Below are 57,671 nucleotides of genomic sequence, written 5' to 3'. Positions count from 1 at the left end.
CCTGATAAGTTTTACCATCAACATAATACTCAGTAGGGTTTCCATAACGGCTTAGAGGCTCTTTAGTCGGCACAGGCTCTTTAAAGCTCATTTTACGACCTTTAATCGGAGCCCCATCCTGCGCTTGAGTATAGCGATTTCCTTTATTCCTGTATCGATTATAAATCGATTGGTTTCTATTCTGCTGGGTATTTTTTGCAGCGTGCTTGCTTCCTGACACCCCAGAGTTAAGAGACTGATTTGTCGTTTGGCAACCCGATAATAAGATTGCTACAGCAATAAGTATCTTTCTCATAAATTTCCAAAATTGAAATAAATGTTTGCAGTAATATACAGAAAGATTAGGGAATTTCGAAGGATTAACTGGAAAAAAAACCGATAATCATAAAAATCAAGCCCAAAGAGTCTTAATATAAACCGTATAGAGCCATATAAACTCCATGTGTATTAATAACACAAATATTGTACCAAACCACATTAACAGCCAATGTCAGAATACGCCCATTTTTATAAAAATAATTCAATATTTCTTAATCTGTTAATTGGTCGCCTGCACTAGGCTGTGGTAAGATATGACATTTTGTAACTCATATCAGGTAAAAACATGACACGTGCAACGTCTTTTTTATTGACTACATTGTTTCTTATCACTTTATTCGTTCAATCAACAAATTCTTTTGCTGATGATACGGACACATTGGAAAGGCCAACGCCTAATGCGGATCTGGAAAGACCATCTCCAACAGTAACCAATAAACCATTGGTTACTCCAGCAGCCCCAATACTGAACGCTAAAGCTTATATTCTCATCGATGTAAACAGTGGAAAAATTATTGCGGAGAAAAATAGCGAAGAACGCTTGCCACCTGCCAGTTTAACCAAAATGATGACTTTATATGTTGTATCAAATGCGCTCCAACATGAGCAAATTCATTTGACTGACTTGGTTCGTGTGAGCAAAGAAGCTTGGAAAATAGGCGGCTCACGAATGTTCATTAAAGAAGGTCAGCAAGTTCCCGTTGAAGACCTACTCAAAGGAATTATCGTTGACTCAGGTAATGATGCGTGCGTGGCGATGGCAGAACACGTTGGAGGAACTGAAAATTCATTCACTGACCTGATGAACCAACAAGCACAAAACCTAGGCATGAAAAATAGCCATTTTACAGACAGTACCGGCTTACCTGATGCAAACCTCTATACAACGGCAAAAGACTTAGCAATTCTTGGTAGAGCCTTAGTTGTTGATTTCCCACAATATTATGAGTGGTATAAACAAAAATGGTTTACATACAACGGAATTCGTCAACCCAACAGAAACCGTCTTTTATGGCGTGATAACCAAGTTGATGGTTTAAAAACAGGCCATACTAATGAAGCAGGATTTTGCCTGGTATCTTCAGCGAAACGCGATAATATGCGCTTATTAGCGGTTGTTTTAGGTGAGCCAAGTGACTCATCACGTGCAGACGATAGCGAAAAATTATTAAACTATGGCTTTAGATTTTTTGAAACGCACCAGCTTTATAAAAAAGACCAATCAGTTACCGAACTTCCTCTTTACAAAGGAACTACAGATAAAATATCTGTAGGCTTGAATGATGATCAATTCATTACGATTCCTACTGGTCAATATCAACGCCTTAGTGTATCAACCAAGATCCCTTCTTATTTAGAAGCACCGATTAAAAAAGGCGATAAAGTTGGTGATTTAGTTGTACAATTTGATAATAACGTTGTGACGACTCGTCCTGTTTATGCATTACAAGATGTCGAGTCTGGAGGCTTCTTTTCGCGTATGAAAGACTCTATTCGCTTAACATTTAGAAGCTGGTTTGGTTCTTAAGGTTAAAGGTTATCAGATGACTAAAACAACATTAATCGAGTTTCCCTGCCATTTTCCTATAAAAATAATGGGGAAAAATTCCCCAAATCTTCTTGAAGAAATTAGGGAGATAACGCTAAAACATTTTCCTATGATAGAGCAAGAGAAAATTACTCATAAGCCAAGTAAGGAAAATAACTTTTTAGCAATTACGGTAGTTGTTTATGCAGAAAATCAGGCGATGCTTGATGCCTTTTATCATGACGTGACAAAGCATCCCGATATTAAAATGGTTCTATAATGCAAATACGACAGCTTGGTATTCAAAACTACAGTGATGTTTGGTTACAGATGAAAGAGTTCACGTTAAATCGAGATGCCCAGACTCACGATGAGCTTTGGCTCTTAGAGCATCATGCTGTCTATACCCAAGGTCAAGCAGGAAAACCTGAGCATATTTTAAACCCTGCCTCCATCCCAGTCGTTCAATCCGACCGAGGCGGACAAGTAACCTATCATGGCCCAGGCCAGTTAGTTGCTTACGTATTAATGGATATAAACCGAAAAAATCTAGGTGTTCGAACTTTAGTTTCTCAATTGGAGCAAACTTTAATATCTGTCCTAACTCACTATGATATTGAAGCATGCATTCGTTGTGGTGCTCCTGGTGTTTATGTCAAAGAACAAAAAATTGCCTCAATTGGTTTACGAGTCAAAAATGGATGTACCTATCATGGAATTGCGCTGAATGTTGATATGGATTTAAAACCATTCTTAGGAATTAACCCTTGTGGATTTGCTAAAATGGAAATGACGCAAATCAGTCATTTTTATCCTCAAGTATCATTAGAAGAAGTTAATCAACAATTCGCGCAATATTTTCTACAACAATTTAGCCAATGAGCCCTTATGAGTTTGTTCGTAGATTATGTAGCACCACTTAAAGATTGGTTACAGCACTACCCACATTGGGCTCTGCTCATTACTTTTTTAATTTCATTAGCTGAATCTTTAGCGATCATCGGTAGCATAGTCCCTGGAAGCATCACAATGACAGCGATAGGAATGCTGGCAGGCTCAGGGGCTATGCGTATTGATTTGACGCTCATTGCGGCAACTCTTGGTGCGGTGGCCGGAGATAGCCTAAGCTATGCTCTAGGCTATGTTTACAGTGATCGATTAACCGATATTTGGCCTTTTAAAAAATACCCTTCCTGGATCAAATACGGCAAAGATTTTTTTGAAACACATGGTGGCAAAAGCGTGTTAATTGGTCGATTCGTTGGCCCATTACGCTCAATTATTCCAGTCATTGCTGGGATACTGCATATGCCACAATGGCGTTTTCTTATCGTTAATTTCTTATCTGCCATTGGTTGGTCGCTGCTTTATATCATGCCTGGTGTCGTTATCGGTGCAGCCAGTCATGAGCTTTCGGTAGACTCGGCAACCCATTTATTTGTCATAATTCTCATTCTCTTGGGATCTCTCTGGCTTTTGAGCTTAATGATAAAATGGCTTGTTGTGAAATTAAGCAACTTCTTTAAAAGTAATTTACATAGTTTTTGGCTTAACCGATTAAAACGGAAATCCCTGTTCTCACCTATATGTCGAGCTATTACACCCAAAAGTGAAAAAAATCACGACACCACCGCTTCACTTGTTCTGATAATACTATTCTGTTTTTCTTGCTTGATTATCCTTACTGGATTAACGCTCCAGGGACAATGGCTAGATGCAATAAATACCCCGACTCATTTATTTATTCAAAGCTTCCATTCCTTGGTATTAGCTGCATTTTTCATTTTTTGTACCCAACTTACCTCTACAATCACAATAGCTTGCCTATTTATTGTGTGCTGCGGCTGGTTTATTTATGGCAAGAATTATAAGGCGATAATTTATAATAGTGGCTTAATTCTTTTCAGTGTCTTATTAGTTTTTATACTGTCTCATTTTATATATACCCCAAGACCACCTGGGTTATTAGTTCTCATGCCAGGCTCCTCTTATCCAGCAGGCCATCTTCTCGTGGCTTCTGCTTTTTACGGGTTTATTTTGTTTTATATAGGTAATATCTACACCTTATTCACCAATACACTAAGAACTTTTGTGTTTAGTATTCTTGGATTAAGTGGTTTTGGAGCTCTTTATTTAGGTGATTATTGGTTAACTGATGTACTGGCCTCTTATTTTGCCGGGGCATGCATCAGTTTATTTTGTTGTTTACTTTATAGACGATGGTCTATAAAGCCAATGACAGTAAACAATGCCGTTTATATGATTTTGTCCCTGTTTGCTTGCACCCTCTTTGCAACCATAGTTTCTACTTACTGTAATTTTCATACTCTTTCGTATAACCACACACCATATCATAAAGAGTTTGTCCTCGATGAGGCGGCTTGGTGGAATCAAAAGAAACCCGCATTACCCATTTACAGGCTGAATCGAATTGGAAAAAGAATTAGCTTGTTTAATATTGAATATGCTGGAGATATCGCAGTCCTTGAGAGAAATCTTAGCAAAAAAGGATGGACACCTCATACTGAATCATTTTTATCTAATTTACTAACGTGGACAAACAGCCAACTCACTAATGTTAAATTACCATTGTTAACGCAGTTGTATGAAAATAAAGCACCTTACTTAAATATGATTTATACAGATAGCAAATCAAATTTAACTTTGGAATTAAGAATTTGGGAATCAAATTATCACTTATCCAAATCGAAAAAGCCCTTATGGATTGGCAGTCTACATCCGAGAAATCCTATCAATAGAGCGCATAATAACAGGGGTTCTACTCCTAATTTGATTAATCCACTAGACTATCTGGCCAGTATTCAGCACTCTTTTGATGTACGAAAAATTGTTCTTCCAGGTGAAATGATTAAGTCTACAACTTATCTAACACAGCCCTATGTTATTTTAATCAGACAAAAGCTTTAGCCTGATTAGTTGGACACTAATAACACCATAAATATTACTGGACTTAGGTAGCTTATTACGTGACCTATAGAAGACCGAATTACCGTGACTTGACCATGTTAATTCGAACATATTATTTAGCAAGGGAAACGTAAGTAAGTGCTATTAATTGCCCACAACCCAGCTACGTCTAATTTAATAAAACCAACCCCATATTCTTTTAATCCCACGTCTAGCCAATACTTTAAAATCCTGATATAACTATGTAAATCTAGGAAGAATAAGCTTTAATTTAAGAAATGAACTTAATGTACACGCTGGCTCAGGTTATTCAATATTTTTTTCCCTTAATTGCTTTGGTGCATCTAATTATTGGAATTAAGAGAAAAACGATTCAGTATGTTATTTCTTCTCTTTGGATTAGCCTTATTGCTGTGCTTATTCACTTCCAGTTTTCTGGAAATCAAATTTTTAGTACTTATTTTGATTACACGAATGCAGCAATTTATTCCTTTACCCTATTGGTTCTACTGGTTGCTCTGATTCGTGTCATCATGCACTTAAGTAGTGGCCACCCAGTATTTAATTACATTGCTACCTTTATTAATGCTTTAGTAGTTGTTGGTGCATTTTTGGTTGTAATCAATGTGTGGATTAATGCATTCTTCATTGAAAATAAAAAACCAGGGACACCGGTAATGCAGGTTGCTCTATTTAACAAACCAAGTTATTGTGGTTATAAATATGTATTTTATAAAGTTATGCCCGATGACACAGTAATGTATTTGTGTCCTAATTATTATGGATTAGTTGCCTCTGTAGGTCACTTGTCAACAACTCCAGGTTTTGTTACAAATCAGTTACACTTGTTGTCAACGAAAGCGACTAAACCAGAAAAAAAGTAAGTAAGGTTATTGATACCCAAGCATTTTTAGGGGCTGTTTACGTTCCCTGCCTGGGAGTTTTGAATTGTTCTACGGACTATTATTTGATACCATGCCTATAATTTATCATCTTAGTGTTTTTATGAAACGTTTTATTACTTTGGCGATTATGCTGTTGAGTTTAAATAGCTTTGCGATGTCTCATAAGCTTGATTGGGATCAAGCAATTGATCACGCAATAAAACGCTATGGCTTACGTGTCGAGCCACAATTGAAGTCTTACTTTGCCAAAGCCAAGGTAAGCTATCCCCCACGAGAAATTGCACTACTTGCATTTAAATCAGAACGCAGAGTGGAACTTTGGGCAAAAAATACCGATAAAGACTGGACTCATGTTCATAATTATCCATTAACTGGCTTTAGCGGTCGTCTTGGCCCAAAATTACGTGAAAATGACAAGCAAATTCCTGAAGGGGTTTATAAGTTAGTGAATTTTAACCCATTTAGCAGCATGCATTTATCCATGATGATTAACTATCCTAATAACTTTGATAGAAAAAAAGGTTATGAAGATGGTAGAAGACAACTAGGTAATAACATTTTTATTCATGGTAAAAACTTATCTGTAGGTTGTTTGGCAATTGGTGACTTGGCAATCGATCAGCTCTTTATCTTGGCTCGCCGTGTTGGCTTAAATAATATCCAAGTAATTATTGCCCCGAATGACTTACGTCACGGAAAACCATCTACAACAACCTTTGCGCAACCACGATGGTTACCTGAGTTGTACAAGCATATTGCCGAATCACTCAAGCCATTTGGCAAGAGCACCTATACCACTTAGCCTCAACAAAAGCATCCCGTATTAGATGAAGCCGTAATACGGGATATCGTAGCACAAATGTCTACCAAAACCCTATGCACGAATCAAGCTTCCATCCTGTATTACGCTACTCTAAGCTGTAAAAAGCCTAGCTGAGAGTGGGCTTTACAGCCCAGCCTGCGAGCTATATTTGAAAAATATTATTCTTTAGGCAACGAAGCTAAGAAATCAGTTACTTCTTTAGGTGTTAACTCATAAGTCTGCCCACGAGCCAAATAGCGTGGCATAGAAATCATACCATAACGAATACGTATTAAACGGCTCACTTCAACACCTTGAGACTCCCATAAACGACGTACTTCACGATTACGGCCTTCGTTTAGCGTCACATGGTACCATGAGTTTGTTCCCTCTCCACCTCGAGATTCCAGGCGAGTAAATTTGGCAACGCCATCTTCAAGCTCAACGCCTTTTAGTAAATTTTTTAAGGTTTCAGGGCTTACTTGACCATGTACACGCACAGCATATTCTCGCTCTAACCCATATCTAGGATGCATGAGCTGATTGGCTAATTCACCATTATTAGTAAAAATCAGTAATCCAGATGTATTCAAATCCAAGCGCCCTACTTGCACCCAACGACCTTGTCTTAAATGTGGGAGGTTATCAAACACCGTTTTTTCAAATTTAGGATCATGGCGGCTTGATATTTCACCAACAGGCTTATGATAAAGTAAAATTCGCGTATTTTGTTTCACTTTTAGTGGGTTGGCTATTAACTTACCTTTTACTGTAATTTTATCCTCACCAGTAGCTGAATCACCCAATTTTACGGGCTTACCATTAACTTGTACCCAACCATTTTCAATCCATCGTTCCATTTCACGACGTGAACCAAGTCCCGCTTGGCTTAATATTTTTTGTAACCGTTCGCTGCTCATTCAGTAGTACACTCTTCAATAGGATTATCTAGGGTTAATGTTTCCAATACTTCTGGTAAGGATGGAAGTTCATTTAAATTTTTAAGGTTAAAATAATTTAAAAATTCTCTCGTTGTTGTATAAACCGCAGGTTTACCCGCAACATCCTTATATCCTGCAATACGAATCCATTCCCGTTCTAATAAGGTTTTCATAATCTGACTATTTACAGACACACCACGTAACTCTTCAATATCAGCGCGAGTTACTGGCTGTTTATAGGCAATTATTGCCAAAGTTTCCAGAAATGCTCGTGAATATTTAGCTGGCTTTTCAATCTGCAAGCGCGCAACCCAAGGACCAAATTCTTTTTTAGTTTGAATTGTATAGCCTGTAGCAACCTGAACTAGCTCAAAGGCACGTGAAGCATAGTCTGCTTTTAACAGATCAATAACACCGTGCAATTGCTCCTTAGTAGGTTTTTGCCATTCCTCGAAAACCTCTAATAATTTATCCAAAAACAGCGGCTCAGAAGAACTTAATAATAAAGCTTCTACGATATTTTTTAATTCAGTTTCATCCATTTTAAGCTGCCTGTAGATGTATCGAAGAAAATGCTTCTTGCTGTGTAATAACAATTAGCGATTGCCTGGCCAATTCAAGTATAGCTAATAAAGAAACAACCAATCCCATGCGCCCTTCTTCTAAAGTAAATAACTGTCGAAACTCAAGTAAGTTATGCTCTTGTAACTGCAGCAATACCGCACTCATCCGATCGCGAACCGACATTGCTTCACGTGATATCTGGTGATGACTAATATGCTCTTCACGTTGCAATAAAGTATTCATTGCCGCAATCAATTCAACTAACTCTACCTCCGGATGCACTTTTATTAACTCCATTTCAGGAGCTTCTAATCGAATTGCAAAATTATCCCGATCTTGTCTGGGTAAACCATCCAATAATTCAACCGCAAGTTTGATCTGTTCATAGGCTTGTAATCGACGAACCAATGTCATGCGAGGATCTTCATCCTCCTCCTCATCACCGCTTGGCATAATCGGTAATAACATCCGCGATTTGATCTCCGCGAGCATTGCCGCCATCAACAAATAATCAGCAGCGAGTTCCATCCTTCGGTATTCCATTAATTGAATGTAATGCAAATATTGCTTTGTAATACTAACAATAGGAATATCTAAGATATCAATATTTTGCTTACGAATAAGGTATAACAGTAAATCCAACGGACCGCTGAAGGAATCCAGCAAAACCTCCAGCGCATCAGGTGGGATGAATAAATCATCTGGAATTTCAGTAAACTCTTTACCGTCAACAACGGCTTTAATTTCTGGTTTACTGGATAATTCAACTTCCATTAATAATCAATTCCCATCACTTCTCTAACCGTATTCATTGTCTTACAAGCTTCTTCACGTGCAGCCTCACTTCCTTCTGTCACAATACGTTTTACTGAACCCAGATCAGATTCATAATCGACAATAGAAGCTTGTATCGGTTGAAGCTCTTTATTGATTGCATCAATTACTGGTCTCTTACAATCAATACAACCTATTCCCGCAGTACGACAACCAGTTTGCACCCAATCCTTCACATCATCCGGAGAGTAGATTTTATGGAACTGCCATACTGGGCATTTCTCTGGCTCACCTGGATCAGTTCGCTTAATCCGCGCCGGATCTGTCGGCATCGTTAATACTTTCTTTTCTACTTGTGCAGGCTCTTCTCTTAGCATAATAGTGTTATGATAAGACTTGGACATTTTTTGCCCATCAGTTCCTGGCATTTTTGATGTTGCAGAAAGCAACGGTTGTGGTTCGGTAAGGATGATTTTACCACTACCTTCTAAATATCCTAAAAGACGCTCTTTATCACCAATCGATAAATTGGCTTGATCTTCAAGTAAAGCTTGCGCTGTCTTAATTGACTCATGGTTGCCATGTTCTTGGAATTGACGACGTAACTCACTGTAAATTTTACTATTTTTCTTACCCATCTTTTTAATGGCTTCGGCAGCTAACTCTTCAAAATTAGCTTCTTTACCATAAATATGATTAAAACGACGCGCAATTTCGCGAGTCAATTCTATATGAGCAACCTGATCTTCTCCCACCGGCACATGGTCAGCGTGGTACAATAATACATCCGCACTCTGCAATAAGGGATAACCTAAAAAGCCATAGGTCGAGAGATCTTTTTCTTTAAGCTTTTCCTGTTGATCTTTAAAGGTTGGTACGCGCTCTAACCAGCCTAATGGAGTAATCATGGATAAGAGTAAATGCAGTTCAGCATGCTCAGGAACCCAGGATTGGATAAATATGCGTGATAATCCGGGATTAACACCACAAGCAAGCCAATCAATGATCATATCCCACAGATACTTCTCCATAAAGCCAGGCTCATTATATTGAGTTGTTAAGCCATGCCAATCTGCAGCAAAAAAGAAGCAATCATATTGATGTTGTAATTTGATCCAATTTTTAAGTACGCCATGATAGTGTCCAAGATGTAATCGTCCACTTACACGCATACCAGAAACAACCCGTTTATTGGAAGTAAATAATGCTGACATCAATATCCTCTTTTTTGTTATTTAAATATAAACTTAGTGTAACTAAAGGAGATGAATCCGTTTCAGAATTATCTAAACGGCTCCGGGTCCCCTTTTCCTTCCCTTAAAATCACCGGATAATCACCCGTTAAATCAACAACTGTAGTCGGCTCTTGCCCACAATTACCGCCATCAATTACTAAATCAAGTTGGTTACCTAATATATCTCTGATTGCTTCAGGCTCACTCAATGGTGCCTTAGCTCCAGGAAGAATCAAGGTACTACTCATTAAAGGAGCGTCTAAAGCATCCAATAAGGCAAGTGCAATCACATTATCAGGAACTCTTAGGCCTAATGTTCTTTTCTTTGGATGCAACATTAAGCGTGGTACTTCATGAGTTGCATTCAAAATAAACGTGTAAGAACCGGGTGTTCTTGACTTTAATAAACGAAATATTGGGTTTGAAACACGAGCATAAGTACCTAGTTCCGATAAATCACGACAAACCAAGGTCATATTATGATTTTTATCTAACTGTCTTAACCGTCTAATCCGTTCAAGCGCCGCTTTATTTCCCAAGCTACAACCTAAGGCATAACCCGAATCAGTTGGATAAACAATTACGCCACCATCTTGAATTATAGATACAGCCTTTCTCAATAAACGAGCTTGAGGATTATCAGGATGTAATGCAAAAAACTGACTCATAAAGTCCCCTGTTTTACGTTCCATTCATGCCAAATAGGCACACAGTTTACCGGTAATTGCTTCTGACCACCAAGGTTTACACGAGATATACCATCAGCATGAAAATCAGAGCCAGAAGAGGCTAATAGATTAAATCTTAAGCAAATTCCTGCCATCTCATTGATTTCAGTTACAGTCATCTCTCCTGAAACCACTTCAATACCTACACCACCAGCTTCTTTAAAATCTTCAATTAACTCATGCAATTTAGATCGCGTCAATCCATATTTCAGTGGATGTGCAAGAACCGCTTGTCCACCTGAGGCAACAATGCCTTCTACGGCTTCTTGCACTGTTAGCCAAGGAGTAGGAATATAGGCTTTTCTTCCGCGAACCAAATATTGTTTAAACGCTTTTTGTAAATCCTTAGCTTTACCTTCATTAACCAATACGCGAGCAAAATGAGGACGAGCAACACGAGTGTGTCCGGCTAAATCACATGCTTTAGCATAGGCATCGGTGACTCCAACTTCACTGAGAGCTTCACCAATCAGCTTTGCTCGTTCAACACGACTTTCAACTTGGCGCTCTATCAATGCAAATAAACCATCTGTATGATTGATTTGGTAACCTAGGATATGAAAATCATGTTTTTTCCAGCGCGTGCTCAATTCAATACCGTTAATAATCTTAATGGAGGTAGATGCCGTTGCCTGTACTAATTCAGCATAGCCCTCCACCGTATCATGATCCGTAAGAGATAAGCACTGAATTCCTTGTTTTTGCGCTCGTTCTATAAGTTCTTTAGGACTTAAAGCCCCGTCTGAAAAATGACTATGACAATGAAGATCGATCATGTGTTTTTCATTTTGTTAAAAATTTAATTGTATCATGAATATTAAAGAAATGAATTAGATCAAGCCTTAATACGGGTATCGTGGTAGGAGCTCCTGTATCGCTAGGCTAATACGGGTTACATTTTTAGGTGGCAGTTACTTTGCCGCGCACTATATCCTTACGTAAAAAACGTGCTGGCGATAAAGCTTGTTGTAAATTTCTGGGAAGAAAAGTCATTTCATTATTAATAAGTGCAGCTAACCATTCAGCACACAAGGGAATGGTGGTTAATCCCCGAGAACCAAAGCCGGTGCAAGCATAAAGACCTGGATAATAAGGTCCTGCTTTGGCTATCCAGCGTTTTGCATTACTTTCGAGTCCTGCATAGAGCGTATTAAAGGCCGTCGCATCAGCTACTCGCCCTACTATGGGTAAATAATCAGTTGTCGTTGCACGCACTCCAGCCCAGTGGGATTTGACTTCATCAGACCATGATACATCCGGAGCGATGTTCTTTAGTTTATCTAAATTAAGCAAATCATCCTGTTCTTTAATGGTCGCATGATCTGTTTTTAGCTCATAAGAAGCGCCAAGATAATGTGTACCTCGATGCACCGGCAATACATGACCATCAGCACATAAAGGCATTCGCAAAGCAGAAGTTTCTGCTGTCGCTGAAATCACCGTCATCTGACCTCGGATGGGTTTGATTGGTAGTGACTTAGTCTCAGGGAAAGTAGTTACTTTATAGCCATTAGCCAAAATCACAACATCGGCTTCATAATTATTTACTCGCCATCTCTTATCAAACACTAATTGATCTACTGCGGTATCCTTAATTAAGGTAATCCCTTTTGTTCGGATCAGGATCTGGCATAAATCAGGAGAATTAATCCATCCTGATAAAGGTATAAATAATCCTGATTGCTGTAACGGAATCCCCGCAAGCTCTGAGGCTTGTTGCGCATTAACTAAAGTTCCCAAAGATGGGTATTGATTGAGCCAATCCTCAAGGCCTGTTTGTGCCTGTTGTTCTTTTTGATTGTAGGCTAATAAAAGAGAGCCATTGAGTACGCCTATGTTATGTTGGCTTAAAATAGCTTGATACTCGCGACTTGCATATAAAAAAGACGTCAGCATAAATTGAGTTAATGGCGAATTGTATGCAGATAGCTTCGGAAATAAAACGGCCTGTTGATTTGCAGAAGCCCCCTGTCCTACTTCATTGAGCTCATCAATTAAAGTAACTTTCCAGCCGCGTTTCGCTAAACAATGGGCAGAAAAACATCCAGCGAGTCCCGCACCAATAATTAAGGCAGAACGCTCTTTATAGTGCTCAGGCTGGCCTACATGCCATGGTGTATGCCTTTTTTTCAGACTAGCTAATTCACTTGGGTTAAAATAAGCGCTAATCATATGGCGTTTGGGGCCGAACCCTTTTTTCTTCTCGACTATAAAGCCATATTGGCGTAAATTTTCCTTAACTATGCCTGCTGCAGTATAGGTCGCTAATGTCGTGCCCTCTTGCGATAGCATCGCAATCACCTTCATTAACGAATCAGACCACATGCTTTGATTTTTAGCTGGGGCAAAACCATCAAGATACCAAGCATTAATATAGGTAGTACGCAATGAACGCTCCAAATTTGCCTCGCCGCAAATTAATAACTGCTCATAGCATTCCAGTGCGTCTCCAAGCATCAAGGTTAAACGGACGCGTCCATTGGCAAATATTAAATGGTGATAACCTGGAGTTAACACCGGATAATGCTCAATAAGCTGCATCGCTTGCTTTTCCAATTGTGGCCAGCAAGCCAATGACTTGATTAAATCATTACGCGTTAATGGATGTTTCTCGCAGGAAATGAAATGCAAACAACTCTGCTCTGAAGCATATTGCTCCCAAAGTTGCCAGGTTAATAGAAAATTTAAGCCCGTACCAAATCCTGTCTCAGCGATGGTAAATTGGCTTTGTTCTGGCACACTCTGCCATCGGGGAATTAAATTATTTCCATCAACAAATACATAACGACTTTGTTCAATCCCACTCGTTGAGGAATGATAAACATCATCATATTGAATAGAAAAAGGCAGATCCTGATGCCAATCAAGCTCTGCTGTTTTAATAGGTACAAAAAGATTACTCACATACAACCACTCGTTCAGAAACCGAAGCTTTAGCTTCTTGCAATCCAGACTCGCCGTTTTCTTTGATTAATGCACGTAATTTAGGAACGAGCACAAACAAAATCACTGCCGAAGCCACTGCAAATAAGCCCAACATTAAAAATACGTAACTGTAGCCGCTATTTGTCGCTAGTGGAGAATCACTGCTTTGTCCGGCTATCATCCAATTGGAGCTGTAGCTGGATAAAGTTCCTCCAATACCGGAAGTTAGCATCCACATGCCCATCATCATACCTTGTAATGATGTCGGTGCCAAATAGCCAATCATAGCATAACCAATCGGAGAAATTAAAAGCTCACCGATACTTTGTAGGACATAGCATAATACAATCCATGACGGGTTAACTAAACCCAGATCATTCGCATAAGCAATTCCAATCGGTAATACAATGAAGGCAAAACCGATACAAAATAAAGCAATTGCAAACTGAGTAGGAATATTAACCTGGATTCCTTTTTTACGCATTCTCAGCAGGATAACTCCAAGTAAAGGCCCACCGATAACGATGCACACCGTATTGATATTTTGAAACCATTGTGGGGGGATAATCCAGTCAGCAAATTGTCGTTGAACATTATGATCGATAAACGTAGTCAGCCCCATAGGTGCCACATGATAGAGCATCCAGAAAATAGTCCCAACAAACATCAATACAGCAAAAGCCAACATTTTATCTTGAGCAATTTTTTGTTGTTGTTGCTTTGCAAGATAAACAACAACGCCAACCATCAATATGCCTGTTAATAAAATCAATTTTTTTGCCCATTCGGCATTTTGTAATAATTGGCTTAGCACGACGGGAAGTGCCAGGATGAACAACATCCCCCAAATATTTGATTTTTTTTGTGCTGTTTTATCTTTTAGAGAATACTGTGTTTCACGATCTTTCAATTGACTCCAGAAATACAAACAGATAATTAAGGCAGCGAGATTTCCCAGGCTACTTAATAAAAACAGGCGCTCATAGTTTTGGCTTAGCTGAAATACCCCACTTAAGCTAAAACCAATAAAAAAACCAATATTCATACCCGCATAATTCATTAAAAATGCGGTTTCACGTCGGGTGTCTTCGGGAGTGAATCGTTGGGTCAGCATGCAATTGATGCAAGTAACATTTAAGCCTGATCCAGCTAGAAATACAGCCAAACCGTAATAAAGTAGGTTTACATCACAGAATGATAATAAAACACAGCCGATGACTTGAAGAACCATACCTACACAGAATAAGGCCCGGTTAGATAACAAGCACCCGCCCCAAAGGCCGCCAAGAAGATGCAAACCATAATTGAATGCGACAAAAACCCCCATGACGCTGTGTGCGGAACTGGCTTGAACCCCTAATTTACCTTCCATGTATAAAACTAAAGTTGAATACAAAACACTAAAGCTTAAGGTAGAAACTATCTGCATAGCAAAAAGGGCAAGAATCCCCTCTGGCATAGAACTAAATAAATCCTTTTTTCTATTCAAGATGCCGGTCCTATTAAGCATAAAACGTAAAATCACTATGACATGGGGAAAAATGGCTGTCTAGTATTTTAAAAATTAATTTTGGACGATGAAAATTGGCCTGGATATTGCATGAATAGGGTTTATAAAAAGTTGGGCATGGCTCATAGAGCCGAATTACCGTGGTCAAGCTTCGGTAATTCGAGCGCATTATTTAGCAAGAAAAATTTTAAGCAAGTGCCCTTAATCGCAAGCACCAGGTGACACTTATAAAATATAATAAGATAATGCTCAACCTAAGCGAAACTACGTAAAACCTGCTCTGCAGCTTCCTGGGTTTTAGCAATCTCAGGCTCACCATGAGCAATAGACACAAATCCTGCTTCATACATTGATGGTGCAAAATAAACGCCTTTTTCTAACATGGCATGGTAGAATTTCTTAAACAGAACCTCATCCGAAGCAGCAATATCCGCATAATCAGAGATATGCTTTTTCTCTGTAAAACAGAAACCAAACATACCGCCTAAAGATGCAGTAAACAATGGGATTTTTGCAGCTTCTGCAGCCGTAGCTAACGCTTGGCTTAAATTTTGCGTAGAACGACTTAACGCATCAAAAAAACCTGGCTTTTCAATTTCATTCAAAGTCGCTAAACCTGCAGCCATAGCCAAGGGATTACCTGAAAGAGTTCCTGCCTGATAGACTGGTCCTTCCGGAGCTAAATGAGACATAATATCCGCTCGTCCACCTAAGGCCCCCACAGGCATCCCCCCACCAATCACTTTACCTAAAGTCGTTATATCAGGAGTAATGCCAAAAACACCTTGTGCGCCGTGTAATCCAACTCTAAAGCCAGTCATTACTTCATCAAAAATAAGTAAGGCCTTATATTGATCACATAATTCGCGTAAACCCTTCAAAAAATCAGGGTCTGGTAAGACAAATCCCATATTTCCAGCAACAGGTTCTAAAATAATCGCGGCAATCTCATTTGGATATTTTGCAAATAAAGCCGCAGTCTGTTCTAAATTATTAAAATCAGCAGTTAACGTATGTTCTGTAACACTTTGAGGAATACCTGGCGTTGCGGGAATACCTAAAGTTAAAAGACCAGAACCTGCTTTAACTAATAAACTATCGCTATGGCCATGGTAACAACCATTGAACTTAATAAATTTGCTTTTACTCGTAACTCCACGAGCCAGTCTAATTGCGGTCATAGTGGCTTCAGTACCTGAATTCACCATGCGTACTTTTTCAATGGAAGGAATTAACGAAATAATTTTTTCTGCTAATTGCACCTCAAGCGCGGTAGGCGCGCCAAAGCTCATTCCACTATGCAGCACTTCAGTTACTGCATCAATTACTGCAGGATGACAATGTCCTAAAATTAGCGGCCCCCATGAGCCCACATAATCAATATATTCTTTATTATCTTCATCAATAAGGTAAGCACCTTTCCCTTGTTTGAAGAAAATAGGATCTCCACCTACACCTGTAAATGCACGTACCGGAGAGTTAACTCCTCCTGGGATAAGTGTTTGAGCCTGGTGGAATAGATCAGATGAGCGGGTCATAAAAGTCTCCATAATTTTTGCCGGTATACTACAATACAAATGTTGAATTTGGCAAAAAAGTCTTGACTAATACATGGATTACGAAAAACTCATTATGTACGTATTTATTTCTTTATTTTACTCATCAATCAAAACCACAACACAGAAGCATAATTTAAAAAATGATTTACCTGTCTATATTTTAGACTTTTAAGATTAAATGAAAACAAAAAACAACATATGCCTGTCCTTATTTAACACATACAATTTAATTAAAGAGCGGAACTCATGTGCTCAGAAACTAATGAGAGATAACCCTATGGGTGACGCCGTACGATGCTACCAAGCCTCGACGAGATGAATTGGCGCATTTCGAGGCGAGTCAGGATACCTGTAAATTTGACCAATTTGATTTTCAAAATGATACTTTAGCCCTTGTCACGCCTAGGTTTTTTGGCTTTTTATTTAAATCTAAAACATACTCCCCAAATCGCTTAAGATGCTCAGTCATGTAGGGACTCATGTAACTCACATCTTCTTTAGTTATTTTATAACCTTCTTCTTGCAATTCGTGGAAAATGTCAGTTATATCAATAACATTTTGCAGCATAATACAGTTTGCAATCAGCGTATTATATTTTATGGATTTTTCCATTTCATCAGGATCATTGCTGGCTACAAGTTGTTTGGAACCAAATCTTATCCAATCAGATAAGCCATTATAAGACTCTACTTTGTTTGTGGTCGTAGTGATGATTTGTCTGAGTTCTTTATCAGAGATATATTCCAATAAAAAAGTAGTCCTGATCACTTTTCCTAGTTCATGAAAAGCTTTATATAGCTTATTTTGATTATTGTATGAGTTAAGTTTACTTAATATAGACCTCTGGCCGGGATCTTTGTAAAAAAGGGTCATGTCCATATTTAGACCCTGCAAGTAACTAAACCCTGATGGAATTCGCTATTGATCTGGGCAATTCTTTCTGCAGAATAACCAATCTCTATTATAGAAACCCGGAAGGAAAAAATTGGACGTAAATAGAAAATAAAAAAACAAGGTACCCCTACCGTGTAGAAGGCATAATTTGATTTAAATTTGACCATAGCCCTTTTTTACAAGGATCCCGGCCAGAGGTCTAAACTCGGTATCTTTATGGCCTTACATACCTTTGGTAGAACCCTCAACTGGCATGTACATCTTCACATCTCTGTAACTCGGGGCGGATTAACAAACGACCTGCATAAGCGTGTCGCTACCGCGAGCACTAACAAATTACACATTGGGCTAGTTGATATACTGATCGCGTCGGCATAAGCTCTTTAAGTTTTAATTTTTTGTTCAAGATAAGTTCCTCAAACGCCAAACCGGGCCATCTTGAGCCACCCGGATGCGGAACGATGTTGATTTCGCCTACACCATCGACGGCAAAATCCGAACCAAGGCCAGCAAGAACATCATCGGACGCAATAATCGGAAAATCACTATCGCTATTTTCAAATCTATATGAACGAGAATGAGGCTCTTGTTCTTCTATTATATAACAAAGACCCTGCGCCATCACACATCTATCAATACCAGGCAAGCGTCTCATTTCAAAACCTATCAATTGTCGCCACACCAAAATAATCTTGTCATAAGCATTCGCATCTGCTTTACATAAATCTTCCCTCACACGCTCAAATATATCAAAAGCATGTCGAAGGCTAGCATAATTATAATGCATGCAGGGTTCAGTCAAAATTCGAGGCGCCCAGTCCTTTCGAAACTGGATGATGGCTTCAGAAAGATCGCTCTTGCGAGCCATATCTTTATTGAGTAATGCTTTAACATCCTCAGCAGAGGCCTGCATAATAAGGTCAATCAACGGCGTTAAATCATAAGGTTTCTCTTCAAGCAATCCTTCAATATGCGGTTTATACCGCTTATATTGACGCATCATTTGCTGTTGACCATCGTTTATTTTTGAAAAATAGCCCTGTACAATTCTTGCCAGCTCATAATCTCCTGCCCCCAATGCAAACTCATAAATGGTTACATCTCTTATTTCATCGCCACCAGGTGTTTTCACATCGGCTGATTGACGCATTAGTGTTGGATTCTCATCTAACATTTTAAGTAGCGCGCTCACATCTTCTTGTCGTGCGTAAGCTGCATACTGCAATGCCTGTGCAATATCGCTATTTGCCCACCCTCTGATTTCTTGAATTAACTCAATTGGTAATGTAGAAAAGAAGTTGTTTGCGCGCCTATGTAACATGAGCATGGCGTATGTTTGTTTACGGTTTAGCATGGATTTATACCTGGCTTTTGTTAAGAAATATTAACGTACTTAATAACGACATGCCATTATAAATCCATATTGGATTATATTCAACCTAATTGTGGGATGGTTCATTACATTGGAGCCATCTTAATTGATGTTATAATAATACAGGTAGTGTTCAATTAAATCTCGATTTGGGTTTTATTGCACCATAAAAGACAAAGAAGGAAATAAGAAAACTCTTTATCTCAAACGTGCAACGGACACACACATAAGACGTCATATAAAAGTGAAAGCAGAGGCAAATCCATTTGACCCCCGTTTCAAAGAGTACTTTAAGGAGCGGGAGAAGAAAATCAGAAAAGCAAATCTGCCAACACACGCTGCAACTGCTGGGCTGAACTCAATCAGCCTTATGAGGGCTTGAGCGATGTGCTGGGAAACTAGCCCGCATCGTTCTTAGAGGGCTGCTCCTCAGTAATGGGGAGTGGCTACTCGACATGTTCTATTTTTTAATCTTTATTATTTACAAGCATTCATCTCTAAAATATTACGTTTAATGTCTATTAATTTATAACTTATTCGAACCACGATAGAAAATATAAGCACATTGTGTTGAAATAAGTTTCACCATATAATCGCCACTCTTTAAATCTGTTTTACTTATTATGAGGTATTCATGCATTCATCTGTCATTACAAAACTGTTACTTTTAAGTGTTGTACCGCTCCAGCTTTTCGCTGCAGAAAGCCTCTCGGTGCAAAATCATGTACCTTCGAAAATGAAATCACTGATGCCTCTTTCAGCGCTACAGCTTGCTGATATTGCAGCAAAAAAACAAAAGCAAAAAGCCCCAATAAAAACGATGGGTTCCAATACATCTTCTCTTTCAGAAAAAAATAATTTCAGTCTTGGCGGTGGTTACGGCGGTAATGAGCAAACATCCATATTAATGTATGATGGTCTACCCAATCACCTCGCTGCATTTCTTGTACGACGTGACGCTACAAATCAAACCTGTTATATGGAAAATCAGAATGCAAGCGTATATCACTATAGTTTTTGGGGATTCCTGAACCTCGTATCTTACAGTTGTGCCTCATCCAACAAGTACCACAATGGTGTGTACTGGAATGAGAGTCTGGATATGCGAAATGGCGGATACGCAAGCGATAATGATGTATTGTATGCTACCACTATCATCAGTAAGATGTTTCAAGAATGGTTTGGCATTCCTGTAGCACAAAATTCAGATGGTTCTCCTTTGGCAATAAAGATCGTGACCCATGCTTTTGAGCAAGATAACGCATACGTATATGAAAATAACCTCGTTGCCATAGGTGATGGTAATCAAGATTATTACCCCTTCACATCTCCTGATATTCTTTCATTGCTGCTGTCTTATGTATTTACAGATCAACATTCGCATCTTGATATTGCCGATCCAAAGGCCGGCGCTATAAATGTAGCTTTTGCTAGCATGACGGCTCAGGCTTTACAATTTTATATTAAGGGACAAAGTGATTGGCAAATTGGTGCTGAAGTTTCCAAAACAGGCCAACCTATTTCCTATATGGATTGGCCTAGTAAAGATTGTGGCTCGCGTGCACCAGGAGATAATTGTTCCATAGATCATGCATCCCAATATGATGACCAAATGCCTGTTCATTACAGTAGTGGTATATACAGACGTGCCTTTTATTTGCTTGCAACAACCCCAGGCTGGGATGTTAAAAAAGCATTTTCTGTTATGGTACAAGCAAATCGCGTTTATTGGACTCCAAAAGAGGATTTTTCCCATGCTCTTTGTGGAGTTATCAAAGCAGCACGTGATTTGCAATACGACGAATCTGCCGTAGTTAATGCATTTGCCCAAGTCGGTGTGGACTCACAAAGCTGTCATATGTAATGATCTTAAGGGAAAGTACTCACTTTCCCTGTGACTCCTGCCGTTTTATGGGTTTGGAGGGCACCGTCAAGTTAACTATTGAAAGAGCAAAAAGTATTTTTTGTCGAATTTTAGGCGCAAAGAATCTCAGTTGCTGCGGAATTCCAAATTTCTTTGGCTTTATGAAATTGTATTTTTCGATGAGAAGCGGAATGGGTGTAGCTTCCAACAGCGATGGCGATGAGGCTCTGCGCCCCTGCTGGTGATTTAATTTTTCTTTTCTACGCGTGGGCTGATGAGCATTTTCAACCCGATTATTGAGCCTTTTATGCGAGCGATGCTCGACTCCTTTGCACATCTGGCGAATTGGTCTCAAATAGCTTCTTAGCGATAACCATTGGTTTGGGATAGGCGTTTAATAAGCGAGACAGGAAGCGGATGGCCGCCTTTTTATTACGTCGCTTTGGCAGAAATACATCCAGCTCATAACCCTCATCATCCACAGCACGCCATAGATAATAAGTCGCTCCTCTAATACGTAGTTGTTGTTCATCCAGGTGCCATTTATCTGATGGCTTGGACTCTCGTTTCTTCATCACGCTCTTAAAATAAGGACCAAATTTAAATCAAATTATGCCTTCTACACGTTAGGAGTACCTTGTTTTTTTATTTTCTATTAACGTCCAATTTTCTCCTTCCGGGTTTCTATAATAGAGATTGGTTATTCTGCAGAAAGAATTGCCCAGATCAACAGCGAACTCCATCAGGGTTTAGATACTTACAGGGTCTAAATATGGACATGACCCTTTTTTACAAAGATCCCGGCCAGAGGTCATTATTCATTGCTGTTCCTATAACGGTAAGAGCTGGAACTAGATTGATATATTTGACGGTATTTATATCCAGATAACAGCCAAATTTACTGATTATCTCCATCACAAAAGTTAAATCGGAATTTGCATATCAATGACAACTTTACTTTTGCGTCACAGCGCAAGTTCCGGAGCACAAGGCCTATTATCATTCCTTCTGTTCATATACGGGCCTTTGCATTGTTACCCTACCACCCTTCCGATAAGGATTTATATCTTTATATTTTATTATCAGTTCATTTGGAGTAATTCCCCATAGATAATCAAGAAACTCTTCGATCTTTGCAATGTCATCACTCCCTATTTCTATGGGACCCTCGACTCTTCTTGGATATCTTAATAAAAAATACTTATCTAGCATTTCTAGTGTACCCTTGAATTGCTCCGTCAATTCTATTTTAGTAAGTAATTCAGTTAACTCAATAAGATTATGTGTATTTGAAAATATATTGAAATAATGGAGATGCCATGCCTTAAAAACCTGCTCAATTCCTAGATGGATTAAAGTTCCTGCCGAATCAAATTGCCCAGGCTCACCTGATTTTAATAAATCCAAGCCAGTATCTATATGATCATATCCAAAATGGAGAAAATCCTCCTCCAAATAACCATCTTCCTTTTTAAAATTTTTTATCATTTCAATCTATAAAAAATTTCTATAATCAATTTTAAATTCTTCAGCTATGCGTTTTGCTAATTCCTTTCCAATAGCCCGCCTACCATTCTCCATCGCAGATAAATTAGTTTGAGAAATATTTAAAATTTTAGCTAATTCAATTTGGCTCAAATCTTCTCTATGGCGTAAACTTTTTAACAAAAGACCAGGCTCACCATGTTCTTTAATTAGATCACCAAAAACATCATCAATAGATAAATGAGTTTTGTTTTTTTCTTTAACCCTATATTTTTCAATAACACCTACTGGCAAAGCATAATGTGCACCATGCCAAGTAACCATAGCAATATTTTCAGTATGGGGCTTTTTCATGTGTTCCGACATAATACACCTCAATAAGTTTTACTTGTTTATCGATAACTTCCCAACAACAAATATAAGTCGGTTTTCCTTTCATTAAAATGAGCAATTACTCCAGGATGGATTTAATCAGTACGTTAGGCGCACTCAAGAGGTGCTGGAAGAGCACCAAGGTAAACAAAATGTGCATACAAAACGTGATCTAACCGTAAGACAACAACATGAGTTACTAAAATTAGCGGATGAATTAAGCGTCATAGGCAAACCTAAACTGCTTATTCCATACACGACAGAAGAAAGCCATCGTAAAGCATCCGATTTGTCACATAATTTAAATAAACTAATAAGCACTTATCAAGTGCTCTTGGTTTAAATCGACAGAACGTACAGAGCAAGCAAGCACAGATGCTCAATATTGAACTCGCAGGGCTAACTGCAGATACTCCCCAATATTACGAAGTGCTTCAAGCAATTAGTCTCGCTAAACGCGTTGCCATTCAAAATGATGAAGAACAAAATCAAACTCGTTGGTTTAATATGAATAACAGTGGCCAAAGTCGTTACTTTAATACCCTGAACCAAATGGAAGACCAGGTCTTAAGTAAATGGTCATTGGATGCTAAAGAGGCACATAGCTTTAAACGGTTCACTGCCCATAACCAACATGAATTCATTGAATTAGTTCGATGTTTGCAAAATGCCTCAATCAGTTATTTTGATGAGCACTATCCAACACCAGATAACGCACGCTTCCATGAAACACGGCATAAATTAGGTCGGTTCTTCGGAAATGTGAAAAACCAAACTAATATTGAAACATTAAATACAATGCTGGCAAACTTTGATGAGCAAATTGAGTTGGGCAGATTTACCCCAAATATGGTCAATGATCTGATGGCTGAATTACGTACAAGCGTTTCAACGCTTCCGGGGCATTTAGTAACCTTGGCAAATGAAGTTTTAATTCGCGGGGATGCACTGGCTCTAAATCTTACTGAACATGCTAATGCCAAACAATTTAGAGAGGATATTCACATAAAATTACTATAAAAGCTTGATAAAAAACACTACGGCATAATCTGGGTAATTTACTAAAATTACCCAGATTACATATTAAGAAAGCCTCTGTAGCAATGAGTTTTTCGTAGTTTCACTTTACATCTAAGCCTACAGCCGATAAATTATGCATTTTTAAATGAGTAGAAACGACTATGCAAGAATATAAAAAATACATCTGTGTCATTTGTGGATTCATCTATGACGAAGCCGATGGTTGGCCTGAAGATGGCATTGAGCCAGGCACTCGTTGGGAAGATGTACCAGAAAACTGGTTTTGCCCTGATTGTGGTGCAGGTAAAGAAGATTTTGATATGGTGGAAATGGATTAAACACAAGCTGAACTGTTATATTTTAGGTTGAGCCAATGGCCGCTATCGGCTCAACCTAAAATTCTAATAGGTTCGTTATTTCACTACAACTAATAAAACGATTCCTACCAGTAATAGTGTTGGCGCTTCATTATACATACGAAAGAAACGTGAGCTTTTTTGATTTTTACCCTGAGCAAAAGCCTTCCTATAATGCCCACACAACAAATGATAACCCCATAAAATGACCACTAAAGTCAATTTCGCATGCATCCACCCTGCTTTCAGATAGTAGCTTGGGTTATAACTTAACAGCCACAACCCAAGAACTGTCGTGAGTATCGCTGCAGGCCAGGTGATTCCATAATACAAACGACGCTCCATAATTTTAAAACGTTCATTACTAATTTCATCCTGTGTATCTGCATGGTAAACAAATAATCGCGGTAAATAAAATAACCCGGCAAACCAAGCTACCATGGCAATAATATGAAAAGCTTTAACGTACAACATAAATTAATGTCCTGAAGTTTTTTTGCCTCGTTTTCGAGAGCGTTTCATTAAATTCAAAGATTCTACAGCTAATGAAAATCCCATTGCAAAATAGAGATACCCACGAGGAATATGGAAAGATAAGCCATCAGCAACGAGTACCATACCAATCAAAATTAAATAACTTAAAGCCAACATTTTAATGGTTGGGTGTTTTTTTATAAACGCACTAACCCATTCACTGGCAAAAATCATAATTAAAATGGCGCATGTGATTGCAAAAGCCATAACCCAAAACCGCGAAGTTAGCCCTACCGCAGTCAAGACGCTGTCTAAGGAGAAAATAATATCCATCAGCGCAACTTGAAAGATCACGATGTTAAAACTTGCCTTGACAGAAGTCGTTTCACTTTTTTCTGATTCGTCATCGTCCTCGGCTACCACATCCTGATGAATTTCATCCGTAGCCTTCCAAATTAAAAATGCCCCTCCAAGTATTAAAAATATATCTCGCATTGAAAGAGAAACTTGACTAATCGTAATTAGAGGCCTGGTCAGCCGAATCAAGTTAACCGCTAATCCCAGTAACAGTAATCGTGTTACCCAGGAAAAAGTAAGCCCCCAACGCCGTGCTTTTTTTCGTTGGTGAACGGGTAATTTTTCCGTCAAAATGGAGAGAATGACCAAATTATCTATTCCAAGGACAACCTCTAAGATCACTAAGACAATTAAACTTGTAATAATATCTAAAAATTCCATCTATCTCTCTGATTAATAAATGATTTAATTGTGATACCCAACTTCGTACTCTTCGCTGCGAAGATATTCTTTAATAAGATATCATAAAAAACATCTGAACCTTTATTATCTTGCAAATAAGCTAACAAAAATCATATAATTATGATCCATTTTTGACCTCAATGACGCCTTGGAGGGCATTTCATTATGTCAATTCGTTATGATTTACTTTTTAAATTCCCCACGCATTTATTGAGTTATCTTGTATATTATCCTGATGTCATCCCTTTTCAACATAATGAAACACAATATTTTCAACATTGGCATTCATTAACTACAAGCAAATACATTTATACCAATGGCTACGTGATAGAGCCTACTAACTGGTTTATGTATGCGTTTCAAAGTTTTAAAGGTTGGTTTGGTCTTGATAATCACTGTCAAATAGAAAAAGTTCAATTTAGTTTAGAAAAATTAGCGTATTATGGATATTTACGTGCTTATGACCAATCCATTATTAAGAAAATGCGTCATTATCCATTACCCGCCGATTATTTAGATCTTGTTGATACAAACACTCGATCTAAAAATCCCACAACTACAAATACCCTACAGCGCAGACTCATAGTTGACTATGATAATCTCATTGTCCCGTATACTTCGCAGTATCTATACGCAAATGGTGCTTTCGGCAGCACCCTAAAAAGCCTGAGCTTGCCAGAAGAAATTCCTTTGCTTGATCCACAAGATATGGGATTAGTTGAGTCTACTATTGCAGCTCTTGAACAGATAGAAAATATCAACCTTAGTCACTTACAAAAACATTTAGCTGAACCCAAATACATCTATCCGAAACACAGTCTTTATGCTCAAAAAATGGCAGAACACTATATCAAAGTAGCAAAGACCGAAAAAAGACGGTTCTTTTATGGGATGAATTTTATTAGTTCCGCGCAACGCAAGGCGCAACTTCTTCTTGAACGAGCACGACAGATTGACTCTGTTGCTTATAATAAAGAATTAAATTTATATATTGAGCATCATCTGGAACACAATGAATTAGATGAGGCATTTAATTTGATCAATCAACTCTCAGACCTGGATAAAGCGCTGAAATACTTATTTGAAAAATTTACAGCACAACAACGTGCTAACTATGTTGTAAAAGATACACCTTTGGCATTAAAACTAGCCCAACATATTCTTCAAGAAAATAATACCGTACAAAATATCGCACTTGCCGAACATTATGATTCACACTTGGCAGAACATAATCCTGATAAAGCATTTGCTCTTTTCGTAGAAACTAAAAAATATGATGCGGCATACGCATTATTTGAAAAACATGACAAGGTAGTTCCATTTACTCTTCAGCAAGTAAAAATTTTAGCCCAATATTTTGATAGTGTCGGTGAGGGACTTTATATAAAAGGCTCAGGCGAACGAGGAAATGAATTATGGGACAAAGCAGAAAAAAATTATCTGAACAGCCTATGTGCAAAGAAAAAGGCAGCTGCTTTATTACCCGATTCCTATATCGAAGATTATTACACTCATAAAAGACTTTATGCTCAACTACTCATTGATTCTGATGAAAAAAAGCCAAAAGGTCTTGAAGTAATCAATAAAGCAATTCGCCTATTAGATGCCTGTTTTCCCAAAACAGATGAAGAAAAGATGTTTCATAAGAAAGCATTAGCCAAAGGTCTCATGAGCCAAATAGCTTATTTAAGCGCAAAAATAAAGGTTGGTGTCACTTATGACTGTGATTTTGAGGAGCAAAACAAACACAATAGAGAACATCAAGCTACTTTTTCTCAAACTCGCTCATCGCTGCTTCGAGTTATTGAATTATTGACATCTACGGAGGATCCAGAGCAAAAACTAGTCCTTGCTAAAGCTCATTTTATGCTTGCAGATATGATTCAGTTTTTCAGCTTAGGTGAAGAATATAAAACTCATTTTGAAAAAGCAGCGCAACTAGCGCCAGAAAACCCTATCTATATATTTAAAGCAACAGAACTTATATATGGAATTAAAGGAAGAGAAGATGAGCATGAGCTATATCGTAATGATGCGATTCAAAAGCTCAAAACAAAAGGCTATCGAGTAATAGACTTTTATTATTGGGATACAGAGCACTGGACTAATAATGAATTAGCGGCTCTCTACATTCCTGATATTCATATATTGAGTAAGAATAGCGCGGTTTTAGAAGAGGAAGATTCCTCTCTACTCTGGTTTCGATTATAGCTCGTTAATGACATGCTTGATAAGGTGCCGTCAATTTAACTTTTGCTCTACACTGTAATTTATTTAAAGGTAAATCAGGATACTTGAAAAGAGACCTAAAAGATACCGTTACCCAATAGAGTTCATAAGCATTGCAATTTAGTTCCCGATGTCTTGGATTTACATTAAATATCTTGATTAAATATTGCAGGTATTTAAATGGATATATTAGCATACAAATGAATACAAAGAGATCATGGTGCTCTTTTTGTGCCTAAGCGATGACTTCTTTAATTTTCTTGCATCTGTTTTAAAATAAATTTCACATTTGGGCATTGTTTCTAAATACAAAAGATTCACTTTATTGATTGGCTTCGCTATAATTATCTAGTTTTGTCTAATAATGTGAGAAACTACAATCATCAAATTTATCAAAAAGCTGCTTAAGAGAAACAGGGCACATCCAAATCCTGTTAGCACAGCTTACATCATTCCAAGGAATCATCATTCCATATCTAAAGCGGACATTAGCAGTAATGCATTAAAAGTGCTTAACCGTTTAAATAGTAGTGGATTCCAAGCATACATTGTTGGTGGCAGTGTTCGTGATCTGTTACTTAATAAAGCCCCCAAAGATTTTGATGTGGCAACCAATGCAACACCTAATCAAATCAAGAGCTTGTTCCGCAATGGGCGTATTATTGGCCGCCGATTTAAGCTAGTCCATGTGCTTTTTCATCGTGAGATTATTGAAGTGGCAACCTTTCGTGGCCATGCCTCCCTTGATGAAAACCAGCAGACAAATGAGCGCGGTATGCTAGTCCGCGATAATAGCTTTGGCTCCTTGGATGAAGATGCTTGGCGGCGCGATTTCACCATTAATTCACTTTATTACAATATAGTGGATTCATCTATTATTGACTTTACTGGTGGTGTTAAGGATGTTGAGGATAAACTTATCCGCATGATTGGTGATCCAGTAACCCGCTATAAAGAAGATCCAGTAAGAATGCTACGTGCCATACGATTTAGTGCCAAACTGCATTTTAATCTGGCTCCAGAGACAGAAGCACCATTTCCAGAAATCAGTTCATTGATTACGCATGTGTCCAATTCTCGTTTATTCGATGAAATGACTAAGCTGTATCAATGTGGCAATGCCGAAACAGTACAGAAACTGCTAATGCAATATGGCTTATTCCAGCATTTATGCCCACAAACAACCGCCCTATTTGATAGTCAGTACCCTGTTAATGCCTTGTTAGCGATTGCGCTTGAAAATACGGATACACGAATTCAAGATGACAAACCAGTAACGCCTGCATTTTTGTTTGCAGTGATCTTATGGTTCCCCATGATTGAACGGTCTAAGCAATTACAAAGCACAGGTATGGACCCCTTACCTGCTGTAGAAAAGGCAATGTCTATTGTTATTGCAGAACAAAATAAAATCATCTCGATTCCAAAGCGCTACACCCAAATTATCCGTGAGATATGGTTATTACAATACCGTTTTGGAAAACGTTTAGGTGGTAGAGCATTTAACTTATTACAGCATCCACGATTTAGAGCTGCTTATGATTTCATGGCGTTGCGTGCGCTTGCCGGTGATGAGTCAATGGAACTGGCGCAATGGTGGACCTCATTCCAAGAAGCAAGTGAAGAGGCACGAAATCAAATGGTGGCAGAACTTAATGCTGGCTCACCGGCAAAAAAAAGCAAGCGCCGTAGAAAACCTAAGCCTGCTGCACCACAATGAATATATGCTATCTCGGGTTGGGTTCAAATCAAAAATCACCTGAACGCCAACTCCGACGAGCCATCAAAGCCATCCGAGCCTTAAGATCTACCTCACTAACGAAAGTGTCGAGTTTTCATTGGACCAAAGCTTGGGGTTTACAAGGCCAACAAGATTTTTGTAATGCAGTAGTCGAAATTAATACTACCTTAGCCCCTTTGCAGTTATTAAGAGCCTGTCAAGAAATTGAAAAACAACAAGGCCGGGTACGTAAAAAACGCTGGGGGCCTAGGGTTATTGATATAGATATACTCACTTATGGCAATAAAACGCTCCAGATTAATAATCTGACCATTCCTCATCCGTATATTACATCAAGAGATTTTGTGCTTCAGCCACTTTCTGAGCTGTCTGGCGTTAATATAATAAATAAACTACTTAAAAAACAACCACCTACTACTGCGACTCATCCCTTCATCCTCACAGATGATAATAAAGCAAGAAACGCTTTGTGAAGAACAGGTATAAAACGTATCATCAAAGAAAATGATTAGGCCTGTAGGCAGGGCTTTCAAGCCCCTGATCAGAAATAACAAAAATTATTACTCTAAAATTTTCTCTTAAATTATGAACACTTACCTCAGATCGGCTACACTTCAAAATAAAGAACATACTTATCGCGAGGGATGCCATGTATACTAATATATTATTTGCTACAGACTTACTTAAAGAACATAGCCATCTCGCTGAAAAAGCAGTTGAAATAGCAAAGCAACTTAATGCTCAATTATACCTTTTGCATGTAATCGAATTACCAGCTAGTATCCAATTAGCTCAAGGACTTGGATTTACTGAATTAGTAAATCCAGCAAAAGATGATGCACAAATGGTTTTGTCATTACTTGGAGAGAGTCTTCACATACCTGAAGAACAACAATTTGTTGAGATCGGCTCGGTTAGAGAGCATATCTTCAGTAAAGTGAAGGAATTGAATTGCCAATTGATCATCCTTGGTAGCCATTCAATTTCAGGGTTCAGTTCTTTGCTAGGAAGTACGGCACATGCAACCGTAAACCATGCGCCCTGCGATGTGTTAACTTTGAGAATAAAATAGTTTGATAAGTACTGCGTGGACAGTTTAGCCGAGCATCACCGCTTGTCAGTGGGATCCAGATTCAACCCGTATCACGCCACGTTAACAACTCTACACGGAAAAACGCTGTCGTCATTGCGAGCGCGCCGAAGCAACCCAGTACTGAGCATGAACAAAGCACCGCTCTGGCTTGCTTCGATGCGCTCACAATGACGAATCTGTTTAACGGCTCATTAATCAAAAAAATGCTAATTAGTAATTACTTCTTTTTTGCTTTAGCTTTTTTCTTCTTAGACCAACTCATTAATCGTCTTTTCTTATTTACCTGACGTTCTGACAGCTTATTTTTCTTCTCCGCATAAGGATTTGAGCCACCTCTAAATTCCAGCTTCAAAGGAGTACCAACCAATCCCAAGTGTTTAGTAAATTCGTTGTTCAAATAACGTCTATAACTATCCGGTAAATCAGCAAGCTGGTTCCCATGGATAACAATTACGGGCGGATTATGTCCACCAAGATGCGCATACCGAAGCTTGATACGACGACCACTAACACATGGTGGTGTGTGCTTGGTGCAAATATCTTGTAATAAACGAGTTAATCTTGGCGTAGAGAATGACTGTACCGCTGAAGCATAAGCCTCATTAATATCCTTAAATAGAGTACCTACACCACTACCATGCAATGCAGAAATAAATCTGATTTTAGCAAAATTGGCAAAATGTAATCTTCTCGATAATTCGCTTTTAATTTTTTCCTTATGCTCTTCATCTTTGCCATCCCACTTGTTCACGGCAATAACTAAAGCTTTACCTGACTCAATAATGAAGCCAAGTAAATTCATATCTTGATCAGTAATCCCTTCATCAGCATCAAGAAGTTGTAAACAAACATTCGACTCTTTAATCGCTTGTAAGGTTTTAATTACTGAGAACTTTTCTATTTTTTCATCGATACGTGATTTACGGCGTACACCTGCAGTGTCAATTAAGACATATCGTTTATCATCACGTGTAAAAGGAATCGCAATACTATCACGCGTTGTACCGGGCATATCAAATACAACGACACGCTCTTCACCTAAAATACGGTTAATAAGCGTTGATTTTCCTACATTTGGGCGGCCTGCAAAAGCAATCTTGATTTCGTGCTCGTCCCCTACTTCAGCCTCTACTTGAGGTGCATATGGGGCTAAAACCTCATCCAGCAATGAATAAATACCACTGCCATGCGATGAAGAAATCGAATGAATATCATTAATGCCTAAAGATTGGAAGTCAGCACAAGCGACATCATCATCCAAACCTTCAGTTTTATTAACAACAAGATGTACTTTTTTATTTAATTTTCTTAAATTTTCCGCGATATTTTCATCGATTCCAGTTAACCCTGAACGCCCATCAACTAGAAAGAGAACGATATCTGCCTCATTTAAAGCAACAGTTGATTGTTTTGACATTAAACTATCAACTTCAATATCATCAACACCAATTCCTCCAGTGTCGACTACGATATAAGACTTACGCTCATGCAGTGCTTGACCGTATTGTCTGTCACGCGTTAAGCCGGGAAAATCAGCAACAAGAGCATCTTGGGTTTTAGTCAACCGATTAAATAGCGTAGATTTACCTACATTAGGACGTCCAACCAGCGCAATTACAGGAACCATTATATTAACTCACAGATAGTTTACTAAGTATTCCATTATCAGTTAGCAAATAAAGCGTTCGTCCTGTTACGCTTGGAGAAATACTTACCCCACCTGCGGCTTTAAACCGAGCGAGTATTTCACCATTTTGAGAGTCGATAAAATGCAGGTATCCCGTTTTATCACCAACGACTAAATTAGTCCCTACAAGTGTAGGCTCCGTTAGTCCTCGCGCCTTTAACACTTTTTGCTTCCAATTAACTTGGCCTGTTTGCTTATTAATAGACCAAATAACGTCATGGCTATCACTCACATACAAGGTATTACCACTTAACAGCATATTTTTATAAACTGAGCCAGATTTCTTCCAGATAAATTGCCCATCATTCAACGATAAAGCGCCAATATATCCCTGGTAACTACCCAAATAAGCAACACTACCATCAATAATTGGATCTGCATCAATATCAACCAGCTGCTCTACATCGCTCGCACCTGATGCATAAGCAATACTGCGCTGCCAAATTAATCGTCCACTGCTGATATCATAGGCATCCATTTTTCCATCAGAAAAACCGATTAGCACTAATCCACCAACTACCACTGGCGATGAACTTGCTTTTAAAATCAAATTAGGTGAACCATGCTCTGCCATCCAGAGTTGCTTACCATCTTTTGCATTAAATGCATAAACTTTTCCATCGATGGTTTTGGCAATTACTTTACCGTGTGTCACTGCGGGTGGTGATAATACTTCACCAGAAACTTTCTTTTGCCACACTTTTTTTCCATCAGCTTGATTCAATAGAACCACTGAAGAATTATCTGTGCCAACAGCAAGATAGCCATTACCCAGAGTTGGGCCACTGACCAAGCCATGTTTTAATGGCATCGTCGAAAGAATCTGGCCATCACGCTTACTCACAGCACGCACTAATCCACTCGCATCAGCAGTATAAATCAGGCCTCCGTGTATTACCGGCTTTAGCCTTAGATACTCTTTATTTTTAGCAGGTTTACCTACAAGAGCAGACCAGTTTTGTGCTACTTTAATTTTATCGTGTAATTCAGCCAATTCTTTAGGTTTAGGAGTATTATCCTTACCTAATAAATAATCATCAACTTTTGAACATCCTTGCATGGCTACACAAAGAGCCAAAATACTTAATTTAACTTTCATCAAACTAAACCTCATTATGCTGCTTGAGTCTTCTTTTCATCCGAAATCATTGACTGAGTCTTAACGGCAATTTCATTGGTTTTCATTTCTAAAAATAAATTACCCATTCCATTCACCTTAACCTCATCCATCGCTTGCTTATAGGAGTTCATCGCTTCTTCGTATTTTCCTGTAGCACCGTATATATCACCTTTCAATTCATTAATTACAGGTAAATAAGTAGCATCTTCGACTTTACTTAGCTCGCTTAGAGCATTCGTGTATGATTTATTCGCTACAAAAATACGTGCAAGACGAATCTTCGCTATTTGTTTTAAGGTACCTAACTTGCTGTTATCTGCCACCATACGTAATTCACTTTGCGCTTGATCCAGCTTATTTTTAGATACATAAACTTTAGCAAGAGTCATGTGAGCTGCATCAGCGTATACAGACTTGCTGTGGTCCTTAATGAGCTCATTAGCAAAGGATTTTACCGCTTTAGTATTATTATTTGATAAAGCAATCATCATTTGCTCATAAGCAATGGATGCTTGCTGCGTCAGTTTGCCTTGGTGCCAAGTGAAATATCGATAGCCAGCAATACTAAAAAGTATGACAGATATGATAACGGAAATTATATTACCATAGCGTTTCCACCACTTTTTTATCGATTCTAACTGTTCCTCTTCTGTCATATAAACTGACATAACACACTCTCCTGAACTTTCAACGTAGCCTCATTTCAAATAATCATTTAGAAACTGATTCACCGCGGTTTGATCCACAGTAATCTGTTCCATTCCAGTGCGTAAATCCTTAATACTAACCTTATGATTAGCAAGCTCATCTTCGCCTAAAACTAAAGCCAAACGCGCCCCACTTTTATCAGCCTTCTTAAATTGGCTCTTAAAGCTACCACCAGCAGTGTTTACAAGAACTTCCACCTCAGGGTATGCCGCACGAATTGACTCAGCAATTACAAGCCCTTTAACGATCGCTTCTTCATTTGTACCGATAATAAATATAGAGTTCTCTTTAATTTCTTGTTTCAATAACTCTAAGGTTTCCATCAGTAAATAAATACGCTCCACTCCTAATGCAAAACCTGCAGCAGAAGTAGGATTACCACCTAATTGTTCAACCAAAATGTCATAACGACCACCGGCACAAATTGTTGCCTGACTTCCTAATCGATCAGTAACCCATTCAAATACAGTATGCCCATAATAATCAAGGCCTCTTACTAAAAAGGGATTCACAACATACGGAATGTTTAATGCATCTAAACCTGCGCAAAAAGCTTGGAAATGATCACGGCTCTTTCCTTCAAGCACGTCAATCAACTTAGGAGCATTGGCAACTACTTGCTGCATTTCAGGATTCTTGCTGTCTAAAATACGCAACGGGTTGCGGGTTAATCGTCTTTTGCTGTCTTCGTCAAGCTGATCAATATGATCGTTGAGGTATTCCACCAAAATGTTTTTATATTGTTGACGCTCTGAGAGTTCCCCAAGAGTATTTATTTGCAATTGAACTAAATCAGCGAATCCTAATTCAGTCCAGAATTTGCGGCATAGAGCAATAAGCTCCAGTTCGCTTTGTGCTCCAGGGACACCAAAAGCCTCTACACCTAATTGGGTAAATTGTCTGTATCGCCCTTTTTGAGGACGCTCGTGACGAAACATGGCACCTAAATACCATAGTTTTTGTTGCTGATTGTGTAACAATCCATGTTCCAAACAAGCACGAACACAGCCTGCAGTTCCTTCGGGTCGAAGGGTTATGCTGTCACCGTTTAAGTCATTAAAGGTATACATTTCTTTTTCAACGATGTCGGTAACTTCACCAATAGTTCGCTTAAAAAGCTGTGTACTTTCTACTAAAGGAAAACGAATTTCCTGATAGCCATAATTGCTAAGACAGGTAATCAACGTATTCTCAATGTGACGCCATAATGCAGCTTTTTCAGGCAAAACATCATTCATGCCGCGGATTGCTTGAATTTTTTCAGCCACCTGTTTTCTCCAAAGGAGACATATCTGGTTTAGGGTTTAATATTGATTGCATCTTGGAAATATCTGTTAATTTTACTTCGTTGATTGCTTTATTATTCAATGATAAATCAGTAGGTGCGCTTTTTTCAGAAAACAATTGTTGATTTTCTTGGTTTTTTTGCCACCAAACACCAACAGCAACCATAACGCCTAATGCAAATAAAATAGTAACCCAACGAATTAGGTGCTCTGCCTTATTGGTTTCGCGCTTCGTTTGTTGCCATAAAGCACGATCAGTTTTTTTCTCAGGAGCATAACGCTCATTAAACACAGCAAGATAAGGCTCGGGAGAAACATCTAATAGTTTGGCATAGGCACGTAAATAGCCTTTAGTAAAAACAGCCCCTGGTAATGAACTAAATTCATTACTTTCTATTAATTCGATAATGCGGCTTCGTAAATGTAACTTATCGGCAACATAATCTACTGTGTACCCCTTTTGCTCACGTATGCTCGCAAGTTGTGCTCCAGGATTGATCGCATGAACGATTGTATTATCATCAAGCGTGGTTATTGTACTCATTATTTGCTCCACCTATATCGAGATTTGGATCCATTTTTTTAATAGTTTGCTTATACATTGCAGCGACTTCATATTGGCCAGCTTTTTCTGCAATTTCCTTAGCCAAAAATAACAACGTCCTATCATTTAAAACTAAATCAGCATATTTTTGTATTAATGCATATGCGCTTGCATTATTTCCACTCTTAGTTTCAATTTTAATCAGCTCATAAAAAGAAACTTTTCTGGACGGGTCCTGATTTAATGCCTTTATAAAATAAGGCTTGGCTTGCTCTATCTGATTCACAGATAATGCACAAAGCCCTGCATTCTCATATGCACCTGCAGTATGCACATAGTGCAAGTCAGCAGTCGCTTTTAAAAAATAATACTCAGCCTGTTTATAATCACCCTGCCGGCATAAAAAGGCACCGTAATTATTAAGTTGTGCCCCAGCATTACCCGCCAATGACATGGCTTTTAAATAAAACCTCTTAGCTTGTGCCTGCTCACTAGTTTGCTCAAAATAATAAGCCATGGCTGAATTAGCATCAATGGACTTTGGCTCTTGCTCTAAAGCGGTCAGTAATTTCTTTTTGGCTCTTGGCCTATCGCCTTGTTTTAAATACCCTAGTCCTAATTGAACGTTATACGCTGCCGCCTTAGTAAAATCCGGCTTTTTGAGCTGCTCGCTTGCGTCATTATTCTGCGCACATGCTTGTAAAAGCAAACACAAGGCAATGCCGAAGAAATAACGTACGTTCAACACCATGCTCACATAACGATTCAAAAAAGAATCGGCATTATACCTGCTAACAAGTAAATTAAAAATATTTAATCGCGAATAATTAAATTAAGCGTTTATCTATATCTTGGTGCATGTAGGCTGGGCCTTTATAGCTCAGCCTACACTTACACTGCAAACTACCCTGCTCTGCCTTCTGTTTTAGCCTCTGACCCGGGCTTGGGCATAAAATTCAATTTTTGCCAACGCTGAGAGCGGCTTGTTCTGTCTTTCACTTCACCTGCCAATTGCCCGCAAGCAGCATCAATATCATCACCACGTGTTTTACGTGTGATTGTATTAATTCCATGAGCAATTAACTTATCTCTAAACGTATCAATAGCTTCTTGTGGAGAGCGTTCGTAGTGTGCCATAGGAAATGGGTTAAAGGGGATTAAATTCACTTTGGATGGGACGTTTTTCAGTAACTTTATTAATTGATGTGCATGTTCGGGCTGATCATTCACACCTTTTAACATCACATATTCAAAAGTCACTTTTCTTCTTGGCTCATCTTTAAAATAAGATTTGCATATCGCCATAAGCTGCGCCAAAGGATATTTTTTATTAATTGGCACCAACTCATTACGTAATTCGTCATTTGGAGCATGTAATGAAACAGCAAGCGCTACGGGGCTGACTTCTCTTAAACGCTCTAAATCAGGCAACACACCTGATGTACTCAAGGTTACACGTCGTTTTGATAGACCATAAGCAAAATCGTCCATCATAATATCCATTGCTGAAACAACATTATCAAAATTAAGTAAGGGCTCACCCATTCCCATCATAACTACATTCGTCACGCGTTTATCATGGGCTCCTTGGCTAGCTGATAATTCTCGTACTGCGAGCCAAACCTGGCCAATAATTTCTGCAGTAGTTAAATTACGATTGAATCCTTGTTTTGCTGTAGAGCAAAAAGAACAATTTAAAGCACAACCAACCTGTGATGAAACACAGAGGGTTCCTCGATTTGCTTCAGGAATAAATACTGTTTCAATGCAGTTACCGCAGTCAAGCTTAAGTAACCATTTATGAGTGCCGTCACTTGATTTTTGACACGCCACGATTTCTGGCACTTTAACATAGGAAAGCTGGGAAAGCTTTGCTTTCAAAGCCTTCCCTAGATTGGTCATTTGAGCAAAATCAACTAAGCCTGCTTGATGAATCCATTGGATTAGCTGTTGAGCTCGGTAAGGTTGCTCCCCCCATGAACTCAATAGCTCTCGCATTTGCTGATAACTATAATTCAATAGATTTACTTTTTGCTCAGTCATTTTTACTCCCAACCTTAATTCTTATCGCTCACAAATTTCGTGTGGTTCAAAGAAGAAAGCAATTTCACGAGCAGCATTTTCTAAGCTGTCAGAACCGTGAACTGCATTTGCATCAATGCTATCTGCGAAATCAGCACGAATAGTACCAGGAGCAGCTTCTTTAGGGTTAGTCGCGCCCATGATGTCTCTATTTTTCATTACAGCATTGTCGCCTTTCAACACTTGGATCATTACAGGACCAGAAATCATGAACTCAACTAAGTCGTTGAAGAAAGGACGAGCACGGTGAATGTCATAGAAGTTTTCAGCTTGTTCACGAGATAAGCGAGCCATTCTTGCAGCAATAATATCTAAACCAGCATCTTCAAAACGGGTGTAAATTTTACCAATTACAGACTTAGCTACAGCATCCGGTTTAATAATTGATAATGTTAATTCTTTTGCCATTATGCACACTCCATAGGAATTAATAGTTAAAGCGCGCTATTATACACGAAATAGATGCTTTGTGGCTAATATAAATTCATTGGGTATGTATGAGCGTTGACTAGGCTTTGCTGTAAGGCTAAAAATTAAAAAGCGCGCTACGTTGTAGCTTAACCGCAGGCTTCATCTTCCATGTTTTACAAGGATTCTTATGCATCCCGCGGGCAAGCCGCGGAAATTCAGCGAATATAGCTCAAAGTGCTGGTATATTTTATGTTGACGTCATTTAAAGTCCGCATTGATTAAACTAGGCTTTTTCAAGTTTGCCTATGCTTTTATCAAAATACAATGACTCTCGGTTGATAACATCCTGCTCAGTGTTAATCTTATATTCAGGTAAAATTTTAATTAGCTCAATAACCCGTAAAATAGTGTCATAAAATTGCGTTCTAAAACCATTTGCGAAAACAGTCATGTCCTCCGCCCGCTCACGAAAAGCTAGTGTTTTCTCGTCAAACTGAAGAATTATATTGGTAAGCTCAGAAATGCTCTCCATAATTTTTCCTTTTAAATCATCATTTAATGACAAGTTAAGCGCTTCATTCATTTTGACGACAAAAAGCAAAAGATCACTTTGTAACTTAGGATTAGTTAAATCACAATTAATTAAAGCAAAATTGATGGCCTTACGTATTTTGCTTTTATCCACGTGACTACCCATTTGCTTAGCAATTTGTGCTATAGACGTTATTGCCTTATCAAAGGCTTTATTAAACTCAGCCGACAGTTTTATTAGGAAGTTTTGGCTGCTTGAAATTAAATAATTATGCTCGCCTTCTTTTTGATGATATTCCTCACCTAAGGCAAGAAGTTGTTGACGTTCATTTTCCAGTGCCTCACGAGTATTAGCCCCGGGTGATGACTCATCCTTAGAGTTTTCTCCCGATAATAAATAATCAATAAAAAGCTTTTGTACGTAGACATGATAATCATTTGCCTGCTGTAACACGATCCCATTAAGGACATTTCTTAAGGGTATTTGCAGCACCTTATGATAAAAACTAAACGTACTTTTCACAGCTGCGACTAAATCAATTTGCGCTAAATTGATATGATATCGACCTAGAATACGCTCAGCGGTTATCACACCGTAAGTTGAAAACCAGTTGCTTAAGTCATTTTCTGATTTCTCTACGCTCATTTTTCATCCAATTTAATTTATTTACAGTATGTGATATAAGACTATTTATTTGATAAGTATAGTGTATTTACCAGATGTTAAAACGATTAGATACTGATTTACAAACATTAAATGAATTTCTCCAAATAAAAACACCCCAATTGTGGTTAGACTATTCAGCTCAACAGATTCCGTTGCTATTGATTGATCATGCACACTGCGAACGAAAGGCAGCGGCTACTGCCATTAATTTTATGAGTAAATATCCTGAACGGAAAGAACTTATCGAGGTTATGTCCCCTCTGGCACGCGAAGAGCTTCTGCATTTTGAAAAAGTGGTCAACGTAATGAATCAACGTGGAATTAAATTTGGGCCCTTACATCCTTCAGGCTATGCTACTGTATTACATAAACAAGTCACGCGTAAGGATGGTACTGAACGCTTATGTGATCAGTTGATTGTTGGCGCTATTATTGAAGCCCGCTCCTGTGAGCGCTTTTATGCGATCATGCCTTACATTCAAGATGAAGCCTTAGCAAAATTTTACGGTACACTGGTTAAATCTGAGGCACGACATTTTGAAGATTATTTGCGTTTAGCCCATTTATATGGGGGAGATGTAAGTAAACGTATTGCTAAATTTTTAGCGCTTGAAAATGAATTTATTTTAGCAACAGATGCGGTATTTCGCTTTCATAGTGGAATACCGAGCGTTGGATTGCAAAGCCTATAGCATATAAGTCAAGCCGCCACTACTTCAAAGTTCACAATGACGGCTATCATCTAAGTATTAAGGAGGGGTTGGGCTGTCAGCATCAAGTTCTTCACGGTATTGAAGTTCTGATGCACGATTTAAAAACTCATTTAACCCATTTTCTGGATCATTTTTTAGTTCATTAAATTTTTCAGCAGTTAAAGGCTCATGCCCTTCTTTAGCTCTATATCCTTCATGATTATTATTTGGATCTAGCTCATAACCACGTTCCCACAACCATAAAGTCACCAAAGAGCGGACGCTGTTAGGGAGCACTCGATCATCCGTCAAGTCTTGGCTATTTGCATGCAATTTTAATGCTAACTTATTATCATCCCCAATTTTAATATCATGCACTAACGTGGGCAAATCCACTCTTACGTTACCGCGAAGCGTATTCAAAAGGGTATCTTTTATATCAACAATGGCATTTTTTAGAGTATGCTTTAACGGAACCAAATATGGGGCTGTTTTCTCATTAACCTCTTGATTTATCATAGCAACAAACACTGTTAATACAGAAAGCAAGGCCATCATGGATGACTTCCAATCATGGATCGAAGTCTGGTCAGCTCCCATTACTGCTTTGTGCTTATCCTCAAAAATAGCTTTTTTCGTAATAGGATTCCCTTCTTTATCATGACTCACAATAGCATCTTTCCTTATGCTCTCTATTTCGTCTGCCATAGCCGCTTTGCGGAGTTCATCGGCTTCATTTTTGGCAGCTAGAAAAGCTTTCTTATTGCCTTCGTCAATTAAAGCCCTAGCTCTATTTTCCGCACTTTTTTTATGCTGGGCTATTTCATCATGTATTGATCTATCATCTGGCATATTTAACTCCTAAAAAAATCACGTGTGGGTGAAATAAAGCCCTTTTGTATTATCATAACACAATAGTTTAGGGTTGTCATCCCAGTCACTGAGTACATAACGCATAAATTCTTCTTGTTCAACCGGGTAAGTTGTTAGGCCTGGTTTATGAGTATGTCCGTGAATAAGCTTGTTGACTCCATGCTCTTGCATATGCCGAATTACTGACTCAGTAACCACATCCATTTGCTGCATGGATTTACTCACATTGTTTTGACTACGGGTACGTACCTGATTCACTAAACGTTCGCGGTATTTTGACGATAAGCTTAAAAATAAAGCGGGGAAAATCTTATTGCGGGTAAGAAGCCTGAAGCGCTGGTGAGCCACATCTTTAGTACAATAACGATCTCCATGCACTAACATTATTTTTTCATTATCTAAATGAATAATCGTTGGTTCTTTTAAAACAGACCATCCTGCCAACTTGGCAAAACTTTTTCCCAATAAAAAATCTCGATTACCATGCATATAAAACAAATTAATCCCTTGTCGGGTTAATGCATGTAATTGTTCTGCAATGCCCCTACTCCAATCGTTTAGAGTATCATCACCAGCCCAAGCATGGAAAAAGTCACCTAGTATATAAATGTTTTTTACTGAGTGCTGTACTGCCCATTTAAGAAAGGATTCAAAATGAGCCTGAATACCGTATTCTTCTGGATGCAAATGAAGATCGGAAATAAAAACAGCTTCAATCATAAAGGCTCGATGTGGATATGATCACCCAACAAATAAATTTGGCATGGGCCGTTATGTGGTTCAATTGCATCACTTAAACGATAAAACCCCGCAATTGATACCAATTCAGCTTCAAGTGATTGGCAAAAAATACGCGCATCTTTATCACCAGAAATCCCAGCCAAAGCTCTACCACGCAAAGCACCGTAAACATGGATTGAACCATCAGCTAATAATTCCGCACCATGACTTACGGAGGAAGTCACAATTAAATCAGCATTTTTAGCTACAAATTGCTGTCCAGAACGTACCGGTGTTGTTAGTAGCTTAGTTTTTGCTGCTTCAGGATAATGTTGTTGAGCAGGCTCAATAGAACGCTCAATAATTGGCTTATCTTGAGTTGCAGAAGCATGCAGTACGGCTAATCCTTGGCATTGAGCCAGTGTATCATGTAACGCACTTCCACCCTGAATAGCAACAGGAATCATGCCATTAATTCGTGCGACTTGAATTAAAGCATTCAAATCAAACTCTAACTGATGAACCGCAGCAAGGTCAAAAACAACTGGAGTTTTATCAAAAAGCTTGGGGGCTCTTGTTACAGTTTCAACCAATTGCTGGGCAAAAACCTCACTATCAGTATTCAGCACTTGCAAAACAGTAAATGTGTAAAGTCGGCCTTTAAGTTTAAATGCTTGAGTTTGTGTTGTATTTTCACTCATGAGTATGATATCCATAACCAGATTTTTTGTTTATACTAACATTTATACTATCATGTGAAAAACAATAACAGAAGGATATTAAGGTGGATAAACGGTGGTTTGAACAATATCAGAATGGCGTTCCACATGAAATTGACCCTAATCAATACTCGTCCCTTGTCGCTTTGTTCAAAGAATCATGTACTAATCATGCAAAAAAAGTAGCTTACTCCAATTTAGGCTCTGAGATTACTTTCGCTGAATTAGAAGAACTAAGCCACAGTTTTGCAGCCTATCTCCAACAGCTTAAATTGGAAAAAGGTGCACGCATCGCGATTATGATGCCCAACCTATTGCAGTACCCCGTAGCACTGTTTGGTATTTTACTTGCGGGCTATGTCGTAGTTAATACGAATCCGTTATATACATCCGATGAAGTTATTCATCAAATGAATGATGCGGGTGCTGAAGCCATTGTTGTGCTTGCTAATTTTGCCAAAACGGTTCAAAACGCATTACCCTCAACCCCAACAATAAAACACGTTATCATTACGCAAATCGGTGATTTATTCCCTCCAGTAAAACGCTTTATTGTTAATGCAGTGGTAAAATACGTCAAAAAAATGGTCCCTGCTTACTCGATTCCGCATGCAGTTGCATTTAACTATGCATTGCTTGAAGGCAAACAATCAACCTTACACCATGTTGATTTGAATCACAGTGATATCGCTTTCTTACAATATACGGGTGGCACAACTGGGGTGGCCAAAGGCGCGATATTAACGCACGGAAATTTGGTTGCTAATTTGTTGCAAGCCTATGCATGGATATCTCCGGCATTACAGGAAGATAAAGAAGTCATTGTTACCGCATTACCTCTGTATCACATCTTCTCGTTAACGGCGAATTGCCTGACCTTTATGAAAATGGGGGCAAAAAACATATTAATTACCAATCCTCGGGATATGAAGCACTTTATTAAAGAAATTAAAAATTGCGGCTTCACTACCATTACTGGTGTTAATACTTTGTTTAATGGCTTATTAAATAACCCTCAATTTAAAGAAGTCGATTTCAGTAAATTAAGACTGTCTTTATCTGGCGGGATGGCCCTGCAAAAAAGTGTTGCTCTACGCTGGAGAGAAGTAACCAAATCACCGATATTGGAAGCTTATGGACTAACCGAAACAAGCCCTGCGGCAACCATTAATCCAATGACTCTAACTAGCTATAACGGCAGCATTGGCTTACCCCTTCCATCAACAGATATATTGATACTGGATGATGAGGAAAAAGAGGTACCTATTGGCTCCAGTGGGGAAATTTGTATCAAGGGTCCTCAGGTTACACCTGGATATTGGAAACGTCCTGATGAAACGGCACTAGTCTTTACCCGCTCAGGCTATTTAAAAACTGGGGATATCGGTCGGATGGATGAAGAAGGCTTTATCTATCTGGTGGATAGAAAAAAGGACATGCTTCTGGTTTCTGGATTCAATGTGTATCCCAATGAAGTAGAACAGGTAATTAGCATGCACCCAGGAGTACTGGAGGTCGGCGTGGTTGGAGTGCCTGATGCAGAATCAGGTGAGCGTGTTAAAGCCTGTATCGTAAGAAAGGATCCTAATTTAACTGTAGAGGCAGTGATTGCGTATTGTCGTGAACATTTAACTGCGTATAAGATTCCTAAAATTGTAGAGTTCTTTGATGAGCTTCCTAAAACGAATGTGGGTAAAATACTACGTCGTGCGTTGAAATAACAAGATATAGATTTAGATGCCGCCTGTCATCCCGAGCGTCACGAGGGATGACAGACCATTTTAAGGCTCAATAATCAATTGCTTCATAATCTTTGCTGTAGCGCCCCAAACCCAATCATCATTATAAACAAACTCACAACTTTTAAAGCGAAAGCGTCCTCGCTCAACCACTACATCCTTATAATTTTTTGCCGCTTGAACCAAAGGCATAGGGACCATAATCAAACGCGCAACTTCTTCAGGATTTATCTGATAAGGATTAATGGATTCAATCTGTGCAAACCAAGGCTGAATAACTTTACCTAGTAAAGTAGACTGAGGCTCTAAGGCTCTTATTAAGGAAACCCGATCGCCAGCAATCCCCAGCTCTTCATATAACTCTCTTAAGCCAGTAGCATATAAATCTTGATCTCCCTCCTCCCAAGTTCCACCAGGAAAACAGACTTCCCCCGGATGAGCACGAAGATTTTCTCGACGTTTTGTTAAAATGAGTGAGTCTGAAGCCCGCTCATACAAAACTATAACTGCTGCGTTAGCTGAAGAACGCTCCTTAAATTCACTTAAGTCCATTAATTATCGCCGCAATTTTGATGAAACACTCACGATATTCGTCTTCACATTTGGAGTCAATAACTATTCCACCACCTGCAGAGAGGTGTAATAAATTATTTTTCGCAGTCACTGTCCGTATCGCAATGTTGGTATCAAAATACCCATGTCGGGAAAAATAACCAATAGACCCACAATAAACACCTCGTGCATAAGGCTCTTCCTGGCTAATAATCTGCATGGATTCAATTTTAGGCGCCCCAGTAATGGATCCGCCTGGAAAACAAGATAAAAAAGCGTCTAAAGGATGAATGGTATCTAAACATTGAGCTTCAATAGTACTCACTAAATGATGTACTGAGTTATAACTTTCAATGGCACACAAAGAGGTTACGCGCACAGAACCTGGCTTAGCTATTTTGCCCAGATCATTACGTAGTAAATCAACAATCATGACATTTTCCGCTTTGTTCTTCTCGCTTGCTTCCAATTCATTGATTAAACGTTGGTCTTCGACAGGATCGGCTGAACGACCAATGGTGCCTTTAATTGGGGATGTACGTAATTTACCTTTATCGTAAAGAAGAAAACGTTCTGGCGAAAAACTTAAAATATCAGCATCCTGGATTCGTAAAAAGGCAGAAAAAGGTACTGGATTTTTACGACTTATTTTTTGATAAAAGATCCAGCTGTCACCCTCATATCCGGCATGAAATGGCTGCGTTAAATTGGTTTGATAACACCTGCCTTTTATTAAAGAATGATGAATTGAGTTAAATGCCTCCTGGTATTCATCTTGAGCAATTAAAGGGCTAAAATCACAGGTTAACTCCGCTTGGCTTGGTTCATGCTGCATACCATTCCATAAAGTTACAATTTCATCAATAATAGCCGCGGTTGAAGGTTGAGTATTCGCAGCAAATAAAGTTACTTTCTTAAGCTGATGGTCAGCAATAATAGCCCAATCATACAATCCTAAATCCAATAAAGGCATTGTCTCCAAGCTGGGCTGTGAAGAAGATTTAATACCAACCAGCTGAGCGCCCAAATCATAGGAAATATAACCTATTGCCCCTCCTTGGAACGGAAGATCCGCAACCGAGTCTTGTACGGTTAAAACCTCTCGTAAGGAGGATAATACTTCTAACACATTTTGTGTTTTCGGATCGATCCTAAGCCGCTCATAGGGATAGGCACTCACTAGATCATAACGTGCTTGCAAACGGTCCGTACTTTCCAAAAGCACAAACCCTGGTAAATGGCGCAATTTCTGATAATACTCTTGCATGAAAGGGAAGTAATCGAGCGTCAAGAGCACTGATTGCTTTATAATATTTCTCATCATTTGATACAAATAATTAGCTGGAGTTTAAATTAATTTGTGAGTATGCTATGCAAACGCTTTGTTGACAAGGAGCCATGTATGGCAACGGTTGCCCAATTTGATATTACCTATACTCAATTTCTAGATGAACAAGGCAAATTAGCAGGAGAACTCCCTGCCTTTGCCAGTAACCATGAAGCACTTAAAGAACTCTATCGAGTCATGGTGCTTACTCGAACCTTTGATAAGAAAGCAATTGCATTACAAAGGACAGGTAAAATGGGGACCTATGCCCCAATTAATGGCCAAGAAGCGATTTCTACCGCGATAGGCCATGCAATGAAGCCGGAGGATGTATTTCTTCCTTATTATCGCGATTATGCGGCGCAAATTCAGCGTGGCGTAAAAATGTCAGAAATTCTAACCTATTGGGGCGGTGATGAGCGCGGCAGTGATTTTTCCTGCAAATCTCAAGACTTACCCATTTGCGTACCTATTGCTTCTCAATGCTTACATGCAACAGGGATTGCTTTTGCGTTCCAATATCGAAATGAGCCAAGAGTGGCTGTAGTATGTATTGGTGAAGGCGGAACTTCAGAAGGTGATTTCTATGAAGCCATTAACGTAGCAGGCACTTGGAAGCTACCCGTAGTTTTTGTAGTAAACAATAACCAATGGGCTATTTCAGTTCCCAGAGACAAACAAACAGGAACAGAAACTATTGCTCAAAAAGCCATAGCAGCTGGATTTTCCGGTGTGCAAATAGATGGTAACGACATTTTAGCTACCCGCCAAGTGATTGGTGATGCCATTGAAAAAGCCCGTCGTGGCGAAGGCCCTACTCTGATTGAAGCCATATCTTACCGTTTATCCGATCACACTACTGCCGATGATGCGACTCGCTATCAACCCTCTGCAGAAGTAGAACAAGCAAAACCCAAAGAGCCGATTGCTCGCTTCAAGGAATACTTAGTACAGAACGACCTATGGAGTGCCGGAGAAGAGGAACAATTAGTGATGCACTGTGCTGCTGAAGTCGAAAAAGCAGTGGATGAATACCTCAGTAGAACGCCACAACCGATCAGCAGTATCTTCGATTATCATTTTGCGGAACTACCTGAATATTTAATGGAACAACGTGCAATCGCTATGGAGGAAGCATCTAATGCCTGATATTACTTTAATTGAAGCAGTTACTCAGGCCCTAGCTTATGAGTTAGCTCATGATGATAATGTTGTTGTTTTTGGAGAGGACGTAGGTAAAAACGGTGGCGTTTTCCGAGCAACAGTTGGCTTGCAAGAGCGTTTTGGAGAAAAACGGGTGTTTGACTCGCCACTTGCTGAATCCATGATCGCAGGTTTAGCTATTGGTATGTCGCTACAAGGTTTAAAGCCTGTAGCTGAGTTCCAATTTATGGGATTTATTTATCCGGCAATGAACCAGATTATTTCTCACGCTGCACGTATGCGTAACCGTACTCGTGGACGTTTAAGTTGTCCCTTAGTGTTTCGTGCCCCTTTTGGTGGTGGAATTAGAGCACCAGAGCATCATTCAGAAAGTACAGAAGCATTATTTGCTCATATTCCAGGCTTGCAAGTAGTGATTCCTTCATCACCGAAAAGAGCTTATGGTTTATTACTCGCAGCGATGCGTAATCCTGATCCCGTTATCTTCCTAGAGCCTAAACGTATCTACCGTTTAGTTAAACAGCCAGTTGAAGATAATGGAGAAGCATTACCCATTGGCAAATGCTTTACCTTAAATCGGGGTGATGATGTTACGCTGGTTACTTGGGGCGCTAGTTTGCATGAAACCCAACAAGCCGTGAAACAGCTTGAAGAAGAAGGTATTTCGTGTGAACTCATTGATGTTGCAACCATAAAACCATTAGATATCGAAACAATTCTTGCTTCTGTGGAAAAAACAGGGCGTTGTGTTATTGTTCATGAAGGGGCAAAAACTTGCGGTGTTGGTGCAGAAATTTCCGCGCTCATTATGGAGAATTTAATGGCTGACCTCATGGCTCCAGTTCAACGCGTTACTGGTTATGATACCGTCATGCCCTACTTCCAATTAGAAAAACAATACATCCCAAGTGTTGCACGTATTAAAAACAGTGTTATGAGCATAATGGAGTAATAATGAATATTTTTAATCTGCCTGATTTAGGTGAAGGTTTACCTGATGCTGAAATTCATGAGTGGTTTGTCAAGGAAGGCGATATAGTTGTAACAGATCAGCCTCTAGTTTCTATGGAAACAGCGAAAGCTGTTGTTGATGTTCCCTGTCCTCAAAGTGGTGTTATCGGTAAATTATTTGGTAATCCAGGTGATGTAATCAAAACAGGTGAACCATTAGTTGCATTTGAATCAAGCACTGCAAAAGCAACTGATAAAGGCACTGTGGTTGGAAACTTAGAGGAAAGTAGCGAAGTCAGTGAAGATAATTTTGTTATCGGTATTCAGAACTCAGGCAAAGCCCGAATTAAGGCAACCCCTGCAGTAAAAATGCTTGCTAAAAAATTAAATATCGATTTAGCAGCTCTAAAAGGTACTGGAGAATTTGGTGTGATTACACGTGAAGACGTGCAAGCCCAAGCGGATAAAAACTCCCAAGTGCCCGTTGGATATGAGCCTCTGCGCGGTGTGCGACGCGCGATGCTAAACAGTATGGTGCAATCACATGCAGAGGTAGTTCCTGTAAGTATTTTTGATGAAGCAGATATCCATAATTGGAAACCAGGAACAGACATTACTGTGCGTTTAATTCGTGCCATGATTCATGCCGCCCAAAAAGAACCCGCGATGAATGCCTGGTTTGATACCAAACATGGTGCGCGCCAATGCTTTAACGAAGTCCATCTTGGACTCGCGATGGATAATGATGAAGGCTTATTTGTACCAGTTATCCATGACGCTGCAAAACGTTCTGATGCTGAGTTACGTCAAACGATTAATGAGTTTAAAACCTCTGTAGCCAATCGAGAGATTGGTGCTGACAAATTAAAAGGCGCAACCATTACCCTCTCTAATTTTGGTAAATTCGCAGGTCGATTTGCCAGCCCAATCATTGTCCCACCAATGGTTGCCATTTTAGCAGTAGGAAGACTTTACAATGGTGTTGTTGCGAATGAGAATGGAGCGGTTGAAGTTCATAACGTGCTGCCTTTATCACTTAGTTTTGATCATAGAGCTGCAACTGGAGGTGAGGCAACTCGCTTCTTGGGCGCGGTAATTGAGTCATTACAGAAAGCTTAAGCCAAACCTTGCTGAAGGCTGGGCAGTCAAGCCCAGCCTCGGGAACAGCAAAAACTCTGTTTGTTATGCTTGACAACCCAGCCAACAAGATCCCTTTATCCTAGATTCTACCTTTTGCTTTTTGCGCAATTTTAGCTTTGCAATCTTGAAGTTCGTTTTGGCTAAAATTAGTATTTGGTAATGTTTTAGATCCCATTACAACTGGCATAACGCAATCTTTTACTAAGCCTTTATGTTCCTTCTCGCCTCCTTTATGATAGCCATTTTGCATACACGCTTTGGCAATGGGCATACACGCATTAGCCCAACCATAAACAGAAACACTAACTAATAAAGTAAACATACCTGCTTTAGCAAGAATCTTGTTCATAATTTAATTCCTTTTAATGAAAGATATCTATTATTTTTTGTACAGTTGCCAATAAAATATAGCACAGTTAATTAAATTTGGCGTACCGTTGTAAAATGAATTTCAGCGAGTAGTTGCAAGCACAAATGGTACTTATTTTAGAGGTTTTATCTACTCTCTACTCCCACGGCGTGTCAGCGGGATCCCTGATTATTTGATCGATTAAGACTCTTTTGCTAATTCATTAAGCACCGAAGCGAGACGACATCCTGCGGTGGCAGTCTGCTTTTGAATCAAGCTTTGTGCTCTCAGTTGGTACTGCTTGCTGGGTATTTCCTTCGGATGGATTTGATAAGCCTGATTGGTGGCTAATTCATAAGACGCTTTAGCCCAATGCCTAGGATCGTTTAAAGTAGAAATCTGATTACAAGGCCAGCGCTGTTCTAATAGTCGCGCCTTAAACTTAATTTGGCCTATTTTACTGCGCCCAATAAAAAATCCTGCTCCATTATCCCAATATTGATGCAAATTAGCACCAACATAATTAGTACCTAAGGGGAATAAATTACCGCCTAAATCACCTTTAGGCAAGCGATGACTAACTTTAGTTGCTGCATGTAGAGGCTGATGAATATCCCCTACCAAGTGAATCAAAATCAGTAAGGACAAACGCTTATCAGAAACACTGGCCCTTTTTGCCGACAGTAAAGCAATCGCATTCTTGATACCCTTGATTGCGTTACTCGTCTCGACCGAAGGAAGTGCGGTATCGTCTTCAGCAAATGGAGTATTAATATAATGAAATGTATCATACCAATGCACATTTTTAAAACGAATCTGATCTAACCATATTGCTGCGGCAATAAAATTGGCATTAAATGATTTTTTTGACCGCGAATTCAAAATTTTGCGACACATTTCCTTTGCTTGTGGCGTCAAATTATCATACGCAACTTGCGCCACAACCTGATGACCTTGCATATTCCATCCATAAGAATTTAACGCCATCAGACCAAGTATTAATATATGAAAAATCCGTTTCATTTGACAAATTACCTTAGCCTAAATAAGGAGACCATGCGGGCTCTTGTACATCACCTTCACGTGCAGGTAATTTCATTCGGATACGACCATCGAGAGAAACGATGCCTAAAACACCCTGTTCCTGATTGTGAGTTGCATACAACACTAATCGTCCATTAGGAGCTACCGATGGAGACTCATCACGTCCAGAAAAAGTTAAACTTACTACAGGACCACCACTGGCACTTTGTAAGCCAATATTAAATTGGCGATCATCACGATGCAACATAATGATATTTTTCATATCAGGAGTATATGATGCACGAGCATTATAGTTTCCATCAAAAGTAATACGGCTTACCTGTCCATCCGCTAAAGATAAACGATAGATTTGGGGTGAGCCACCACGGCCAGAAGTAAAGAGAATGCTCTTACCATCAGGAGCATAACGAGGCTCAGTATCAATTGCATCACCAAAGGTAAGTTGTTTCATCACCCCACTACTTACATCAACACTGTATAGTTTGGGCGTACCACTTTTTGATAAAACCACTGCTAATTGATTACCATCTGGTGACCAGGCTGGAGCACCGTTAATTCCAGGGAAGCTAGTAATTAATCGACGTTGTCCGGTTTCAACAGATACTGTGAAAATTTGTGCACGCTTTTTCTCAAAGGATACATAAGAAATGCTGCGGCCATTAGGAGCCCAAGACGGGGACATGATTGGTTCAGAAGAAACCAATAAACTTTGTGGGTTATAACCATCTGCATCAGCAACCTCTAGTGAATAACGAGAGCCACGGGTACTTCTTTGTACAGAAATATAGGCGATACGAGTGGAGAATATGCCACGCTCACCAGTGAGCTTTTGGTAGACTTCATCACTAATATGATGCGCTAAAGGTCTTAACTGTTTCGCACCAACTTTATAGGTTTTCGTTAATAAGACTGCACCATTAGCTACGGCATCAGACAAGGTAAAACTAACCTCATATTGACCACCCACCGCAACAACACGCCCGGTTACCACACTATCAGCGCCTAATTGTTTTAAAGTAGCAACAGATGATTGTGCATTAGGACCTTGAGGACCTGAAACAATTTTAAATTGACCAGAAAAAGTTAAATCATGCTCAACAAGCTGGGCTATTTCTTGAGCGCCGCGATCAGAGCCAAAAGAATTAATAGCTATTGGTAAAGCTGAGTTGATCCCTTGAGTTAATTCTAAATCAAGAGCGAAAAGCTGTTGCGTAAACAACAAAAGAAATAATGTAGTTATTCGATTAATCACGAGTTTTATCCTCTAACTTGTTGGGGACGAACGGTTAAACTAATATCGCGGAACATATTAAACGTCGTTGCATCTTGAGGTACAGGAAGTGGTGATGCCTTGCGAATGGCTGTTTGCGCTGAACGGTCAAGAAGTGGATCCCCACTGCTTCGGGTTAACGTAACTTCCAATACAGCACCATCTGGAGCTAAACGTATTCTAAATTGGCTGGATAAAGTGCTGTCCACATTTTCAGGAAGAATCCAATTTCTACCGATTGCATTCACGATCAGTGCCTTATACTTGTCCACCTCACCTGCGATTCGTGCTTCCCGCTCCGCATTTTGAGCTGCCGTAGCTTGAGCTTGTCTTTTGCGCTCAGCTTCAGCTTTTGCAAGATCTGATTTTTCTTTGGCTATACGCTCTTTATCAGCAAGTTCTTTTACCGCTTTAGCATCAGCTTCTGCTTTAACCTCAGCTTCTACTTTAGCGTGTTCAGCCTTTTGCTTTTCCGCCTGTGCTTTTTCGGCAAGTTTTTTCTTATTAATCTCTTCGAGTTTTTTAGTTTCAAGCTTCTGTTGCTTTACCAACTCTTCCTTTTGCTTTTTTAATTCTTCAATGCGCTTGACTTCCAATGCTTTTTGCTCAGCCATCTGTTTAAGCCGTTTTTTCTCTTCCTCTGCCTGCTTTTTACGAGCAATTGCGATCCTGTTTGCCTCTTCTTTCAAACGCGCAAGCTGTTGCTGCTCTTTGATGCGTTGCTGTTTGGCAGCCTCTGCCTGTCGATTCAGCTCACGTTGACGGTTCTGCTCTGCTCGTTTTTGCTGCTCACGCTCGTGCTTTAAACGATTAACCGTCTCCATCACTTGCTTGTTATCAACGCTTACCGCTTTAACAACTTCTTGCTGTGGCGGCGGAGTCGCGGCAATAGGTTGATCAATTCCAGGCTCGTTTTTAGCCTCGGCGGTTAATACTGGGCGTTGGCTTGAATTATCAGACAGGAGCATCACAATTAAAAAAAGATGCAAACCAATCGCTATAAAAAAAGCATTACGGTAACTAGGATTTATCATGCTTGCCCCTCTGATTGATTGGGTGTTGTGTCATCAGTCAGTAATCCTACTTGTTCAGCGCCAGCTTGTTTTAATAAAGCCATTGCTTGCACGACTTTACCGTAAGCGACGCCTTGGTCTCCTTTAACTAATACATTTAGCTTCTGATTTGACTGCTTTGCTAATTCTAATTCAGCGGCAACACGAACTGTTAAAGCTTGGGGATCAATAGGATCGGCCGGCGTACTGCTGATATTAAGAAAATAAGTACCTTCCTGATTTACTGAAACAATAATCGGCTCTCTATCTGTAGGTGCCAAAGTCTGACTTGCCGCTTTCGGTAGATCTACAGTCACACCTTGACTCAGCATGGGGGCTGTTATCATAAAAATAACCAGAAGAACTAACATTACATCAATGTAAGGAACAACGTTAATCTCAGATATAGGACGTTCACGTTTGGTCTTTGCTTTGATCATTTTGAACTTTATCCTCTTACAGTATTATTGTTTTGTTGTTCTATAAGTGATATCAATTCTTCCTGAAACAATTCAAATCGATCCAATAAACCATTAGCACGAGTTGAATATCGGTTGTATGCAATAACAGCGGGTATTGCGGTAAATAATCCTAAAGCCGTTGCAACCAATGCTTCAGAAATACCTGGAGCAACCATTGCAATAGTCGCCTGTTGTGCATGTCCTAAAGCTTGGAAGGAAGTCATAATCCCCCAAACCGTACCAAATAACCCTATATAAGGCGAAATGGAGCCAACAGAAGCAAAGAAAGGTAAATGTTGCTCTAATTTCTCAGCTTCTTTGGCATGACTAATTTGCATTACACGCTGAATCGGCTCTAAAATCACCTGCCCTTGTTTTCTAGCGCGCACAAACTCCTTAAAACCTGCATGAAAAATTGCTGCCATCCCTTGTCGCTCATCCGCATTACTATCAATATCCGCATAAAGTCGGCTTAAATCGCCACTGTCCCAAAATCTACGGCTAAATGCTTCGGTCATTTGTTTTTTACGATTAAAAAACCAGGCTCTTTGAAAAATCAATGTCCAAGAAGTAATGGACGCAACGGCGAGCAGCATCATCACTGATTTAACTACTAACCCTGCTTGCATAAAATACATTAATACATTTGCCTGACTACCCATCTTTTTTTATCTCCGCTACCAAGATCTTTATTTTTAATTAGTACAAAGAACGTCATCGGGATGACGTACCCTATTATCTACCTGGAAATCGTTTCGGTTTTAAATTTCCATCAACACAAACCACTTTAATTTGTGCTTTACACAGCAGCTTATCCTGCTGGTTTTTCATTTCCTGTTCAAACTCAAAACTACAAGCTCCTGATTTTCCTAATTTAGTAGTAATGCTTAACAAATCGTCTAATCGTGCTGGAGCAAGATATCGGATATTAATCTCAGTAATTGCAAAAAGTGTATCGGTTTTTGCTAAATCACTAAGAATTAAATTATCTTGACGCAACATTTCAGTTCGTGCTCGCTCAAAATAACACAGATAATTTGCATGATACACGATGCCAATATAATCCACATCTTCGGTATATACACGTACATCATATTGATAAATCATTTCCTGATTCATGGATTATTCCTGTGCAGTAATACTTAAACCAAAATGCTGATAAGCCCGAGGTGTTGCTATTCTACCTCGTGGTGTGCGCATAAGGAATCCTTGTTGTATTAAAAATGGCTCTAAAACATCCTCTATTGTTCCTTTTTCTTCACCAATTGCAGCCGCAATACTATCCACGCCTACAGGACCACCATTAAATTGTTCGATAACTGACATTAAAAGTTTTCTATCCATCAGATCAAATCCATACTTGTCTACATCAAGCATCTCTAACGCTCTTTGGGCAATGTCTAAACTTATGACTCCCCCTCCTTTCACTTCGGCATAGTCGCGAACACGTCGTAATAAACGATTAGCAATACGCGGCGTACCTCGTGAACGCACCGCAATTTCTCGTGCTCCTTCTAACTCAGTATTAACCTTTAATAATTGAGCTGAACGCGCCACAATTTGTGATAAGGAGTCAACGGAATAATATTCCAATCGTTGTACGATACCAAATCGATCGCGTAGTGGTGAGGTAAGTAAGCCTGCTCGCGTTGTAGCCCCAACCAAAGTAAAGGGAGGTAACTCTAATTTTATAGAGCGCGCGGCAGGTCCTTCACCAATCATGATATCCAGTTTATAGTCTTCCATTGCCGGATAAAGAATTTCTTCAATAACTGGGCTTAAGCGGTGAATTTCATCGATAAACAATACATCATTTTCTTGTAAGTTCGTTAATATTGCAGCGATATCACCTGCCCGCTCAATAACAGGACCAGAGGTTTGGCGAAGATTAACACCCATTTCATGCGCAATAATATTGGCCAATGTTGTTTTGCCAAGCCCTGGCGGGCCAAAAATTAACACGTGATCCAGCGCATCTCTGCGTTTTTTTGCCGCATCAATAAAAATTTGCATTTGTGAACTCACTGTCTCTTGGCCAATGTATTCACGAAGACTTAATGGTCTAATAGCGCGATCAATGGCTTCTTCTGAGACAATACTTTGGGTACTGATTAAGCGATCACTTTCCAGCATAGTTCTTATTAGGGTTCAGATAAATGCAGATATGTTAACATATGTTTTTTTAATAACAGATGATTTATTTGGTATATCTGGGCCAGAATTTAAAAATGTGTCTAAAAACAGCTTATTCAGCTAAAATGAATCAATAACTAGCAGGCTCTCCACATTAGATGATGGCTGTTTTTCAACAAAACCTGGTCGAAAAAATGACATAACGCTAACTTCGCGTTTGCATTCATCGTTAATAGGAGCAGAAACTTCAAAATCAATATATTCGCTAAGAGTTTTATTCATCCCCTCAATAAATAATCCTGAAGCAACAATAAGCTCTTCGCTCAAAATAAATCCGTGAAAAAACGTATCAAGCTTTGCATTACAATCACTTAAACGTTTTTCAAACATGTCTGGCATAACGATACCCTTTATGTCGTAATTTAGCTTGGCTTATTTTAAACCATTCCAGACATTAAACAAAATTTTCGATTGATGCCATTAATAATTTTCTGGCTCTAAAAATGCGGGAACGAACTGTTCCTATGGGACAATCCATCTTTTTAGCAATATCCTCATAGGATTGACCGTCAAAAATATGCATGCCATAACAGGCTCGTAATTCTTCAGAGAGCATGGATATAGCTAACTCTAATTGCTCTCCAAATTCAATACTTATTAATGTATATTCTGGGGATTGATGTGTCATGGAGTGTGTTTGGCTCTCTTCAAATTCGGTTTCCAAGTCGCTACGAGTACTTGCTGTACGATAATGATTTTTAATGGTATTTTGCGTAATGCGATAGAGCCATGTGGAAAATTGGCTTTCTTCTTTGAAATAACGTAAGTAACGGAAAACCTTAAGTAATACCTCTTGAGCTAAATCATTCACATGCGTTTGATCATTGATATGAAAATAAATAATTTGCTGAACCTTATTATGATAACGCATAAACAGCAGATTATATGCGTCCTGATTCCCTTGCCGTGCTAAATTCACGAGTTCTTCGTCACTATAAGAAACATTACTGTTCATTGCACCCTCTTTCTTTTTATTCCATTGTGCGAAATCGGACTTTAATTTGCTCACTATGATTTATTATATATCATTTAGAGATATTAGCATGCGAAAGAGAAGATAATCCTGTAGCAGTTGCATGATGACGTTTGAAGTCCAATAAAGTAAGGAGCATGCAGGAGTAATTAGAAGCTCTTGGCCATCAAGACTCCAGCGTATATCGTAAAGTTAGTCGTTTATTCTCTTTAAATTTTTCCAAAAAAACGTTCAATAACAGAGTGAGTTTTATACCGCTCTTGATCCCGAACACCTAGAAAAAAAGCACCTTTGACGCCAATTCATCGAAGTTAAATATTTGTATTTTTAAAGAAGTTACTGATGAAAACATATGACATAAAACACCTGTGCCCAAAAGTCAGGATCGTCTCTAAAAGGGGTTCTTTTCAGGAAGGTACGAAATTTCCCGAAGCCCCCCTATAACCCTTTACCAGTCTAGGCTGCAGCCAATAAATCGATTTGTTTATTGCTCACCAATTTTTCTATAAGCTTATGTAAATTAAGACATTCTTGATCGTTATAAAATTCATAAATTCCAATCAAGTTAATATGTTGCCATGCAACAGGGGATAATCGAATTATTTTCAAGCATTCTTCTTCCATGTTGTTCTGTTTGTAATGTTCATAAAGTCCAGTCAGAAGGGAAGCATTGTAAAAAATAATACAGTTGGACAGTAAACGTGCGCATTCATTATTAACGATTAACTCAATCTCCGTTTTTCCAGTTAGTTTCCTGCTGCTAATCTTTGCGATAGCTGCTCTGAGTTGGTGGTATGACTCACCCCGATTTAAAGAACGATGCACTGTTTTACGCATCCCTTCATCATCAATATAATCAAGCATGTACAGGGTCATGATAACCTGGTCCAGTTCAATCAATGCCCGTAACGTATCATTGGATTGGTACGATGATAATTTTTTGACAATAGTGCTTTGGCTGCTCTTTTTCAGCCCCAACGTTGCCATAATTCTTAAAATATTGTCCCATTCTTTAATGATTAACCGTACATTTACTTTC

61 protein-coding genes and 1 pseudogene (1 of these 62 running past the window's edge) are annotated in these 57,671 nt (G+C 39.1%); 20 read left to right on the top strand and 42 right to left on the bottom strand.

Annotated elements, in window-relative coordinates; all coding sequences use genetic code 11:
- On the bottom strand, positions 1–295 hold the start of the coding sequence (locus ACQY7T_RS05525; RefSeq protein ID WP_428411834.1) for a septal ring lytic transglycosylase RlpA family protein. It extends 545 nt beyond the left edge of the window; only the first 295 of its 840 coding nucleotides appear in the window; its start codon is at positions 293–295; the stop codon falls past the left edge of the window.
- 309 nt (positions 296–604) lie between these two features.
- Here ACQY7T_RS05525 and ACQY7T_RS05520 point away from each other — a divergent pair, with 309 nt between their 5' ends.
- The 6 genes from ACQY7T_RS05520 (at position 605) to ACQY7T_RS05495 (ending at position 6,481) form a co-directional block, all read left to right on the top strand.
- Positions 605–1,846 carry a D-alanyl-D-alanine carboxypeptidase family protein gene (locus ACQY7T_RS05520; RefSeq protein WP_428411832.1) on the top strand — a complete coding sequence of 414 codons (1,242 nt, stop codon included), beginning with the start codon at positions 605–607 and terminating at the stop codon, positions 1,844–1,846.
- A gap of 16 nt (positions 1,847–1,862) precedes the next feature.
- A complete protein-coding gene (locus tag ACQY7T_RS05515; RefSeq protein ID WP_428411830.1) occupies positions 1,863–2,126 on the top strand; it encodes a YbeD family protein in 264 nt (87 codons plus the stop codon).
- Positions 2,126–2,728 carry a lipoyl(octanoyl) transferase LipB gene (lipB, locus tag ACQY7T_RS05510; RefSeq protein ID WP_428411828.1) on the top strand — a complete coding sequence of 201 codons (603 nt, stop codon included), beginning with the start codon at positions 2,126–2,128 and terminating at the stop codon, positions 2,726–2,728. The genes ACQY7T_RS05515 and lipB overlap by 1 nt, the downstream gene beginning before the upstream one ends.
- Positions 2,729–2,734: 6 nt before the next feature.
- On the top strand, positions 2,735–4,774 hold the full coding sequence (locus tag ACQY7T_RS05505) for a VTT domain-containing protein (RefSeq protein ID WP_428411826.1): 2,040 nt from the start codon (positions 2,735–2,737) through the stop codon (positions 4,772–4,774).
- A gap of 287 nt (positions 4,775–5,061) precedes the next feature.
- Positions 5,062–5,658 (top strand): type I secretion system protein LssZ, encoded by a 597-nt coding sequence (locus ACQY7T_RS05500; RefSeq protein WP_428411824.1) that lies wholly within the window; start codon positions 5,062–5,064, stop codon positions 5,656–5,658.
- Between the two features lie 121 nt (positions 5,659–5,779).
- The gene (locus ACQY7T_RS05495; RefSeq protein ID WP_428411822.1) at positions 5,780–6,481 is read left to right on the top strand and encodes a L,D-transpeptidase family protein; all 702 of its coding nucleotides are present in this window, start codon (positions 5,780–5,782) and stop codon (positions 6,479–6,481) included.
- 179 nt (positions 6,482–6,660) lie between these two features.
- On the opposite strand, the gene rluB is transcribed toward ACQY7T_RS05495, so the two are convergent.
- From rluB to ACQY7T_RS05445, 10 genes are all read right to left on the bottom strand, one after another.
- Positions 6,661–7,401 carry a 23S rRNA pseudouridine(2605) synthase RluB gene (gene rluB, locus ACQY7T_RS05490; protein WP_428411820.1) on the bottom strand — a complete coding sequence of 247 codons (741 nt, stop codon included), beginning with the start codon at positions 7,399–7,401 and terminating at the stop codon, positions 6,661–6,663.
- The gene (gene scpB / locus ACQY7T_RS05485) at positions 7,398–7,964 is read right to left on the bottom strand and encodes an SMC-Scp complex subunit ScpB (RefSeq protein ID WP_428411818.1); all 567 of its coding nucleotides are present in this window, start codon (positions 7,962–7,964) and stop codon (positions 7,398–7,400) included. The genes rluB and scpB overlap by 4 nt, the downstream gene beginning before the upstream one ends.
- A 1-nt stretch (position 7,965) precedes the next feature.
- Complete coding sequence (locus tag ACQY7T_RS05480; RefSeq protein WP_428411816.1) at positions 7,966–8,760, bottom strand: segregation and condensation protein A; 795 nt, start codon at positions 8,758–8,760, stop codon at positions 7,966–7,968.
- Positions 8,760–9,974, bottom strand: a complete 1,215-nt coding sequence (locus tag ACQY7T_RS05475) for a tryptophan--tRNA ligase (RefSeq protein ID WP_428411814.1) — start codon at positions 9,972–9,974, stop codon at positions 8,760–8,762. Before ACQY7T_RS05475 ends, ACQY7T_RS05480 begins: the two co-directional genes overlap by 1 nt.
- 68 nt (positions 9,975–10,042) lie before the next feature.
- Complete coding sequence (locus ACQY7T_RS05470) at positions 10,043–10,663, bottom strand: L-threonylcarbamoyladenylate synthase (protein ID WP_428411812.1); 621 nt, start codon at positions 10,661–10,663, stop codon at positions 10,043–10,045.
- Positions 10,660–11,499 carry a PHP domain-containing protein gene (locus ACQY7T_RS05465; protein ID WP_428411810.1) on the bottom strand — a complete coding sequence of 280 codons (840 nt, stop codon included), beginning with the start codon at positions 11,497–11,499 and terminating at the stop codon, positions 10,660–10,662. The genes ACQY7T_RS05470 and ACQY7T_RS05465 overlap by 4 nt, the downstream gene beginning before the upstream one ends.
- 124 nt (positions 11,500–11,623) lie before the next feature.
- Positions 11,624–13,627 (bottom strand): bifunctional tRNA (5-methylaminomethyl-2-thiouridine)(34)-methyltransferase MnmD/FAD-dependent 5-carboxymethylaminomethyl-2-thiouridine(34) oxidoreductase MnmC, encoded by a 2,004-nt coding sequence (mnmC, locus tag ACQY7T_RS05460; protein ID WP_428411808.1) that lies wholly within the window; start codon positions 13,625–13,627, stop codon positions 11,624–11,626.
- Positions 13,620–15,107 carry a peptide MFS transporter gene (locus ACQY7T_RS05455; protein ID WP_428411872.1) on the bottom strand — a complete coding sequence of 496 codons (1,488 nt, stop codon included), beginning with the start codon at positions 15,105–15,107 and terminating at the stop codon, positions 13,620–13,622. The genes mnmC and ACQY7T_RS05455 overlap by 8 nt, the downstream gene beginning before the upstream one ends.
- Before the next feature lie 305 nt (positions 15,108–15,412).
- On the bottom strand, positions 15,413–16,696 hold the full coding sequence (hemL, locus tag ACQY7T_RS05450) for a glutamate-1-semialdehyde 2,1-aminomutase (protein ID WP_428411806.1): 1,284 nt from the start codon (positions 16,694–16,696) through the stop codon (positions 15,413–15,415).
- Positions 16,697–17,090: 394 nt separating this feature from the next.
- On the bottom strand, positions 17,091–17,597 hold the full coding sequence (locus tag ACQY7T_RS05445; protein WP_428411804.1) for a Tn3 family transposase: 507 nt from the start codon (positions 17,595–17,597) through the stop codon (positions 17,091–17,093).
- Positions 17,598–17,816: 219 nt separating this feature from the next.
- On the opposite strand from ACQY7T_RS05445, the pseudogene ACQY7T_RS05440 reads away from it, so the two are divergent.
- Positions 17,817–17,903: pseudogene (locus ACQY7T_RS05440) on the top strand (transposase); the annotation flags it as partial.
- A gap of 37 nt (positions 17,904–17,940) precedes the next feature.
- On the opposite strand, the gene ACQY7T_RS05435 reads toward ACQY7T_RS05440, so the two are convergent.
- On the bottom strand, positions 17,941–18,966 hold the full coding sequence (locus ACQY7T_RS05435) for a hypothetical protein (RefSeq protein ID WP_428411802.1): 1,026 nt from the start codon (positions 18,964–18,966) through the stop codon (positions 17,941–17,943).
- Positions 18,967–19,618: 652 nt separating this feature from the next.
- On the opposite strand from ACQY7T_RS05435, the gene ACQY7T_RS05430 reads away from it, so the two are divergent.
- Complete coding sequence (locus ACQY7T_RS05430; protein WP_428411800.1) at positions 19,619–20,848, top strand: M4 family metallopeptidase; 1,230 nt, start codon at positions 19,619–19,621, stop codon at positions 20,846–20,848.
- A 305-nt stretch (positions 20,849–21,153) separates the two neighbouring features.
- Here the strand turns inward: ACQY7T_RS05430 and ACQY7T_RS05425 are convergent, their stop codons facing one another.
- The 3 genes from ACQY7T_RS05425 to ACQY7T_RS05415 form a co-directional block, all read right to left on the bottom strand.
- Entirely contained in the window at positions 21,154–21,423 is a 270-nt protein-coding gene (locus ACQY7T_RS05425) for a DDE-type integrase/transposase/recombinase (protein ID WP_428411798.1), read from the bottom strand.
- A gap of 424 nt (positions 21,424–21,847) precedes the next feature.
- Positions 21,848–22,336, bottom strand: coding sequence for a hypothetical protein (locus ACQY7T_RS05420; protein WP_428411796.1), 489 nt, complete (start codon positions 22,334–22,336; stop codon positions 21,848–21,850).
- Between the two features lie 6 nt (positions 22,337–22,342).
- The gene (locus ACQY7T_RS05415) at positions 22,343–22,699 is read right to left on the bottom strand and encodes a helix-turn-helix domain-containing protein (RefSeq protein WP_428411794.1); all 357 of its coding nucleotides are present in this window, start codon (positions 22,697–22,699) and stop codon (positions 22,343–22,345) included.
- Positions 22,700–22,859: 160 nt separating this feature from the next.
- Here ACQY7T_RS05415 and ACQY7T_RS05410 point away from each other — a divergent pair, with 160 nt between their 5' ends.
- From ACQY7T_RS05410 to ACQY7T_RS05400, 3 genes are all read left to right on the top strand, one after another.
- Positions 22,860–23,048, top strand: a complete 189-nt coding sequence (locus ACQY7T_RS05410) for a hypothetical protein (protein ID WP_428411792.1) — start codon at positions 22,860–22,862, stop codon at positions 23,046–23,048.
- Positions 23,049–23,080: 32 nt separating this feature from the next.
- Positions 23,081–23,725, top strand: coding sequence for a hypothetical protein (locus tag ACQY7T_RS05405; protein WP_428411790.1), 645 nt, complete (start codon positions 23,081–23,083; stop codon positions 23,723–23,725).
- A gap of 161 nt (positions 23,726–23,886) precedes the next feature.
- The gene (locus ACQY7T_RS05400) at positions 23,887–24,063 is read left to right on the top strand and encodes a rubredoxin (RefSeq protein WP_428411789.1); all 177 of its coding nucleotides are present in this window, start codon (positions 23,887–23,889) and stop codon (positions 24,061–24,063) included.
- Between the two features lie 75 nt (positions 24,064–24,138).
- On the opposite strand, the gene hemJ is transcribed toward ACQY7T_RS05400, so the two are convergent.
- Both hemJ and ACQY7T_RS05390 read right to left on the bottom strand, forming a co-directional pair.
- Positions 24,139–24,555: a protoporphyrinogen oxidase HemJ gene (gene hemJ / locus ACQY7T_RS05395; RefSeq protein WP_428411787.1), complete on the bottom strand. Its 417-nt coding sequence runs from the start codon at positions 24,553–24,555 to the stop codon at positions 24,139–24,141.
- Between the two features lie 3 nt (positions 24,556–24,558).
- The gene (locus tag ACQY7T_RS05390; RefSeq protein WP_428411785.1) at positions 24,559–25,293 is read right to left on the bottom strand and encodes a TerC family protein; all 735 of its coding nucleotides are present in this window, start codon (positions 25,291–25,293) and stop codon (positions 24,559–24,561) included.
- Positions 25,294–25,479: 186 nt separating this feature from the next.
- Between ACQY7T_RS05390 and ACQY7T_RS05385 the strand changes: the two genes are divergently transcribed.
- The 4 genes from ACQY7T_RS05385 to ACQY7T_RS05370 all read left to right on the top strand — a co-directional run bounded on the left by ACQY7T_RS05385 (position 25,480) and on the right by ACQY7T_RS05370 (position 30,356).
- Positions 25,480–27,525, top strand: coding sequence for a hypothetical protein (locus ACQY7T_RS05385; RefSeq protein WP_428411783.1), 2,046 nt, complete (start codon positions 25,480–25,482; stop codon positions 27,523–27,525).
- Positions 27,526–27,943: 418 nt separating this feature from the next.
- Positions 27,944–29,263: a polynucleotide adenylyltransferase PcnB gene (pcnB, locus tag ACQY7T_RS05380; RefSeq protein WP_428411870.1), complete on the top strand. Its 1,320-nt coding sequence runs from the start codon at positions 27,944–27,946 to the stop codon at positions 29,261–29,263.
- The gene (gene folK, locus ACQY7T_RS05375; protein WP_428411781.1) at positions 29,260–29,757 is read left to right on the top strand and encodes a 2-amino-4-hydroxy-6-hydroxymethyldihydropteridine diphosphokinase; all 498 of its coding nucleotides are present in this window, start codon (positions 29,260–29,262) and stop codon (positions 29,755–29,757) included. Before pcnB ends, folK begins: the two co-directional genes overlap by 4 nt.
- Positions 29,758–29,933: 176 nt before the next feature.
- On the top strand, positions 29,934–30,356 hold the full coding sequence (locus ACQY7T_RS05370) for a universal stress protein (protein WP_428411779.1): 423 nt from the start codon (positions 29,934–29,936) through the stop codon (positions 30,354–30,356).
- Between the two features lie 238 nt (positions 30,357–30,594).
- Here the strand turns inward: ACQY7T_RS05370 and der are convergent, their stop codons facing one another.
- The 9 genes from der to ACQY7T_RS05325 all read right to left on the bottom strand — a co-directional run bounded on the left by der (position 30,595) and on the right by ACQY7T_RS05325 (position 39,392).
- The gene (gene der / locus ACQY7T_RS05365; protein ID WP_428411776.1) at positions 30,595–32,004 is read right to left on the bottom strand and encodes a ribosome biogenesis GTPase Der; all 1,410 of its coding nucleotides are present in this window, start codon (positions 32,002–32,004) and stop codon (positions 30,595–30,597) included.
- Positions 32,005–32,008: 4 nt separating this feature from the next.
- Positions 32,009–33,163 (bottom strand): outer membrane protein assembly factor BamB, encoded by a 1,155-nt coding sequence (gene bamB, locus ACQY7T_RS05360; RefSeq protein ID WP_428411774.1) that lies wholly within the window; start codon positions 33,161–33,163, stop codon positions 32,009–32,011.
- A gap of 14 nt (positions 33,164–33,177) precedes the next feature.
- On the bottom strand, positions 33,178–33,852 hold the full coding sequence (locus ACQY7T_RS05355) for a YfgM family protein (RefSeq protein ID WP_428411772.1): 675 nt from the start codon (positions 33,850–33,852) through the stop codon (positions 33,178–33,180).
- 30 nt (positions 33,853–33,882) lie between these two features.
- Positions 33,883–35,160, bottom strand: coding sequence for a histidine--tRNA ligase (gene hisS, locus ACQY7T_RS05350; RefSeq protein WP_428411771.1), 1,278 nt, complete (start codon positions 35,158–35,160; stop codon positions 33,883–33,885).
- Entirely contained in the window at positions 35,153–35,722 is a 570-nt protein-coding gene (locus ACQY7T_RS05345; RefSeq protein ID WP_428411769.1) for a helix-turn-helix domain-containing protein, read from the bottom strand. Before ACQY7T_RS05345 ends, hisS begins: the two co-directional genes overlap by 8 nt.
- Complete coding sequence (pilW, locus tag ACQY7T_RS05340) at positions 35,700–36,473, bottom strand: type IV pilus biogenesis/stability protein PilW (RefSeq protein WP_428411868.1); 774 nt, start codon at positions 36,471–36,473, stop codon at positions 35,700–35,702. Before pilW ends, ACQY7T_RS05345 begins: the two co-directional genes overlap by 23 nt.
- A 152-nt stretch (positions 36,474–36,625) precedes the next feature.
- The gene (rlmN, locus tag ACQY7T_RS05335; RefSeq protein WP_428411767.1) at positions 36,626–37,765 is read right to left on the bottom strand and encodes a 23S rRNA (adenine(2503)-C(2))-methyltransferase RlmN; all 1,140 of its coding nucleotides are present in this window, start codon (positions 37,763–37,765) and stop codon (positions 36,626–36,628) included.
- A 21-nt stretch (positions 37,766–37,786) separates the two neighbouring features.
- The gene (gene ndk, locus ACQY7T_RS05330) at positions 37,787–38,212 is read right to left on the bottom strand and encodes a nucleoside-diphosphate kinase (RefSeq protein ID WP_133135112.1); all 426 of its coding nucleotides are present in this window, start codon (positions 38,210–38,212) and stop codon (positions 37,787–37,789) included.
- Between the two features lie 286 nt (positions 38,213–38,498).
- Positions 38,499–39,392, bottom strand: a complete 894-nt coding sequence (locus tag ACQY7T_RS05325; RefSeq protein ID WP_428411764.1) for a hypothetical protein — start codon at positions 39,390–39,392, stop codon at positions 38,499–38,501.
- A gap of 74 nt (positions 39,393–39,466) precedes the next feature.
- On the opposite strand from ACQY7T_RS05325, the gene ACQY7T_RS05320 reads away from it, so the two are divergent.
- On the top strand, positions 39,467–40,105 hold the full coding sequence (locus tag ACQY7T_RS05320; RefSeq protein ID WP_428411762.1) for a tRNA-(ms[2]io[6]A)-hydroxylase: 639 nt from the start codon (positions 39,467–39,469) through the stop codon (positions 40,103–40,105).
- 57 nt (positions 40,106–40,162) lie between these two features.
- Here the strand turns inward: ACQY7T_RS05320 and ACQY7T_RS05315 are convergent, their stop codons facing one another.
- From ACQY7T_RS05315 to minC, 3 genes are read right to left on the bottom strand one after another with little or no spacing between them, the layout of a single operon-like run.
- A complete protein-coding gene (locus ACQY7T_RS05315; protein WP_428411760.1) occupies positions 40,163–40,957 on the bottom strand; it encodes a hypothetical protein in 795 nt (264 codons plus the stop codon).
- 18 nt (positions 40,958–40,975) lie between these two features.
- The gene (locus tag ACQY7T_RS05310; protein WP_428411759.1) at positions 40,976–41,698 is read right to left on the bottom strand and encodes a UDP-2,3-diacylglucosamine diphosphatase; all 723 of its coding nucleotides are present in this window, start codon (positions 41,696–41,698) and stop codon (positions 40,976–40,978) included.
- Positions 41,695–42,399, bottom strand: a complete 705-nt coding sequence (gene minC / locus ACQY7T_RS05305; RefSeq protein WP_428411757.1) for a septum site-determining protein MinC — start codon at positions 42,397–42,399, stop codon at positions 41,695–41,697. Before minC ends, ACQY7T_RS05310 begins: the two co-directional genes overlap by 4 nt.
- 83 nt (positions 42,400–42,482) lie before the next feature.
- Here minC and ACQY7T_RS05300 point away from each other — a divergent pair, with 83 nt between their 5' ends.
- Positions 42,483–44,138 (top strand): AMP-binding protein, encoded by a 1,656-nt coding sequence (locus ACQY7T_RS05300; protein ID WP_428411755.1) that lies wholly within the window; start codon positions 42,483–42,485, stop codon positions 44,136–44,138.
- A 60-nt stretch (positions 44,139–44,198) separates the two neighbouring features.
- On the opposite strand, the gene ACQY7T_RS05295 is transcribed toward ACQY7T_RS05300, so the two are convergent.
- Together ACQY7T_RS05295 and pabB are read right to left on the bottom strand one after the other, a co-directional pair.
- The gene (locus ACQY7T_RS05295) at positions 44,199–44,708 is read right to left on the bottom strand and encodes an NUDIX hydrolase (RefSeq protein ID WP_428411753.1); all 510 of its coding nucleotides are present in this window, start codon (positions 44,706–44,708) and stop codon (positions 44,199–44,201) included.
- Positions 44,695–46,017, bottom strand: coding sequence for an aminodeoxychorismate synthase component I (gene pabB, locus ACQY7T_RS05290; RefSeq protein WP_428411866.1), 1,323 nt, complete (start codon positions 46,015–46,017; stop codon positions 44,695–44,697). Before pabB ends, ACQY7T_RS05295 begins: the two co-directional genes overlap by 14 nt.
- A 93-nt stretch (positions 46,018–46,110) precedes the next feature.
- On the opposite strand from pabB, the gene pdhA reads away from it, so the two are divergent.
- Genes pdhA through ACQY7T_RS05275 form a run of 3 tightly spaced genes read left to right on the top strand, consistent with a single transcriptional unit; the run spans position 46,111 to position 49,269 of the window.
- A complete protein-coding gene (gene pdhA, locus ACQY7T_RS05285; protein WP_428411751.1) occupies positions 46,111–47,184 on the top strand; it encodes a pyruvate dehydrogenase (acetyl-transferring) E1 component subunit alpha in 1,074 nt (357 codons plus the stop codon).
- Complete coding sequence (locus tag ACQY7T_RS05280) at positions 47,177–48,151, top strand: alpha-ketoacid dehydrogenase subunit beta (protein WP_428411750.1); 975 nt, start codon at positions 47,177–47,179, stop codon at positions 48,149–48,151. Before pdhA ends, ACQY7T_RS05280 begins: the two co-directional genes overlap by 8 nt.
- A 2-nt stretch (positions 48,152–48,153) precedes the next feature.
- Positions 48,154–49,269: a dihydrolipoamide acetyltransferase family protein gene (locus ACQY7T_RS05275; protein ID WP_428411748.1), complete on the top strand. Its 1,116-nt coding sequence runs from the start codon at positions 48,154–48,156 to the stop codon at positions 49,267–49,269.
- A gap of 100 nt (positions 49,270–49,369) precedes the next feature.
- Here the strand turns inward: ACQY7T_RS05275 and ACQY7T_RS05270 are convergent, their stop codons facing one another.
- From ACQY7T_RS05270 to ACQY7T_RS05220, 11 genes are all read right to left on the bottom strand, one after another.
- The gene (locus tag ACQY7T_RS05270; RefSeq protein WP_428411746.1) at positions 49,370–49,639 is read right to left on the bottom strand and encodes a hypothetical protein; all 270 of its coding nucleotides are present in this window, start codon (positions 49,637–49,639) and stop codon (positions 49,370–49,372) included.
- Between the two features lie 201 nt (positions 49,640–49,840).
- Positions 49,841–50,662, bottom strand: a complete 822-nt coding sequence (locus tag ACQY7T_RS05265) for a S1/P1 nuclease (RefSeq protein WP_428411744.1) — start codon at positions 50,660–50,662, stop codon at positions 49,841–49,843.
- A 13-nt stretch (positions 50,663–50,675) separates the two neighbouring features.
- Positions 50,676–51,935 (bottom strand): Tol-Pal system beta propeller repeat protein TolB, encoded by a 1,260-nt coding sequence (gene tolB / locus ACQY7T_RS05260; RefSeq protein ID WP_428411742.1) that lies wholly within the window; start codon positions 51,933–51,935, stop codon positions 50,676–50,678.
- A 5-nt stretch (positions 51,936–51,940) separates the two neighbouring features.
- Positions 51,941–52,987, bottom strand: a complete 1,047-nt coding sequence (gene tolA, locus ACQY7T_RS05255) for a cell envelope integrity protein TolA (RefSeq protein WP_428411740.1) — start codon at positions 52,985–52,987, stop codon at positions 51,941–51,943.
- Positions 52,984–53,445 carry a protein TolR gene (gene tolR / locus ACQY7T_RS05250; protein WP_347572681.1) on the bottom strand — a complete coding sequence of 154 codons (462 nt, stop codon included), beginning with the start codon at positions 53,443–53,445 and terminating at the stop codon, positions 52,984–52,986. The genes tolA and tolR overlap by 4 nt, the downstream gene beginning before the upstream one ends.
- Before the next feature lie 8 nt (positions 53,446–53,453).
- Positions 53,454–54,128 carry a protein TolQ gene (gene tolQ, locus ACQY7T_RS05245; protein ID WP_428411738.1) on the bottom strand — a complete coding sequence of 225 codons (675 nt, stop codon included), beginning with the start codon at positions 54,126–54,128 and terminating at the stop codon, positions 53,454–53,456.
- Positions 54,129–54,201: 73 nt separating this feature from the next.
- A complete protein-coding gene (locus ACQY7T_RS05240) occupies positions 54,202–54,585 on the bottom strand; it encodes a YbgC/FadM family acyl-CoA thioesterase (protein WP_428411736.1) in 384 nt (127 codons plus the stop codon).
- A 3-nt stretch (positions 54,586–54,588) separates the two neighbouring features.
- Positions 54,589–55,599, bottom strand: a complete 1,011-nt coding sequence (gene ruvB / locus ACQY7T_RS05235; RefSeq protein ID WP_428411734.1) for a Holliday junction branch migration DNA helicase RuvB — start codon at positions 55,597–55,599, stop codon at positions 54,589–54,591.
- A gap of 120 nt (positions 55,600–55,719) precedes the next feature.
- Positions 55,720–55,998: a hypothetical protein gene (locus ACQY7T_RS05230; RefSeq protein ID WP_428411733.1), complete on the bottom strand. Its 279-nt coding sequence runs from the start codon at positions 55,996–55,998 to the stop codon at positions 55,720–55,722.
- A 55-nt stretch (positions 55,999–56,053) separates the two neighbouring features.
- Positions 56,054–56,614 carry a sigma-70 family RNA polymerase sigma factor gene (locus tag ACQY7T_RS05225; RefSeq protein WP_428411731.1) on the bottom strand — a complete coding sequence of 187 codons (561 nt, stop codon included), beginning with the start codon at positions 56,612–56,614 and terminating at the stop codon, positions 56,054–56,056.
- A gap of 474 nt (positions 56,615–57,088) precedes the next feature.
- Positions 57,089–57,671: Tn3 family transposase (locus tag ACQY7T_RS05220; RefSeq protein WP_428411729.1), on the bottom strand; the 583-nt coding region annotated here is incomplete at its 5' end.

The organism is Legionella sp., from assembly GCF_965140895.1.
GTDB lineage: Bacteria > Pseudomonadota > Gammaproteobacteria > Legionellales > Legionellaceae > Legionella.
Note: the sequence above shows the minus strand (reverse complement) of the source record. Positions and strands in the feature narration are given on the sequence as shown.

Coding starts and splice junctions, on each gene's coding strand:
- ACQY7T_RS05275 (WP_428411748.1), top strand. CDS start 48,154: ATGAATATTTTTAATCTGCCTGATTTAGGTGAAGGTTTACCTGATGCT.
- ACQY7T_RS05435 (WP_428411802.1), bottom strand. CDS start 18,966: ATGCTAAACCGTAAACAAACATACGCCATGCTCATGTTACATAGGCGC.
- ACQY7T_RS05455 (WP_428411872.1), bottom strand. CDS start 15,107: ATGCCAGAGGGGATTCTTGCCCTTTTTGCTATGCAGATAGTTTCTACC.
- pdhA (WP_428411751.1), top strand. CDS start 46,111: ATGGCAACGGTTGCCCAATTTGATATTACCTATACTCAATTTCTAGAT.
- ACQY7T_RS05425 (WP_428411798.1), bottom strand. CDS start 21,423: ATGAAGAAACGAGAGTCCAAGCCATCAGATAAATGGCACCTGGATGAA.
- ACQY7T_RS05405 (WP_428411790.1), top strand. CDS start 23,081: ATGCTCAATATTGAACTCGCAGGGCTAACTGCAGATACTCCCCAATAT.
- ACQY7T_RS05295 (WP_428411753.1), bottom strand. CDS start 44,708: ATGGACTTAAGTGAATTTAAGGAGCGTTCTTCAGCTAACGCAGCAGTT.
- ruvB (WP_428411734.1), bottom strand. CDS start 55,599: ATGCTGGAAAGTGATCGCTTAATCAGTACCCAAAGTATTGTCTCAGAA.
- ACQY7T_RS05355 (WP_428411772.1), bottom strand. CDS start 33,852: ATGTCAGTTTATATGACAGAAGAGGAACAGTTAGAATCGATAAAAAAG.
- ACQY7T_RS05315 (WP_428411760.1), bottom strand. CDS start 40,957: ATGCCAGATGATAGATCAATACATGATGAAATAGCCCAGCATAAAAAA.
- ACQY7T_RS05445 (WP_428411804.1), bottom strand. CDS start 17,597: ATGGACATGACCCTTTTTTACAAAGATCCCGGCCAGAGGTCTATATTA.
- ACQY7T_RS05320 (WP_428411762.1), top strand. CDS start 39,467: ATGTTAAAACGATTAGATACTGATTTACAAACATTAAATGAATTTCTC.
- hemJ (WP_428411787.1), bottom strand. CDS start 24,555: ATGTTGTACGTTAAAGCTTTTCATATTATTGCCATGGTAGCTTGGTTT.
- ACQY7T_RS05370 (WP_428411779.1), top strand. CDS start 29,934: ATGTATACTAATATATTATTTGCTACAGACTTACTTAAAGAACATAGC.
- lipB (WP_428411828.1), top strand. CDS start 2,126: ATGCAAATACGACAGCTTGGTATTCAAAACTACAGTGATGTTTGGTTA.
- ACQY7T_RS05265 (WP_428411744.1), bottom strand. CDS start 50,662: ATGAAACGGATTTTTCATATATTAATACTTGGTCTGATGGCGTTAAAT.
- ACQY7T_RS05325 (WP_428411764.1), bottom strand. CDS start 39,392: ATGAGCGTAGAGAAATCAGAAAATGACTTAAGCAACTGGTTTTCAACT.
- tolA (WP_428411740.1), bottom strand. CDS start 52,987: ATGATAAATCCTAGTTACCGTAATGCTTTTTTTATAGCGATTGGTTTG.
- bamB (WP_428411774.1), bottom strand. CDS start 33,163: ATGAAAGTTAAATTAAGTATTTTGGCTCTTTGTGTAGCCATGCAAGGA.
- der (WP_428411776.1), bottom strand. CDS start 32,004: ATGGTTCCTGTAATTGCGCTGGTTGGACGTCCTAATGTAGGTAAATCT.
- ACQY7T_RS05415 (WP_428411794.1), bottom strand. CDS start 22,699: ATGTCGGAACACATGAAAAAGCCCCATACTGAAAATATTGCTATGGTT.
- rlmN (WP_428411767.1), bottom strand. CDS start 37,765: ATGACTGAGCAAAAAGTAAATCTATTGAATTATAGTTATCAGCAAATG.
- ACQY7T_RS05390 (WP_428411785.1), bottom strand. CDS start 25,293: ATGGAATTTTTAGATATTATTACAAGTTTAATTGTCTTAGTGATCTTA.
- ACQY7T_RS05280 (WP_428411750.1), top strand. CDS start 47,177: ATGCCTGATATTACTTTAATTGAAGCAGTTACTCAGGCCCTAGCTTAT.
- ACQY7T_RS05515 (WP_428411830.1), top strand. CDS start 1,863: ATGACTAAAACAACATTAATCGAGTTTCCCTGCCATTTTCCTATAAAA.
- folK (WP_428411781.1), top strand. CDS start 29,260: ATGAATATATGCTATCTCGGGTTGGGTTCAAATCAAAAATCACCTGAA.
- rluB (WP_428411820.1), bottom strand. CDS start 7,401: ATGAGCAGCGAACGGTTACAAAAAATATTAAGCCAAGCGGGACTTGGT.
- ACQY7T_RS05385 (WP_428411783.1), top strand. CDS start 25,480: ATGTCAATTCGTTATGATTTACTTTTTAAATTCCCCACGCATTTATTG.
- ACQY7T_RS05465 (WP_428411810.1), bottom strand. CDS start 11,499: ATGATCGATCTTCATTGTCATAGTCATTTTTCAGACGGGGCTTTAAGT.
- hemL (WP_428411806.1), bottom strand. CDS start 16,696: ATGACCCGCTCATCTGATCTATTCCACCAGGCTCAAACACTTATCCCA.
- ACQY7T_RS05240 (WP_428411736.1), bottom strand. CDS start 54,585: ATGAATCAGGAAATGATTTATCAATATGATGTACGTGTATATACCGAA.
- ACQY7T_RS05225 (WP_428411731.1), bottom strand. CDS start 56,614: ATGAACAGTAATGTTTCTTATAGTGACGAAGAACTCGTGAATTTAGCA.
- ACQY7T_RS05400 (WP_428411789.1), top strand. CDS start 23,887: ATGCAAGAATATAAAAAATACATCTGTGTCATTTGTGGATTCATCTAT.
- tolR (WP_347572681.1), bottom strand. CDS start 53,445: ATGATCAAAGCAAAGACCAAACGTGAACGTCCTATATCTGAGATTAAC.
- ACQY7T_RS05495 (WP_428411822.1), top strand. CDS start 5,780: ATGAAACGTTTTATTACTTTGGCGATTATGCTGTTGAGTTTAAATAGC.
- scpB (WP_428411818.1), bottom strand. CDS start 7,964: ATGGATGAAACTGAATTAAAAAATATCGTAGAAGCTTTATTATTAAGT.
- ndk (WP_133135112.1), bottom strand. CDS start 38,212: ATGGCAAAAGAATTAACATTATCAATTATTAAACCGGATGCTGTAGCT.
- ACQY7T_RS05310 (WP_428411759.1), bottom strand. CDS start 41,698: ATGATTGAAGCTGTTTTTATTTCCGATCTTCATTTGCATCCAGAAGAA.
- ACQY7T_RS05270 (WP_428411746.1), bottom strand. CDS start 49,639: ATGAACAAGATTCTTGCTAAAGCAGGTATGTTTACTTTATTAGTTAGT.
- ACQY7T_RS05420 (WP_428411796.1), bottom strand. CDS start 22,336: ATGATAAAAAATTTTAAAAAGGAAGATGGTTATTTGGAGGAGGATTTT.
- ACQY7T_RS05475 (WP_428411814.1), bottom strand. CDS start 9,974: ATGTCAGCATTATTTACTTCCAATAAACGGGTTGTTTCTGGTATGCGT.
- minC (WP_428411757.1), bottom strand. CDS start 42,399: ATGAGTGAAAATACAACACAAACTCAAGCATTTAAACTTAAAGGCCGA.
- pilW (WP_428411868.1), bottom strand. CDS start 36,473: ATGGTGTTGAACGTACGTTATTTCTTCGGCATTGCCTTGTGTTTGCTT.
- ACQY7T_RS05520 (WP_428411832.1), top strand. CDS start 605: ATGACACGTGCAACGTCTTTTTTATTGACTACATTGTTTCTTATCACT.
- ACQY7T_RS05470 (WP_428411812.1), bottom strand. CDS start 10,663: ATGAGTCAGTTTTTTGCATTACATCCTGATAATCCTCAAGCTCGTTTA.
- ACQY7T_RS05430 (WP_428411800.1), top strand. CDS start 19,619: ATGCATTCATCTGTCATTACAAAACTGTTACTTTTAAGTGTTGTACCG.
- ACQY7T_RS05230 (WP_428411733.1), bottom strand. CDS start 55,998: ATGCCAGACATGTTTGAAAAACGTTTAAGTGATTGTAATGCAAAGCTT.
- ACQY7T_RS05505 (WP_428411826.1), top strand. CDS start 2,735: ATGAGTTTGTTCGTAGATTATGTAGCACCACTTAAAGATTGGTTACAG.
- tolQ (WP_428411738.1), bottom strand. CDS start 54,128: ATGGGTAGTCAGGCAAATGTATTAATGTATTTTATGCAAGCAGGGTTA.
- ACQY7T_RS05345 (WP_428411769.1), bottom strand. CDS start 35,722: ATGAGTACAATAACCACGCTTGATGATAATACAATCGTTCATGCGATC.
- ACQY7T_RS05500 (WP_428411824.1), top strand. CDS start 5,062: ATGTACACGCTGGCTCAGGTTATTCAATATTTTTTTCCCTTAATTGCT.
- ACQY7T_RS05480 (WP_428411816.1), bottom strand. CDS start 8,760: ATGGAAGTTGAATTATCCAGTAAACCAGAAATTAAAGCCGTTGTTGAC.